Source organism: Nonomuraea sp. NPDC004354, from assembly GCF_053602555.1.
On the sequence record NZ_JBSGDV010000004.1, the window covers coordinates 113,246 to 168,214 of the forward strand.

General features: G+C 71.7%; 54 protein-coding genes, 1 tRNA gene and 2 pseudogenes (2 of these 57 only partly in view). 23 read left to right on the plus strand and 34 right to left on the minus strand.

All coding sequences use genetic code 11. From position 1 onward, the window contains the following. Both ACWENQ_RS15255 and ACWENQ_RS15260 read right to left on the minus strand, forming a co-directional pair. On the minus strand, positions 1-868 hold the 5' portion of the coding sequence (locus tag ACWENQ_RS15255; protein WP_452414626.1) for a bifunctional cobalt-precorrin-7 (C(5))-methyltransferase/cobalt-precorrin-6B (C(15))-methyltransferase. It extends 293 nt beyond the left edge of the window; only the first 868 of its 1,161 coding nucleotides appear in the window; it begins with the start codon at positions 866-868; its stop codon lies beyond the left edge, outside the window. Positions 869-985: 117 nt separating this feature from the next. Beyond that, positions 986-2,065, minus strand: coding sequence for a GNAT family N-acetyltransferase (locus ACWENQ_RS15260; RefSeq protein WP_449919492.1), 1,080 nt, complete (start codon positions 2,063-2,065; stop codon positions 986-988). 310 nt (positions 2,066-2,375) lie between these two features. Between ACWENQ_RS15260 and ACWENQ_RS15265 the strand changes: the two genes are divergently transcribed. Next, positions 2,376-3,389 carry a baeRF2 domain-containing protein gene (locus ACWENQ_RS15265; RefSeq protein WP_449919489.1) on the plus strand — a complete coding sequence of 338 codons (1,014 nt, stop codon included), beginning with the start codon at positions 2,376-2,378 and terminating at the stop codon, positions 3,387-3,389. Here ACWENQ_RS15265 and ACWENQ_RS15270 read toward each other — a convergent pair. From ACWENQ_RS15270 to ACWENQ_RS15280, 3 genes are read right to left on the minus strand one after another with little or no spacing between them, the layout of a single operon-like run. Next, positions 3,379-3,960, minus strand: coding sequence for a LutC/YkgG family protein (locus ACWENQ_RS15270; protein ID WP_449919487.1), 582 nt, complete (start codon positions 3,958-3,960; stop codon positions 3,379-3,381). The two genes, ACWENQ_RS15265 and ACWENQ_RS15270, sit on opposite strands and share 11 nt — an antisense overlap. Further along, positions 3,957-5,366 (minus strand): lactate utilization protein B, encoded by a 1,410-nt coding sequence (locus ACWENQ_RS15275; protein ID WP_449919484.1) that lies wholly within the window; start codon positions 5,364-5,366, stop codon positions 3,957-3,959. Before ACWENQ_RS15275 ends, ACWENQ_RS15270 begins: the two co-directional genes overlap by 4 nt. Next, complete coding sequence (locus tag ACWENQ_RS15280; protein WP_449919482.1) at positions 5,363-6,049, minus strand: (Fe-S)-binding protein; 687 nt, start codon at positions 6,047-6,049, stop codon at positions 5,363-5,365. Before ACWENQ_RS15280 ends, ACWENQ_RS15275 begins: the two co-directional genes overlap by 4 nt. A gap of 46 nt (positions 6,050-6,095) precedes the next feature. Here ACWENQ_RS15280 and ACWENQ_RS15285 point away from each other — a divergent pair, with 46 nt between their 5' ends. Continuing rightward, positions 6,096-6,785 (plus strand): FadR/GntR family transcriptional regulator, encoded by a 690-nt coding sequence (locus ACWENQ_RS15285; RefSeq protein ID WP_452414628.1) that lies wholly within the window; start codon positions 6,096-6,098, stop codon positions 6,783-6,785. A 184-nt stretch (positions 6,786-6,969) separates the two neighbouring features. Here ACWENQ_RS15285 and ACWENQ_RS15290 read toward each other — a convergent pair whose 3' ends face one another. Further along, positions 6,970-7,809: an NAD(P)H-binding protein gene (locus ACWENQ_RS15290; protein ID WP_452414630.1), complete on the minus strand. Its 840-nt coding sequence runs from the start codon at positions 7,807-7,809 to the stop codon at positions 6,970-6,972. Between the two features lie 64 nt (positions 7,810-7,873). Between ACWENQ_RS15290 and ACWENQ_RS15295 the strand changes: the two genes are divergently transcribed. Further along, positions 7,874-8,596: a helix-turn-helix domain-containing protein gene (locus ACWENQ_RS15295; RefSeq protein ID WP_452414631.1), complete on the plus strand. Its 723-nt coding sequence runs from the start codon at positions 7,874-7,876 to the stop codon at positions 8,594-8,596. On the opposite strand, the gene ACWENQ_RS15300 is transcribed toward ACWENQ_RS15295, so the two are convergent. Continuing rightward, a complete protein-coding gene (locus tag ACWENQ_RS15300; protein WP_449919472.1) occupies positions 8,593-10,026 on the minus strand; it encodes a sulfatase family protein in 1,434 nt (477 codons plus the stop codon). The two genes, ACWENQ_RS15295 and ACWENQ_RS15300, sit on opposite strands and share 4 nt — an antisense overlap. An 88-nt stretch (positions 10,027-10,114) precedes the next feature. Between ACWENQ_RS15300 and ACWENQ_RS15305 the strand changes: the two genes are divergently transcribed. Next, positions 10,115-11,104 carry an LLM class F420-dependent oxidoreductase gene (locus ACWENQ_RS15305; protein WP_452414633.1) on the plus strand — a complete coding sequence of 330 codons (990 nt, stop codon included), beginning with the start codon at positions 10,115-10,117 and terminating at the stop codon, positions 11,102-11,104. Positions 11,105-11,111: 7 nt separating this feature from the next. Here ACWENQ_RS15305 and ACWENQ_RS15310 read toward each other — a convergent pair whose 3' ends face one another. Then, the gene (locus ACWENQ_RS15310; protein ID WP_452414635.1) at positions 11,112-13,043 is read right to left on the minus strand and encodes an FtsX-like permease family protein; all 1,932 of its coding nucleotides are present in this window, start codon (positions 13,041-13,043) and stop codon (positions 11,112-11,114) included. Then, positions 13,040-13,717: an ABC transporter ATP-binding protein gene (locus tag ACWENQ_RS15315; protein WP_449919463.1), complete on the minus strand. Its 678-nt coding sequence runs from the start codon at positions 13,715-13,717 to the stop codon at positions 13,040-13,042. Before ACWENQ_RS15315 ends, ACWENQ_RS15310 begins: the two co-directional genes overlap by 4 nt. Before the next feature lie 170 nt (positions 13,718-13,887). Here ACWENQ_RS15315 and ACWENQ_RS15320 point away from each other — a divergent pair, with 170 nt between their 5' ends. The 3 genes from ACWENQ_RS15320 (at position 13,888) to ACWENQ_RS15330 (ending at position 15,613) form a co-directional block, all read left to right on the plus strand. Then, a complete protein-coding gene (locus ACWENQ_RS15320) occupies positions 13,888-14,538 on the plus strand; it encodes a response regulator (RefSeq protein WP_449919460.1) in 651 nt (216 codons plus the stop codon). 144 nt (positions 14,539-14,682) lie between these two features. Then, complete coding sequence (locus ACWENQ_RS15325) at positions 14,683-15,255, plus strand: DUF4328 domain-containing protein (protein ID WP_449919458.1); 573 nt, start codon at positions 14,683-14,685, stop codon at positions 15,253-15,255. A gap of 73 nt (positions 15,256-15,328) precedes the next feature. Then, positions 15,329-15,613 (plus strand): hypothetical protein, encoded by a 285-nt coding sequence (locus tag ACWENQ_RS15330; RefSeq protein ID WP_452414636.1) that lies wholly within the window; start codon positions 15,329-15,331, stop codon positions 15,611-15,613. Between the two features lie 98 nt (positions 15,614-15,711). Here ACWENQ_RS15330 and dnaE read toward each other — a convergent pair whose 3' ends face one another. The 3 genes from dnaE to ACWENQ_RS15345 form a co-directional block, all read right to left on the minus strand. Further along, the gene (dnaE, locus tag ACWENQ_RS15335) at positions 15,712-20,010 is read right to left on the minus strand and encodes a DNA polymerase III subunit alpha (RefSeq protein ID WP_452415017.1); all 4,299 of its coding nucleotides are present in this window, start codon (positions 20,008-20,010) and stop codon (positions 15,712-15,714) included. After that, positions 20,010-20,276 carry a DUF6504 family protein gene (locus ACWENQ_RS15340; protein WP_354915111.1) on the minus strand — a complete coding sequence of 89 codons (267 nt, stop codon included), beginning with the start codon at positions 20,274-20,276 and terminating at the stop codon, positions 20,010-20,012. Before ACWENQ_RS15340 ends, dnaE begins: the two co-directional genes overlap by 1 nt. 83 nt (positions 20,277-20,359) lie before the next feature. Then, positions 20,360-21,091: a GntR family transcriptional regulator gene (locus ACWENQ_RS15345; RefSeq protein ID WP_449919454.1), complete on the minus strand. Its 732-nt coding sequence runs from the start codon at positions 21,089-21,091 to the stop codon at positions 20,360-20,362. 213 nt (positions 21,092-21,304) lie between these two features. On the opposite strand from ACWENQ_RS15345, the gene ACWENQ_RS15350 reads away from it, so the two are divergent. The 7 genes from ACWENQ_RS15350 to ACWENQ_RS15380 all read left to right on the plus strand — a co-directional run bounded on the left by ACWENQ_RS15350 (position 21,305) and on the right by ACWENQ_RS15380 (position 28,396). Further along, the gene (locus tag ACWENQ_RS15350) at positions 21,305-22,345 is read left to right on the plus strand and encodes an ABC transporter substrate-binding protein (protein WP_449919451.1); all 1,041 of its coding nucleotides are present in this window, start codon (positions 21,305-21,307) and stop codon (positions 22,343-22,345) included. After that, complete coding sequence (locus ACWENQ_RS15355) at positions 22,345-23,157, plus strand: ABC transporter permease (protein ID WP_452414637.1); 813 nt, start codon at positions 22,345-22,347, stop codon at positions 23,155-23,157. The genes ACWENQ_RS15350 and ACWENQ_RS15355 overlap by 1 nt, the downstream gene beginning before the upstream one ends. A 10-nt stretch (positions 23,158-23,167) precedes the next feature. Beyond that, entirely contained in the window at positions 23,168-24,028 is an 861-nt protein-coding gene (locus ACWENQ_RS15360) for an ABC transporter permease (protein ID WP_449919446.1), read from the plus strand. Continuing rightward, positions 24,012-25,091 (plus strand): ABC transporter ATP-binding protein, encoded by a 1,080-nt coding sequence (locus ACWENQ_RS15365; protein WP_452414639.1) that lies wholly within the window; start codon positions 24,012-24,014, stop codon positions 25,089-25,091. Before ACWENQ_RS15360 ends, ACWENQ_RS15365 begins: the two co-directional genes overlap by 17 nt. After that, on the plus strand, positions 25,081-25,704 hold the full coding sequence (locus tag ACWENQ_RS15370) for an HAD family hydrolase (protein ID WP_449919440.1): 624 nt from the start codon (positions 25,081-25,083) through the stop codon (positions 25,702-25,704). The genes ACWENQ_RS15365 and ACWENQ_RS15370 overlap by 11 nt, the downstream gene beginning before the upstream one ends. A 6-nt stretch (positions 25,705-25,710) precedes the next feature. Continuing rightward, positions 25,711-27,324, plus strand: coding sequence for a serine/threonine-protein kinase (locus tag ACWENQ_RS15375; RefSeq protein WP_449919437.1), 1,614 nt, complete (start codon positions 25,711-25,713; stop codon positions 27,322-27,324). 112 nt (positions 27,325-27,436) lie between these two features. Continuing rightward, positions 27,437-28,396, plus strand: coding sequence for a quinone oxidoreductase family protein (locus ACWENQ_RS15380; RefSeq protein WP_354915135.1), 960 nt, complete (start codon positions 27,437-27,439; stop codon positions 28,394-28,396). Positions 28,397-28,457: 61 nt separating this feature from the next. Here ACWENQ_RS15380 and ACWENQ_RS15385 read toward each other — a convergent pair whose 3' ends face one another. Further along, positions 28,458-28,655: an SHOCT domain-containing protein gene (locus ACWENQ_RS15385; RefSeq protein ID WP_452414640.1), complete on the minus strand. Its 198-nt coding sequence runs from the start codon at positions 28,653-28,655 to the stop codon at positions 28,458-28,460. An 85-nt stretch (positions 28,656-28,740) separates the two neighbouring features. On the opposite strand from ACWENQ_RS15385, the gene ACWENQ_RS15390 reads away from it, so the two are divergent. Then, positions 28,741-29,553, plus strand: coding sequence for a patatin-like phospholipase family protein (locus tag ACWENQ_RS15390; protein WP_449919429.1), 813 nt, complete (start codon positions 28,741-28,743; stop codon positions 29,551-29,553). Positions 29,554-29,556: 3 nt separating this feature from the next. Further along, a complete protein-coding gene (locus ACWENQ_RS15395) occupies positions 29,557-30,564 on the plus strand; it encodes a 1-acyl-sn-glycerol-3-phosphate acyltransferase (RefSeq protein WP_452414642.1) in 1,008 nt (335 codons plus the stop codon). Here ACWENQ_RS15395 and ACWENQ_RS15400 read toward each other — a convergent pair. From ACWENQ_RS15400 to ACWENQ_RS15445, 10 genes are all read right to left on the minus strand, one after another. Then, positions 30,561-31,076, minus strand: a complete 516-nt coding sequence (locus ACWENQ_RS15400) for an OsmC family protein (RefSeq protein WP_452414644.1) — start codon at positions 31,074-31,076, stop codon at positions 30,561-30,563. The genes ACWENQ_RS15395 and ACWENQ_RS15400 overlap by 4 nt on opposite strands. After that, positions 31,073-31,687, minus strand: a complete 615-nt coding sequence (locus ACWENQ_RS15405) for a VOC family protein (RefSeq protein ID WP_452414646.1) — start codon at positions 31,685-31,687, stop codon at positions 31,073-31,075. The genes ACWENQ_RS15400 and ACWENQ_RS15405 overlap by 4 nt, the downstream gene beginning before the upstream one ends. Then, positions 31,677-32,225: an alkylhydroperoxidase domain protein gene (locus tag ACWENQ_RS15410; RefSeq protein WP_449919422.1), complete on the minus strand. Its 549-nt coding sequence runs from the start codon at positions 32,223-32,225 to the stop codon at positions 31,677-31,679. Before ACWENQ_RS15410 ends, ACWENQ_RS15405 begins: the two co-directional genes overlap by 11 nt. Continuing rightward, positions 32,222-32,941 (minus strand): CMD domain protein, encoded by a 720-nt coding sequence (locus ACWENQ_RS15415; RefSeq protein WP_452414648.1) that lies wholly within the window; start codon positions 32,939-32,941, stop codon positions 32,222-32,224. Before ACWENQ_RS15415 ends, ACWENQ_RS15410 begins: the two co-directional genes overlap by 4 nt. Then, positions 32,938-33,906 carry a putative FMN-dependent luciferase-like monooxygenase gene (locus ACWENQ_RS15420; protein ID WP_452414649.1) on the minus strand — a complete coding sequence of 323 codons (969 nt, stop codon included), beginning with the start codon at positions 33,904-33,906 and terminating at the stop codon, positions 32,938-32,940. Before ACWENQ_RS15420 ends, ACWENQ_RS15415 begins: the two co-directional genes overlap by 4 nt. Next, the gene (locus tag ACWENQ_RS15425; protein ID WP_449919414.1) at positions 33,903-35,378 is read right to left on the minus strand and encodes a dipeptide ABC transporter ATP-binding protein; all 1,476 of its coding nucleotides are present in this window, start codon (positions 35,376-35,378) and stop codon (positions 33,903-33,905) included. The genes ACWENQ_RS15420 and ACWENQ_RS15425 overlap by 4 nt, the downstream gene beginning before the upstream one ends. Next, entirely contained in the window at positions 35,356-36,135 is a 780-nt protein-coding gene (locus ACWENQ_RS15430; RefSeq protein WP_449919412.1) for an ABC transporter permease, read from the minus strand. The genes ACWENQ_RS15425 and ACWENQ_RS15430 overlap by 23 nt, the downstream gene beginning before the upstream one ends. Then, positions 36,132-37,037 (minus strand): ABC transporter permease, encoded by a 906-nt coding sequence (locus ACWENQ_RS15435; RefSeq protein ID WP_452414651.1) that lies wholly within the window; start codon positions 37,035-37,037, stop codon positions 36,132-36,134. The genes ACWENQ_RS15430 and ACWENQ_RS15435 overlap by 4 nt, the downstream gene beginning before the upstream one ends. A gap of 25 nt (positions 37,038-37,062) precedes the next feature. Then, positions 37,063-38,676, minus strand: a complete 1,614-nt coding sequence (locus tag ACWENQ_RS15440) for a TIGR04028 family ABC transporter substrate-binding protein (protein WP_452414652.1) — start codon at positions 38,674-38,676, stop codon at positions 37,063-37,065. Positions 38,677-38,809: 133 nt separating this feature from the next. Further along, positions 38,810-41,359 (minus strand): glycosyl hydrolase family 18 protein, encoded by a 2,550-nt coding sequence (locus ACWENQ_RS15445; RefSeq protein WP_452414653.1) that lies wholly within the window; start codon positions 41,357-41,359, stop codon positions 38,810-38,812. Between the two features lie 121 nt (positions 41,360-41,480). Between ACWENQ_RS15445 and ACWENQ_RS15450 the strand changes: the two genes are divergently transcribed. The 3 genes from ACWENQ_RS15450 to ACWENQ_RS15460 all read left to right on the plus strand — a co-directional run bounded on the left by ACWENQ_RS15450 (position 41,481) and on the right by ACWENQ_RS15460 (position 43,815). Further along, a complete protein-coding gene (locus ACWENQ_RS15450; RefSeq protein ID WP_452414655.1) occupies positions 41,481-42,230 on the plus strand; it encodes a MerR family transcriptional regulator in 750 nt (249 codons plus the stop codon). Continuing rightward, complete coding sequence (locus tag ACWENQ_RS15455; protein ID WP_452414656.1) at positions 42,227-43,048, plus strand: hypothetical protein; 822 nt, start codon at positions 42,227-42,229, stop codon at positions 43,046-43,048. The genes ACWENQ_RS15450 and ACWENQ_RS15455 overlap by 4 nt, the downstream gene beginning before the upstream one ends. A gap of 272 nt (positions 43,049-43,320) precedes the next feature. Continuing rightward, positions 43,321-43,815: a hypothetical protein gene (locus ACWENQ_RS15460; protein WP_354915169.1), complete on the plus strand. Its 495-nt coding sequence runs from the start codon at positions 43,321-43,323 to the stop codon at positions 43,813-43,815. 134 nt (positions 43,816-43,949) lie between these two features. On the opposite strand, the gene ACWENQ_RS15465 is transcribed toward ACWENQ_RS15460, so the two are convergent. The 3 genes from ACWENQ_RS15465 to ACWENQ_RS15475 all read right to left on the minus strand — a co-directional run bounded on the left by ACWENQ_RS15465 (position 43,950) and on the right by ACWENQ_RS15475 (position 47,419). Beyond that, positions 43,950-45,425, minus strand: coding sequence for a cobyric acid synthase (locus ACWENQ_RS15465; protein WP_452414657.1), 1,476 nt, complete (start codon positions 45,423-45,425; stop codon positions 43,950-43,952). A gap of 136 nt (positions 45,426-45,561) precedes the next feature. Beyond that, positions 45,562-46,653 carry a cobalamin biosynthesis protein gene (locus tag ACWENQ_RS15470; RefSeq protein ID WP_452414659.1) on the minus strand — a complete coding sequence of 364 codons (1,092 nt, stop codon included), beginning with the start codon at positions 46,651-46,653 and terminating at the stop codon, positions 45,562-45,564. Continuing rightward, on the minus strand, positions 46,637-47,419 hold the full coding sequence (locus tag ACWENQ_RS15475; protein WP_449919391.1) for a phosphotransferase enzyme family protein: 783 nt from the start codon (positions 47,417-47,419) through the stop codon (positions 46,637-46,639). Before ACWENQ_RS15475 ends, ACWENQ_RS15470 begins: the two co-directional genes overlap by 17 nt. Positions 47,420-47,584: 165 nt before the next feature. Between ACWENQ_RS15475 and ACWENQ_RS15480 the strand changes: the two genes are divergently transcribed. Further along, on the plus strand, positions 47,585-48,019 hold the full coding sequence (locus ACWENQ_RS15480) for a lamin tail domain-containing protein (protein ID WP_452414661.1): 435 nt from the start codon (positions 47,585-47,587) through the stop codon (positions 48,017-48,019). Positions 48,020-48,090: 71 nt separating this feature from the next. Beyond that, positions 48,091-48,164: transfer RNA gene (locus ACWENQ_RS15485), tRNA-Arg, on the plus strand. 233 nt (positions 48,165-48,397) lie between these two features. Here ACWENQ_RS15485 and ACWENQ_RS15490 read toward each other — a convergent pair. The 4 genes and pseudogenes from ACWENQ_RS15490 to ACWENQ_RS15505 form a co-directional block, all read right to left on the minus strand. Continuing rightward, positions 48,398-48,640 (minus strand): annotated as a pseudogene (locus ACWENQ_RS15490) (tyrosine-type recombinase/integrase); the annotation flags it as partial. Positions 48,641-48,675: 35 nt separating this feature from the next. Next, positions 48,676-48,921: pseudogene (locus tag ACWENQ_RS15495) on the minus strand (Tn3 family transposase); the annotation flags it as partial. A 141-nt stretch (positions 48,922-49,062) separates the two neighbouring features. Next, the gene (locus ACWENQ_RS15500; protein WP_452414662.1) at positions 49,063-49,710 is read right to left on the minus strand and encodes a nitroreductase family protein; all 648 of its coding nucleotides are present in this window, start codon (positions 49,708-49,710) and stop codon (positions 49,063-49,065) included. 12 nt (positions 49,711-49,722) lie between these two features. Continuing rightward, the gene (locus ACWENQ_RS15505) at positions 49,723-51,084 is read right to left on the minus strand and encodes an MFS transporter (protein ID WP_452414664.1); all 1,362 of its coding nucleotides are present in this window, start codon (positions 51,082-51,084) and stop codon (positions 49,723-49,725) included. Between the two features lie 135 nt (positions 51,085-51,219). On the opposite strand from ACWENQ_RS15505, the gene ACWENQ_RS15510 reads away from it, so the two are divergent. Continuing rightward, complete coding sequence (locus ACWENQ_RS15510) at positions 51,220-51,699, plus strand: MarR family winged helix-turn-helix transcriptional regulator (protein WP_452414665.1); 480 nt, start codon at positions 51,220-51,222, stop codon at positions 51,697-51,699. A gap of 203 nt (positions 51,700-51,902) precedes the next feature. Here the strand turns inward: ACWENQ_RS15510 and ACWENQ_RS15515 are convergent, their stop codons facing one another. Next, positions 51,903-52,145, minus strand: coding sequence for a hypothetical protein (locus ACWENQ_RS15515; protein WP_449919380.1), 243 nt, complete (start codon positions 52,143-52,145; stop codon positions 51,903-51,905). A gap of 231 nt (positions 52,146-52,376) precedes the next feature. Further along, positions 52,377-52,727: a MerR family transcriptional regulator gene (locus ACWENQ_RS15520; RefSeq protein ID WP_452414667.1), complete on the minus strand. Its 351-nt coding sequence runs from the start codon at positions 52,725-52,727 to the stop codon at positions 52,377-52,379. A gap of 61 nt (positions 52,728-52,788) precedes the next feature. On the opposite strand from ACWENQ_RS15520, the gene ACWENQ_RS15525 reads away from it, so the two are divergent. Further along, positions 52,789-53,394 (plus strand): RBBP9/YdeN family alpha/beta hydrolase, encoded by a 606-nt coding sequence (locus tag ACWENQ_RS15525; protein ID WP_449919375.1) that lies wholly within the window; start codon positions 52,789-52,791, stop codon positions 53,392-53,394. A gap of 103 nt (positions 53,395-53,497) precedes the next feature. Here the strand turns inward: ACWENQ_RS15525 and ACWENQ_RS15530 are convergent, their stop codons facing one another. Next, positions 53,498-54,028, minus strand: a complete 531-nt coding sequence (locus tag ACWENQ_RS15530) for a GNAT family N-acetyltransferase (protein WP_452414668.1) — start codon at positions 54,026-54,028, stop codon at positions 53,498-53,500. Beyond that, positions 54,019-54,969: the 3' portion of an ABC transporter ATP-binding protein gene (locus ACWENQ_RS15535; protein WP_452414670.1), read on the minus strand. Its footprint extends 510 nt past the window's final position; the window shows 951 of its 1,461 coding nt (coding positions 511-1,461); its start codon lies beyond the right edge, outside the window; its stop codon occupies positions 54,019-54,021. The genes ACWENQ_RS15530 and ACWENQ_RS15535 overlap by 10 nt, the downstream gene beginning before the upstream one ends.

Sequence of the window (54,969 nt, forward strand, 5' to 3'; positions counted from 1 at the left end):
GGCCGCGGGTCAGCGCGACCTTGACACCCTGGCGGATGACGTTGGTACGCAGCCGGGCGCAGGCCTCGTCGTCGCGCTCGACGGCCATGACGGCGGCGCCGAGCCTGGCGCACTCGACGGCGATGCCGCCGGAGCCCGCGCCGACGTCCCAGACGAGGTCGCCGAGCCTGGGGCCGAGCTTGGCCAGCACGTACGCGCTCACCTCGGACGGCAGGTCGCCGCCGACGGCCCACTCGTCGGGTCCGGGGGCCGCCCCCGCCACCCAGGCGGGCTCGCCGGCGCGATAGAGCGGGTCGACGACGAGGACGACGTCGGGGTCCTTCCACGGCCTGGTGGTGGCCTCGCCCATGCGGCTGTGGGTGACGCGCTCGCCGGGCCCGCCGAGGTCCTCGCAGACGATGAGCGTGCGCGGTGTGGTGGGGGCCAGCTCCCTGGCGATCTCGGCGGGGCCGACGCCGGGGGTGACGATGAGCCCGACCTTGTGGTGGGCGCGGCAGGCGTTGACGACCCTGTTGAGCTGCCCCGGCCCCTCGGGCGCGACGATGAGCGCGTCCTCCCAGCTCATGCCCGCCCTGGCGAAGGCGCGCGTGACGAGCGAGCTGGCGGGGATGACGGCCGGTTTCAGGCCGTGGCCGCGCAGCGCGCGCACGACGCCGAAGAAGCCGGGGTCGCCGTCGGCGAGGACGACCGCGGGGCCCTCGCCCTGTTCGAGATGCTCGTCGAGGAGGGCCAGCAGCTGGCCGCCGGGGACGGGGAGCTTGAAGTGCCGCAGGACCCGTTCGGGACCGGTCACCAGCGTGGCCTGTTGCAGGCAGTCGGTCGCCCTGGCCGACAGCGGCGATCCGTCCCAGCCGATAACCGTGATCATCCGACTCACCGTCCTCCTGACCCAGTGTGTACGGCAAGCCGGGTCACGCGCCATCCTCCGTCCGGGGCGGGCGTCAGTCCAGGGACACGCTCCCCGGGCGCGCGTGGCCGGGGAAGGTCACGGAAGGTCGCCGGGGATCAGCCCGTACACCACGAGGTCCTCCTTGCCGGCGCCGTTGCGCGCCACGCCCTCCCGCGTGAAGCCGGCCTTCTCGGCCACCCGCTGGGAGGCGAGGTTGGAGACGGCGGCCCGGAGCTGGAGCCGCTGGAAGCCCTGCTTGTCGAACAGCCATCTGGCGACCGCCAGCACCGCCTCGCCCGCGTAGCCCCTGCCGCGCGCCCAGGGGGCGGTCATGTAGCCGACCTCGGTGGAGCGGTGGCCCCACTCGGTGCTCTTCAGGTCGACGCTGGCGACGAACCTGCCGCTCTCCCTCTCGACGACCGCCCAGACGATCCCTGCGCCGCTGATGCGGTGCTGCGGGCTCGCCATGAGCGCGTAGAACCTGCCGTGCTCCTCGGTGTAGCCGCGGGGCACGCTGGTGCGCCGCTGGGTGATCTCGTCGGCGGCGGTAGCGGTCAGGTCGGGCACGTCGGCGGCGGTGAGCCTGCGCAGCAGCAGGCGCGGGGTGACCAGCTCGTCCTCGGGGAAGACGTTGGGCGATCCGGTGGATCCGCGCAGCAGGCCGAACACGACCAGGTCGTGGGCGCCGTCGTCCTCGAGCTCGGCGGCGCGCAGCACGCCCTCGTAGGAGAAGCCGGCCTTCTCGGCCACCCGCACGGACGGGCCGTTGTCGAGGTTGGCACGCAGTTCGATCCTGCGCAGCTCGGTGGTCTCGAACACCCAGGCGGCCAGGCCGCGGACCGCCTCGGTGGCGAAGCCCCTGCTGCGGTACAGGGGGTGCACGCCGTAGCCGACCTCGGTGATGCCCGCGCTCCACTGGGTCCTGAACAGGCTGATCGCCCCGACGATACGGCCGTCGCCGTCGACCATGGCCAGGTGGACGCCCTGGCCCGAGCGCTGGAGCTCGTGGACGCCGGTGGCCAGCCAGGCGGCGACGCCGGCGGCCTGGCCGGGGGCGCCCGGCGGGAGGAAACGGTGACCGGCTTCGACGATGGTCGTGATCCTGTCGGCGTCCTCGGGATGGAAGGCGCGCAGGGTCAGCCGGTCGGTGGTGATGCGAAGGCGAGGGTCGAACACGCTCACTTTTCCCCTAAGTGCTCAACGGCGTGCCGAAACCCTACAAGTCCCGGTTTCGCGCGCCGTTCGCACCCCCGGGAGGTCCGCATGGCCGGGCGGCCGGCGGCCGGGCCTTCGCCCGCGGAAGGTCATGTTTGGGGAGGGCCGCGCGGGTAGGGGCGGGATTCGGGCAGCTTGAAAGGGTGAGAACGCGTTGGGACGTGAAAGCGACAAGCACGGGCCCGGACTGGACGATTGCCGGTTCGCCACCATCGCGCAGGTGGCCGAGGCGCTGGGGGTCGGCATCGAGCGGAAGAGGTGGTGAGGTGAGTTGAGGCTCGACTTCATCCGTCCGCTGTACGAGCGTCATGGCCCCTACGTCTCGGTCTACCTCGCGGGGTCGGACGTGGAGGACAGGCGGCGGCGGTGGCGCTCGTTCAGGGACAGCATGGAGGAGGCCGATCGGGACACTCTCGACGCGCTGGAGGATGCCTGGGGCGCGCCGGCCCCCGGGCGGGCGCTGTTCGCCGCGGGCGGCGAGCTCGTGCTGGCCGAGTCGCTGGCCGAGCCGCCGCCGCTGGAGCAGGTCCGCTGGTCGCCGCTGCCGCACGTGACGCCGCTGCTGATGTCGCGGGGCGAGAACGTCCCGCATCTACGGGTCGTGGTCGATCAGGCGGGCGCCGAGCTGACGGTGTTCGGCGGCGGCTCGCCGCGGGTGGCGACCGTCGAGGCGCAGAAGTGGCCCCTGCAGAAGACGGCGCAGGGCGGCTGGTCGCAGAAGGTGTACGAGCGGGCGGCCGAGGAGACCTGGGAGCGCGACGCGCAGGTCGTGGCGCACGAAGTGGACGAGCAGGTGCGCAGGATCGGCGCCGAGCTGGTCGTGGTGGCGGGCGAGCCGACGTCGCGCTCGCAGCTGTGCGACCACCTGGGCACCAAGGCGGCCGACAGGGTGATGATGGTGGAGCACGGCAGCCGCGCCGACCACGGCCGGTTCACGCAGGACGCGGAGAACGCGCTGGACACGTGGCTGGAGCGGCGCAGGGCCGACCTGCTCGACCGGCACAGGGACAACGCGGGCCCGGTGGGTTTCGGCCAGGTGGCGCGGGCGCTGCGGGAGGGGCGGGTGCACGCCGTCCTGTCCCCCGGCGAACTGCCCGACCTGATGTGGATCGGCCCGGGCGGCACCCAGCTGGCCACCGGCGCCGACGAGCTGCGCCGGTGGGGCGTGGAGGGGCCGGTCCGCGAGCGCGCCGACTCCGCGCTGGCCAGGGCCGCCGCGATGACCGACGCCGAGCTGTGGTTCGCGCCGGAGGTCAAGGAGATCTCGGCGGTGATCAGGTACTGACGATCACCTCGAGGGTACGCGGGCCGTGCACGCCCTCCACCCGGTTGAGCTCGATGTCGCTGGTCGCCGACGGCCCGCTGATCCAGGTCAGCGGCCGTGCGGGGTCGAGCCTGGCGACCGCCTCGGGGACGCTGGAGACGATCTGGTCGGCCCGCACCAGGCACAGGTGGTAGTCGGGCACCAGGGTCAGCGCCCTGCGGCCCTGGTCGGGCCCCGCGTCGAGGACGATGGTGCCGGTCTCGGCGATGGCGACCGCGCATCCGGTGGCCACGCCGTCGGCCGTCAGCAGCTCCTCCTCCCCCACCGCCTGCGCCACGGCCAGCGGGCCCTGCCCTCGTACGGCCGGCGGGACGATCACGCGCCTGCCCGCCGTCAGCTCGGCCACCAGCGCGGGCACCTCCGCCGAGGCGACGACGTGGACGATCGCCCGGTAGTCGCCGACGCGCTCGGCGAAGCGGGCGACCAGGTCGTCCACCGGTATCGAGGTGCGGTAGCCGCGGGGGACGGCCACCTCGGGGGCGCCCTCCACGGCCCTGCGCACCCGGTCGAGGATCTCCTTGCGGGCGCTCATGAGCTCGCCTTCCCTTCTCCGCTCCGCTCCTGGCGGGCCCACCAGTCCCTGAACGACTCCTCGGGGATCTCCGGCAGGTCGCGGGTGTCGGTCCAGGCCGACAGGGGGCCCGGCAGCCGACTGGGGGCCAGCCTGCGGAAGCGCGTGGCCAGGCGTTGCGCCTTGGCCAGCCGTACCTCCTTGGCCAGCACCCAGCCGGCGGCCCGCATGCCGGCCCGCTCGGCGCGCGGGTGGGCCACCTTGGCCCGCAGGTCGACCAGCACCTCGGGGATGTCGATGGCCACCGGGCAGACCTCGAGGCAGGCCCCGCACAGCGACGAGGCGTAGGGCAGGGAGGCGTCGAGGTCGGAGCCGAGGCCGCGCAGTTGCGGGGTGAGGATGGCGCCGATGGGCCCGGGATAGACCGAGCCGTAGGCGTGGCCGCCCGCGCGCTCGTAGACGGGGCAGACGTTGAGGCAGGCCGAACAGCGGATGCAGCGCAGCGCCTGGCGGCCCACCTCGTCGGCCAGGACGGTGGTGCGGCCGTTGTCGAGCAGCACCAGGTGGAAGGTCTGGCCCTCGGTGGATCCCGTCCAGGTGGAGGTGTAGGGGTTCATGCGCTCGCCGGTGGAGCTGCGCGGCAGGAGCTGGAGGAAGACCTCCAGGTCACGCCAGGTGGGCAGCACCTTCTCGATGCCGACCACGCTGATCAGGGTCTCGGGCAGGGTCAGGCACATCCGGCCGTTGCCCTCCGACTCCAGGACCACGCAGGTGCCGGTCTCGGCGATCACGAAGTTGGCCCCGGAGATGGCGACCTTGCTGCGCAGGAAGCGTTCGCGCAGGTGGAGCCGGGCGGCCTCGGCCAGCGCGGCGGGTTCGTCGGTGAGGTCGCGGGGCGCGTCGCCCATCCTGCGCAGGAAGATCTCGCGGATCTCGGCGCGGTTGCGGTGGATGGCGGGCACCAGGATGTGGCTGGGGTAGTCGTCGCCGAGCTGGACGATCAGCTCGGCCAGGTCGGTCTCGAACGCGGTGATGCCCTCGGCCGCCAGGTGCTCGTTGAGGCCGATCTCCTGGGTGGCCATCGACTTGACCTTGACGACCTCGTTCTCGCCCGTCCGCCTGACCAGGTCGGTGACGATGCGGTTGGCCTCGGCGGCGTCGCGGGCCCAGTGGACGTGGCCGCCGGCCCGCTGGACCGCCTCCTCCAGCTGGACGAGGTAGCGGTCGAGGTGGCGCAGCGTGTGGTCCTTGATCGCCTTGCCGGCGGCGCGGAGCTCCGGCCAGTCGGGCAGCTCGCCGACCACGGTGGCCCGCTTGCCGCGGATCGTGTGGGTGGCCTTGCGAAGGTTGTAGCGCAGCTGTGAGTTCTGTACGGCTTTCGCGGCGTTCGTCGGGAAGTCGCCCGGCATGCCGATGAAGACGCTCATCGCGCGTCCAGGATCTCGGCCAGGTGCATGACCCGCACCCCCGTCTTCTGGCGGCGCATGGTGCCGCCGATGTGCATGAGGCAGGAGTTGTCTGCGGCGCAGAGCACCTCCGCGCCGGTGTCCATCACGTTGCGGACCTTGTCGGCGCACATCGCGGCCGAGATCGCCGGGTTCTTCACCGCGAACGTGCCGCCGAAGCCGCAGCACTCCTCGGCGCCTGGGAGCGGGACCAGCTCCAGCCCCCGCACCCGCCGCAGCAGCCGCGTCGGCTTGTCGCCGAGGTGCAGCCCCCTGAGCGAGTGGCACGTCGGGTGGTAGGTCACCCGGTGCGGGAAGGCGGCGCCGACGTCCTCCACCTCCAGCACGTCGATCAGGAACTCCGACAGGTCGTGCACCGGCGGCGGCGCCACGCCCAGTCGTGGGTACTGCTCGCGCACCATCGCCGCGCACGAGCCCGAGGGGGTGACGACCGCGTCGTAGCCGTCGAACACCTCCGCGAAGCGCCGGGCCAGCCGTTCGCCCTCGGCCCGGTAGCCGGTGTTGAGGTGCATCTGGCCGCAGCAGGTCTGCGCCTGCGGGAAGTCGACCTCGCACCCGAGGCGGCGCAGCAGGGACACCACGGCCTTGCCCGTGCCGGGAAAGAGCGTGTCGTTGACACACGTGATGAACAGGGCGACTCGCACGGCACTCCCTTCAAAGTATGGTCTGACCATAGTATGGTCTGACCATATGAGGAAGCCCCGGACCTTCGAGGACGTCATCGCCAGGATCGAGCGGCGCATCGCCGACGACGGGCTCACCGTCGGCGACCGGCTGCCGGGCGAGCGCCAGCTGGCCGAGGAGCTCCAGGTCGGCCGCTCGTCGGTGCGCGAGGCGCTGCGCGTGCTCGAGACGCTCGGCGTGGTCTCCTCGCAGGCGGGCCGCGGGCCCGACGCGGGCGCGGTGCTCACCTCCAGACCGGAGAGCGCGCTGGCCGACCTGCTCCGGCTCCACCTCGGTACGGCTTCGCTCTCGCTCGGCGAGGTGATCGCCACCCGCCTGATGATCGAGCAGTGGGCGGTGCAGCACGTCGACGCGCCCGAGGGCCTCGAGGTCATGCGCGCGGCGCTGGAGCAGATGGAGCGGGCCGGTGACGCCCGCTCCTTCGTCGACCACGACGTGACCTTCCACCTCGGGGTGGCGCTGCTGTCGGGCAACCGGCTGCTGGCGGCGACCATGCGGGCGCTGCGGCAGACCATCCACGCCTACTCGGTGGCCGCGGTGGAGGCGGCCGGGCGGACCGACGTGCTCATGGCCGACCACTGGCGCATCTACGAGCTTGCCGCGGCCGGCGACGGGCGGGGCGCCGCCCAGGCCGTCGCCGACCACCTGGCGCACGCCTACCCGGCCCTCACCACACCACCGCCCCCGACCCCCTGACCACCACCCGGCCTGACCCACCACCGGCCTGACCCACCACCGGCTTGACTCACCACCGGCTTGACTCACCACCCGGCGCCTGGCCCTCCGGGGTCCAGCGGTGCGGTCCGGCGTTGGGGTCGAGCGGCGGGGTCGGGCGGCGGGGTCCGACGGCGCGGTCCGGGGGTGGGGCCCGGCGGCGGGGTCACTCGAAGGCGGCGCGGTGGTCGCGGACCCAGTCGGCGAAACGCCGCGGCGCCCGCCCCAGCACGGCCGCCACGTCGCCGCTGAGCCGCTCGGCACCGCCCGCCGCGACGAACGCGGCCCCCGTCATGGCCACCTCCACCAGGAGCGGCTCGGCGCCCGAGGCCAGCATCCCCTGCCTGGCCGCCTCCAGCGGGATCTCGACCGTCGTCACCTCCCGGCCGAGCACCTGCCCGAGCACGCGTGCCTGCTCGGGCACACTGATCACCTCGGGCCCGGTCAGCTCGTAGGTCATGCCGTCGTGCGCCCCGCCCGTCAGCGCCTCGACCGCCACCTCGGCCACGTCACGCGGGTCGACCACGCCCTGGCCGCCCGAGCCCGTCGTGTTCGGGATCGGCTCGCCCGCCCTGACCGCCTCGGCCCACATCAGCGCGTTACCGGCGAACCCGGCCGGGCGCAGGATCGTCCACGCCATCCCGCTGTCCCTGACGGCCCGCTCGCCGTGGTGGTGCCAGGAGCGGATGTCCTTCGCGTCGTCGGTCTCCCCGGTGCCGATCGCCGAGATCTTCACGATCTTCTTCGTGCCGGCCCGCCCGGCCGCCGCGACCAGGGCGAGGTCGTGTTCGGGCAGCTCACGCCCGAAGGCCGTCAGCGACAGCACCGTGTCCACCCCTTCGAGTGCCCTGTCCAGCGAGGCGGGGTCGGCGAAGTCGGCCTTCACCGCCCGCGCGCTCAGTTTGGCGGGGTCGCGCGTCATCGCGAGCGCCTGCTCGCCTCTCGCGGCCAGCCGCCTGAGGACTTCACTTCCGATGGTGCCCGTGGCACCCGTGACCAGGATCATGCCTCCTACGCTCCCGTCAGGGAGCCGCCCGCCGATAGGAAAAATCGGCACCTAGGGTGGTGGCGTGAGCGTTCGGGCCGAGCGGATCGGCGAGACGGCGGCCGGCGGCCTGGGCGAGGTACACGTGCGCGAGCCCGACCCGGCCGCCGTGCTGGCCTTCCGCACCACCATCGACGGGCGCGGCGACCTCATGGTGCTCGGCCCGCGCACCCGCGCCTCCTACCTCGCGCCGAAGGAGCTGTCCCGCTGCGTCACCGTGCGGCTGCGCCCCGGCAGGGCGCGGGCGGTGCTCGGCGTGCCGGTCAGCGAGCTGGTCGACAGGATCGTGCCGCTGCGCGAGCTGTGGGGCGCCGCGGCCGACCGGCTGGCCGAGGAACTGGCGGCCGCTCCTGGCCACGAGGCGGCCATGGTCGAGGCGGCCCTCCTCGACCGGCTCTCCGCCTGCTCGACCGCCGAGCTGTCGCGGGCCGCGCTGCTGCAGGCCGCCGCCGACCGCCTGCCGTACGCGAGGGTCCCCGAGGTGGCCAGGGACCTCGGCGTCAGCGAGCGCCACCTGCGCGACCTGTTCACCAGCGGGGTGGGGATGCCGCCCAAGCGGTTCGCCCGCCTCGACCGGGTGCGCGGCGTGCTGGCCCGCGCCGCCGCCGGCGGCTGGGCCGCGCTGGCCGCCGACGCGGGCTACTACGACCAGTCGCACCTGACGGCCGAGTTCCGTTCCGTGATGGGCGTCTCCCCCGGCGCGTTCGTCGCCGGCGACCTGCCCGCCGCCGTGGCCTGCTCCGCCTAGCGCTCCCAGGCGTCGGCCGTACGGCAGGTCGCGCCCGAGCACGTCCGCATCGCGTCCAGGCGGGCCTGGAGGTTGCTCAGCAGTTCGGGGGGCGCGGTCGCGGCCAGGTTGTTCAGTTGGTAGGGGTCGGTGGTCAGGTCGTAGAGCTGGGTCTCCCCCGTCACGTACTTCACATAGGTGTGCGTGGCGGTGCGCAGCGCCGCGTAGGCGGGTGTCAGCGTCTGCCGGTTGGCGGCCTGGTTGGTCGGCCTGGCGAACTCGATCAGCGCGTTGCGCCGCCAGCTCGGCGGGTTGAGCCCGCGCAGCAGGGGCACCAGCGAGCGCCCCTCGGCGAAGGCGGGCGCCGGGATGCCGGCCAGTTCGGCGAAGGTGGGCGCGTAGTCGACCGGCTGGGTCAGGGCGGTGATGGTGGAGCCGGGCGCGACGCCGGGGCCGCGCACCACCAGCGGCACCTTGACGGCCTCCTCGAACGGCGTGGTCTTGCCCAGGCGCAGCCGGTGGGTGCCCAGGTGGAAGCCGTTGTCGGAGGCGAAGAAGATGTAGGTGTTGTCGAGCTTGCCCGCCGCCTGCAGGGCGGTGACGACGGTGTTGACCAGGTCGTCCACGCCGAGCATGGCGCGCAGCCTCGCCCGGTGGCGCTCGTCGATGCGTTCCTCGCCCGCCCAGCCGATCTCGGGCAGGTCGCGCAGCCACTGCGGCTCCTTGTGGACGTCGGCCTGGTTGTAGTTGGGTGTCCGGGGCGCCTGCGCGTCGGGGAAGGCGTCGGCGTGGCGGCGCGCGGGGTTGGCCGGGTTGTGCGGGGCGACGGGGGCCAGGTAGAGGAAGAACGGCTGGGTGCCGGGCGCGCTGACGAACTCCTTCGCCTTGCGGGCGAGCACGTCCTCCAGGTAGTCCTCCTCGTCCCAGCCGTACTCGACGAGCCTGCCGTTCTCGTTGAGCGTGTAGTCGTACTCCTCGTAGAGCCGCTTGACCGGCACCGCCCACTGGTCCCAGCCCGGCGGCACGTAGGTGGCGGGCACGCTGGTGCCCGGATAGTGGTTGAGGTACTTGCCCATGAGGCCGGTGCGGTAGCCGGCGCCGCGCATCCAGGCGCCGACCGTGGAGTTCTCCAGCCCGGCCAGGTGGAAGCGGTCGAAGCCGCCTTCAGGGGCGGTGTTGGTCCACACGGTGTGGCTGTGCACGTACTGCGAGCGCAGGAGCGACGCCCTCGAGGGACAGCACCAGGAGTTGGTGACGATGGCGCGGTCGAAGGAGGCTCCCTGCCGGACCAGGTGGCTGGTGATGGCGGGGAAGTTCTGCAGCGTGCCGTACTCGAGGTCGTCGGCGAGGATCAGCACGATGTTGGGCCGCGACTGGCCGGCCGCGCTCGCCGGCATGGCGACGAGTGGCAGCAACAGCAGCAGCACTGCCAGACCCCCCAGCCGCTTCATCAGCACACGGTCTCAACTTCCCCCAACATCCCTCATTGACACCCCTCTCAACAATATTAGAACCTGTTCTCATTTCGGGAGGTATCGCATGAAGTTAGGCCTGAACCTGGGCTACTGGCAGCGACACGCCGACGACGCCACCGAGGTCGTCCAGGCGGCCGAGCGGCTCGGCTACGACTCGGTCTGGACCGCCGAGGCCTACGGCAGCGACGCTTTCACCCCGCTCGCCTGGTACGGCGCGCGCACCACGAGGATCAAGCTCGGCACCTCGGTCGCGCAGCTGTCGGCCCGCACCCCGGTGGCCACCGCGATGACCGCGATGACGCTCGACCACCTCACCGGCGGGCGGCTCCTGCTCGGCGTCGGCGCCTCCGGGCCCCAGGTGGTGGAGGGCTGGTACGGCCAGCCGTTCCCCCGCCCCCTGGCCAGGACCCGCGAGTACGTCGAGATCATGCGCAAGGTGTGGCGGCGCGAGGAGCCGGTCACCAACGAGGGCCCGCACTACCCCCTGCCGCTGCCCGGCGGCCTGGGCAAGCCGCTGAAGCTCATCACGCACCCGCTGCGCCAGGACATCCCCGTCTACATCGGCGCCGAAGGGCCCAAGAACGTCGCGCTCGCCACCGAGATCGCCGACGGCTGGCTGCCGCTGTTCACCTTCCCCTCGAAGATCTCCGATCTCTACGGGAGGTTCCCCGCCGGCTTCGAGGTCGCGGCGATGGTCATGGTGATGGTCACCGACGACGTCAGGGCCGCGCTCGACGGGGTGAAGACGATGCTCACCCTCTACATCGGCGGCATGGGCGCCAAGACGCGCAACTTCCACGCCGACATCATCGGCAGGATGGGCTACGCCGAGGCCGCCGAGCGCATCCAGGCCCTCTACCTGGCCGGGCGAAGGCAGGAGGCCTTCGCCGCCATCCCCGACGAGCTGGCCGACGGCATCTCGCTGGTCGGCCCGCCCGGCAGGATCAAGGAGCGGCTGGAGCTGTGGCGGGCCTCGCCGGTGACGAACCTGCTGGTGATGGGCCCGCGTGACGAACGGTCCCTGACGATCGTCCGCGACCTGGTGCTGGGTTAAGTCCCGCTCAGTCGGGACGCGGAGCGGGGTCCTCGGTCACCGAGCGCAGGAGCGGCCTGCTCAGCGCGCCCGCGCCGACCACGCCCGCGAACCCGGCGCCGACGCACACCGCCAGCGTGACCGCGCCCGAGATGTTCGGCGAGACCAGCATGAACGGCGAGGCGCAGAACGCGCCCACCAGGATCGAGCCGCCGCCCATCACCACGAGCGGGACCAGCGTCTCCGACCTGCGCGCCCTGTCCAGCACCTCCAGGGGCGTGCCCGCCAGCCTGAGCAGCGCGTAGGTCTGGCGGCGGTCCAGGACCGAGGAGGCGGCCGTGATGCCCGCGCTGGCGATCGCCACGAGGAACGACACCGACAGCACCACGATGGTGCCGGTGGCGATGTCGTCGAGGAGTTGCGCGCTGAAGTGCTGGTCGTCGGCCTCGCTGGTGGCCGAGTGGCCGGGCACGAGCCCGTCGAGCGCGGTGCGCGCCTTGTCCACGTCCGCCCTGCCCACGGCTGCGAGAACGAGCGTCTTCTCCTTCGTCACCGTCGCCCGCACGCCCGCCTTCTCCAGCCGCCGCCGCGCCTGGTCGGCGACCAGGGTCACCTCGGTCCGTGGCACGGAGAGCCTGAGCCGCTCGTCGCTCACCCGCCCGGCGAGCGCGTCACCCGGGCTGAGCAGACCGAGGAAACCGGCCACGAAGCCCGTCAGCGCGACACCGCTGACCGTCCGCCACGCCGCCCGCGGATCGTCGACCAGCCTGCGCCCCGCCAGCAGCTTCGCCGGGCGTCTCGCCCGCTTCGCGGTGACCTTGCCGATCAGCGCGACGACCCAGGGGCCGACCAGGTTGATGCACAGGAACGCCAGGCCGAGCACCGCCGCGACCACGCCCACGCCTGCGTTCGTGCTCAGCAGCGGCACCGCGGCCAGCACCGCGAGCAGGGCGATCACCCTGACGAACCGCATCGCGGGCGGCGTCTCCCTCTTGGCCACCCCGAGCGGGCTGACCACGACCCTGCGCAGGCCGACGATCGCCGACACCCCCACCAGCAGCGGTACGGCCAGCAGCACCGCGACCACCACGAGAGGGACCGGCAGCAGGTCGCCGGCGAACCACGGTCCGCCGCCGATCCTGATGGCGGTGAGCAGCGGGACCGCCGCGCCGTACAGGACGGTGCCGAGCACGGCTCCGGCGAACGCGACGATCACCGCCTCGGCCACGGTCATCGCCACGACCTGGCCGGGGGTGGCGCCCACCAGCCTGAGCGCGGCGAGACGCTGGTCACGGCGGGCCACGGTCAGCCGCGCCGCGGCGCCGCCGAACACCAGCAGCGGCACCACCATGAGCACGCTGGCGATGAGGGCGAGGATCCGGTAGCCCACCGCGTCCTCCGTCGGCGCGCCGGCCAGCGTCTCGACCTTGGTCGGCGGCACCTCGTCCTGCCACGCCTCGCCGCGGGGAGCGGTCATGGCGGGGTCGCCCGGCCGGTGGCCGACCACCGCGACCAGCTCGCCCGGGTGGACGAGAGCCTCGTCGCCGAGCACGCCCTTCACGTTCGGGTAGCGGTCGGCGAGCCGGTCGGCGGGCAACTGCCTGCTCAGCTCCGCCAGCGCGGGCGACAGCCACACCTCGCCGGGAGCGGGGAACCGCGGCAGCCCGGGCGGGACGTCCGCCTTCGGGTCCAGCGCGGCCAGATCCACGACGGTGATCTTCTTGTCCTGGACGTAGTCGTTCCTGGTCGCCTCGACGGCCGTCGCCCTGCCCGTCGCCTGGACGGGGTTGCGCCACGCCCCCCTCTCCGCGCGGCCCTCGAAGGCCACGTTGGCCGACACGGCGAACAGCAGCAGGCCCGTGGAGATGACGACCGCGCCCAGCGTCAGCCAGGTGCCCAGCATGCCGCGGCGCCCGCCACCCCTCAGCAGGCGCCAGGTGAGGCTCATGAGGTTGTTCACCGGCTCACCGCGCTCTGCAGCAGGTTGCCGTCGCGGACCTCCACCGTGCGGTCGCACCACCCGGCCACACCCGGATCGTGGGTCACCACGATGAGCGAGGCGCCGTTGTGCTTGGTGGCCTCCACCAGCAGGCGCATCGTCTCCTGTCCCGTGCTCTGGTCGAGCGCGCCGGTCGGCTCGTCGGCGAACACCACCGCCGGCCTGCTCACCAGCGCCCTCGCGATCGCCACCCGCTGCGCCTGGCCGCCGGACAGCTCGCCCGGCCTGCGGCCCTCCATGCCGCCCAGGCCGAGCGGCGGGAACCACTGCCTCGCCTGCCGTACGGCGTCGGCCCTCGACACGTTGCCGAGCATGAGCGGCAGCGCCACGTTCTCCTCGGCGGGAAGCTCGGGCAGCAGCTGGCCGAACTGGAACACGAACCCGAACCTGGTCCTGCGCAGGGCGCTGCGCTCGCGCTCCTTCATGGTGTCGATGCGCTGGCCGAGCAGGTGCACCTCACCCGCGTCCGGCTTCATGATCCCGGCCAGGCAGTGGAGCAGGGTGGACTTGCCCGAACCGCTCGGACCCATGATCGCCACGGCTTCGCCCGCCTGGATGGTGATGTCCACGCCGTTCAGCGCCACCGTCTGGCCGAAGCGCTTGGCGAGCGCGCGGCCTGCAAGTACGTCGTTCATGGAGAAGACCTTGTCGCGGGGAGAGGGGACGGCGGATCGGCCGTGCGTCCGATCGCCATCGGCCGATCGGCTGATCTCCCCTCTGCCGCCCCACCGCGGCCGGTGCCTGTCTCCTGGACGTCACCGGACAGGACAGATCGCACAATGATCGGAAAGTTAGGCTTGCCCGTGTGACGATTCGTGTGCTCATCGCCGACGACCAGGAACTTGTCCGCACCGGCTTCCAGATGATCCTCGATGCCCAACCGGACATCGAGGTCGTCGGCGCGGTGGCCAACGGCGCCGACGCGGTCGAGGCGGCCCGGCGGCTGCGCCCCGACGTGTGCCTGCTCGACATCCGGATGCCCAAGCTCGACGGTATCGAGGTGACCAGGATCCTGGCCGGACCGGGCGTCGAGAATCCCATGCGGGTGGTCATCGTCACCACCTTCGACCTCGATGAGTACGTCTACGGCGCGCTCCGCTCGGGCGCGACCGGGTTCCTGCTCAAGGACAGCGGACCCACCCTGCTCATCGAGGCCATCAGGGCCGCGGCCGCCGGCGACGCGCTGGTGTCACCCTCGGTGACCGTACGCCTGCTCCAGCATCTCGCCCAGCCCGCCATGGGCGCCACCAAGCCGCTCAACGAGCCGCTCACGGAGCGCGAGCTCGACGTCGTACGGCTGGTCGCCAGGGGCAGGACCAACCAGGAGGTGGCCGCCGAGCTGTTCGTCTCGCTGTCGACGGTCAAGACGCATCTCGGCAGCATCCAGGTCAAGCTCGGCGCCAGGAACAGGGTGGAGATCGCGGCCTGGGCATGGGAGTCAGGCGTGGTCAGCTGATTAACGAGAGGTCTGGCTGGATACATCTGAAGCAGAACCTCAACATGTGTGCCCCGGGGGGAGAGATTCGTGCGCCATGCTCCTTCCGCGGCGAAGCGATCGGCTTCGGCGGTCTATGTGACCCTTGCCGCCCAGCTCGCCGCCATGACCGCTCTTGTGATCTTCGACGAGGTGCGCGGCGGACGGCTCGCCGCCGAGATCATCACTCTGGGTGGTGATATACGGTCGCCGGGAGCGGAAGCGGTGGTCGGCGCGGTGACCCTGTTCGCCGTGCTGATGCTGCTGACGGTGGGCACACTGGTCGCCTCGGCCTCCGCCTACCTCACCTGGCTGGTCAGGGCGTGCCGCGTCAACAAGGTCGCGACCTCCTCCGGTTCGGTGATCGCGGCGTGGCTGCTGCCCGGGATCAACCTGATGGCTCCCGCCGTACTGGTCGACCAGGTGTGGCGGGGCGCCGACCCGCCGCACGACCGCAGAACGCGCTGGCTCGCCCTGGTGGCCGCCTGGTGGACGAGCTGGCTGGCCGCGCTGGCCCTGGTGACGATACGGCTGCCGCTGCGCGGATCGTCGGAGGAGCTGACGGGGCTGAGCGGGCTGGAACTCGGCGTGACGGCGGTGGCGGCGCTGCTGTGCGCCTGCACGGTCCGCGAGATCACCCGGCTCCAGACCGCCGCCTCCCCGGTGCCCCACCTCACCCCGGCTCCCGTGATCCCCTGACCCGCCCGGCGGCATGCACGAAGATTCACCGTTCCACTGACACATAGCGCGACGGCCATTAACTTAACGTGACATGCCTGGCCCCCAGCATGACGCGACCAACAACCCCTGGCCGGTTTCCAGCCCTTTCGCCCGTAAGCATTTCGGCAAGGGGAAAGAGGAAGGGCTCGCGGAAGGGCTCGCGAAGGGCAAGACCGAGGGTGAAGCCACGCTCCTGCTGACGCTGCTTGAGGCGCGGGGCATCGTCGTTTCCGACGAGATCCGGGCACGGATCGCCTCCTGTACCGACCTCCTGCAGTTCGACGTCTGGACACGACGCGCCGCCGTGTCGACCTCCGCCGAGGACGTGTTCGAGTAACCGGCCTTCGGCTGCCGGAGGAGTGGCATGCTGACCGCTTCTCTGCGGCTGGATCGGGCGCCGTCGGCTCGAGGGTTTCCTGGAGCCGGCGGCGCGGGTCAGGCGGCCTGGGTGGGGCCTGAGCTGCCCTGACTGGCGTGCCAGAGCTGGCGGGGCGGGGTGACGACGCCGGGGGTGGGGCCGATGTCGGAGTACGGCGAGATGCGGTAGCCGTTGGCGTACTCGATGGTGCGCCCGCCGACGTGCTCCGTGCCGGGGCGCTGCCTGTCGAGGAGCGCTCGGACCGCCTCCAGGCCGCCGGTGCGCCATGCGGCGTCCAGGTCCACGAGGTTCCAGCAGTCGACGGCCCGCATGGAGATCGCGCGGGTACCCGTGCGGCGGATCACTCCTCTGGCGACCATCAGCCACGACCCGAACACCGTCGAAGCGCACCTGCCCTGCACCGACTCGAAGAAGGTCAGGTCGACGGGGCCCGTGGAGTCGTCGAGGGTGGTGAAGATGACCCGCTGCCCCGAGCGCACCGCAGGGGTCTGCGTGGCCACCTTGACCCCGGCCACCAGCACCTCGGCGCCGTTGCGCTGGGCGAGCAGGTCCTTGGAGCGCACCACTCCGATGGCGTCGAGCAGTTCGTCGTGGAAGCTCATCACGTGGCGGCTGATGTCGATGCCGAGGATCTCCAGCTCCGCCTCGACCATCTCGGTCTCGGTCATCTCCGGGAGCTCGCCGGGCTGGATGTGCTCGGCGAACCCCAGGGGCAGCTGTACGGCCAGCGGCTCTCCCGCCCGGGGCTGCCCTTCGGCCACCGCCCCGTCCAGCAGGGGGCCGTTCTTCGGGGAGTCCTCGGCCGGGGTGGGTCTGGTCGTACCGGCCCTTGGCGAGGGCCTTCCCCTGTGGCGTGACGGTCTTCCCTGCCGCGCCGCCGAGGACGACGTCGCCCGGCTTCCATCGGTCGTCGCCCGGCTTCCGTCGGTCGTCGCCCGGCTTCCGTCGGTCGTCGCCCGGCTTCCGTCGGTCGTCGCCCGGCTTCCATCGGTTCCTGCCCGCCCCGAGAAGCCCGTGCCCGAGAAGCCCGTGCCTGAGAAGCCCGAGTCCGAGAAGCCCGGGTCCGGGGAACCCGGGAAGCCTGAGCCCGAGCCTGCCGAGCGGCCGGAACCCGAGAAGCCCGAGCCCGGGGAAGGTGTGTAGCCCTTGGGCGGCCGGGGACTCGCCTTGACGCCCGAGACCGAGGCCCGCTCCAGCACCCCCACCTGGGCGATCAGGTCACGTCTCGTCAGCTCCCCCGGCCGCCAGCGCGGGCCGCCCGGCCGTAGCGAGTGGAGGGCGTCGAACCCGCCCACCTGGACGATCCGTTCGACGACGGGACGCGAGGGCCTGGCCCTGTCCCAGAAGTCGGCGAGCGAGGTGTAGGGCTGCCCGGCCACCATCCGGTCGACCTCCGCCTCGCTCACCCCTCTGACCGCCGAGAACGGCACGCGCAGGCCGTACCCGCGACCGAGCTGGTCGGGCCGGAAGTCGCGCACCCGCCGCCGGTAGCCGGCCGCACCACCGAGCTCGCCACCAAGCGCGCCATCCAGAAAACCGCCCGAAACGCCGCCCGAAACTCCGCCTGAAACGCCGCCCCGCGCCTCGTCCCGCGCGCCCTCCAGAGCGGCGGGCCGGACGCTGACACGCAGCGGCGGGGGGCCGACGCGTTCGACGGTCCAGTGCTTGGCCGACTTGTTGACGTCGAGGGGAAGGATCGTCACCCCGCACTGCCTGGCCTCGTCGATGATCACCCGCTGCGGGTACATGCCGGGCTCGTGGGTGAGCACCCCCGCGAAGAAGGCCGCCGCGTGGTGCCGTTTGAGCCAGGCCGACTGGTAGGTGGGCAGCGCGAACGCGGCCGCGTGCGCCTTGCAGAAGCCGAAGGCGCCGAAGGCGTCGAGCACCTGCCAGGCCCGTTCCACCGTCGCCCGGTCGTAGCCGGGCAGCACGTTGGCGAGGAACCACCGCCGTGCCGCCTCGCGCAGGACGGGGTCGCCGAGGCTGCGCCGTACCTTCTCCGCCTCGGACAGGCCCGCGCCGGTCATCACGTCGATGATCTTCAGGACCTGTTCGTGGAAGACGACGACCCCGTTGGTCTCGGCGAGAGCCTCGCGCAGGCGGGGATGCGGGTAGGTGGCGGCCCGCCAGCCGTGCCGGGACTCCAGGTAGGGCGTGACCATGTCGGAGTTGACGGGGCCGGGCCGGAACAGCGAGATGTCGACGATCAGGTCGTTCATCGTGCGCGGCTCCAGCTTGGCGACCAGCTCGCGCTGCCCGGGCGACTCGATCTGGAAGCAGCCGAGCGTACGGCTCGCGCAGATCATGTCGTAGGTCGGCTCGTCGTCCTGCGGCACGGCGTCGAGCTCGATGTCCACGTCGTCGACCCGCTTGATCTCGGTCAGCGTGTAGGCCATCGCCGACTGCATCCGCACGCCGAGCACGTCGAGCTTGAGCAGCCCCGCCTCCTCCACGTCGTCCTTGTCGAACTGTGACATCGGGAAGTCGAGCGCGCTGCGCTCCACGGGGGTGCGGTCGCGCAGGCCGGCGTTGCCGACCAGCACCCCGCACGGGTGCAGCGCGATGTGCCTGGGCAGCCCGTCGAGCTTCTCCGCCAGCTCGAACACCCTGCCGAGCCCGGCCTCGTCGAGCCGGCTCTCGCGCAGCTCCGGCAGGTCCTTCAGCGAGGCGGTGATCTGGCGGGCGCGGATGTGCGGGAACGCCTTGGCGATGGCGTCGACCTCGTGCGGCGGCAGTCCCATCGCGCCGCCCACGTCGCGCAGGGCGCTGCGGGCCCGGTAGGTCTCCATCATGGACACGCAGGCCACGCGCGCCTCGCCGTACATGTCGTAGATCGCCTTGTAGCAGTCGAGGCGGCGGGCGGACTCCACGTCGACGTCGATGTCGGGCAGGCCGACGCGGCCCTCCGACAGGAAGCGCTCCATGAGCAGGCCGTGGTGGAGCGGGTTCACCTCGCCGATGCCGATGAGGTAGTTGACCAGGCTGCCCGCGCCGGAGCCGCGGATGGCGCAGCGGATGCCCATGTGCCTGATCCGGTCGGTGATGCCGACGACCGCCATGAAGTATCCGGACAGCCGCTTCTTCTCGATGACGGCCAGCTCGACCTCGAGGCGGTCGCGGGCCTGCCTCGAGCCGCGCAGGCCCCGGTCGTCGAGCCCGTCCTCGCAGCGATGGCGCAGCAGGGGGACCGGGTCCCTGCCGATCTCGGGCAGGTGCAGGTCGGGCGGGTCGCTGCGGAGGGCGAGCAGCCGCCTGGGGTCGATCACGCACGCCTCGGCGAGCGCGCGCGTGGTGTGCAGGAGCCGGTTGGCGCGCGACTGGTCGCCGCCGCAGATCTTGTGGGCGACCCTGCGCATCTCGTCGCCGCTCTTGAGGTAGGCGTGGGAGGTGCTCCGCTCCAGGTGCCGGGGGTGGAGGGGGACGAGCTGGCGCGCCGCGTCGAGCACGTCGCCCACCTGGTGGTCGGCGGGGTCGAGATACCTGACCGCGTTCGTGAGGACGGCCGGCACGCCGAACTCCTCGGCGAGGGAGAGCATGCGGACGGCGGTGGTGGCGTCGCGGTAGCCGTACTGGTCGACCAGCTCGATCACCACGCCGCGCACCTGGGAGCGCCAGAGGCCCAGCAGCGCCCTGGCCTGCTCGTCGCGTCTGGCGGCCACCGCGCGGCCCACGTCGGATCTCGGGCCGAGCAGCACGACGAGCCCGTCGTCGGGACCGAACGCCCCGCCTCGCTCCCTGCCGCCCTGACGCCTCGCCGGCGCGGGCGACAGCCCGGCGGCCGGCTGCCCAGCGCCAGGGAGGGTGCCGGTGCCAGGGAGGGTGCCGGCGCCCGCGGCCCAGGCGGCGACCAGGTCGCGGGTCACCCTCGGCTCGCCCCGCTCGCCTGCGTGGTGGGCGGCGGTGACCAGGCGGCACAGCCGGGACCACCCGCCGGAGCGGGCCAGGACGGTGACCCTGTCCTCGGCGTCGGGCCCGGTCCGCGGGCGCGCCTCCCGCGGACCGGAGGCGGAACGGCCGTCGCCCGGCCCGCGGCTCCCTGAACGCGAGGCGGGCTGGTAGGCGCCGGGCAGCGGCCCGTAGGCGGCGCGGTCGCGCGGCGGGACGGGGTCGAACGCCTGCCCTCCGGCCGCGCCGGGCGAGACGTCGAGGGAGAAGTCGACGCCGAACACCGGCGAGATCCTGGCGTCCATGCAGGCCTGGGCGTGCTTGAGCGCCCCGTAGAGCCCGTCGCGGTCGGTCAGCGCGAGGATGTCCATCCCGTGCTCGGCCGCCCGTCGCACCAGGGCCTGGGGGAAGGCGGTGCCGTACCGCATCGAGTAGGCGGAGCTCACGTGCAGGTGCGGGAAGGAGAGCATCAGTCCCACGCCCTCAGCAGCAGCCAGCCTCCGCTGGCGGTGTCGAAACGCAGCTCGTAGGAGCCGCGCTCACGCCCGGGGCTGGCCTCGACCCGCCAGAACTGGCGCTCGCCGGGGTCGGCCTCGCCGGTCTTCCACCATTCACGGGCCACCACCCACTGGTCGAGGACGCGACGGACGAGGTAGAGCCGATCGCGCCAGACGAACTGGGTCGGCTGGCCCTCCCTGGTCCACACCTCTATCGGATCGCCGTAGAGTCTGCTCAAGACGCTTCTTCTCCCCGTGGCTCTGGGTCTGCTGCTGAGCCACCCGGGGGAAGTCGGGCGCTATATCGAGCATATGTTCGATGTCATGGGAGTGCAAGCCGCGTGAGCGGGTTGGCGCCGATCGAGTTCCGGATGCTGAAGGCGACGCTGCCGGCCCGGTAGCGGTCGTCCGACAGTTCCACCGGGCGGCCCTCCTGTGTGGTGGTGATCCGGCGCTGGCGCAGCAGCGGGCTGCCGCGCCGCACGCCGAGCAGGCGGGCGTCCTCGGTGCCTGCGGCGATCGCGTCGATGAGGTGCTCGCCGTAGGCGAAGACCAGGCCGACCCTGTCGTACAGCGCCTGCGTGACCGACTCGCAGTCGCTCGGCAGCCCCTCGACGGCGGAGGCGATCCACGAGGCGTAGACGGTCCGCTCCAGCAGGACGGGCTCGCCCTCCAGGGTGCGCAGCCTGAGCACCTCGAGCACCTCGGCGCTGCCGAGCCTGACCGACTCGGCCGGCGCCGCCCTGCGCCGGCGCTGGGCGAGCACCTGGCCGCCCACCGCGTGCCCCTTGGACCTGGCCCACTGGGCGAAGCTGTGCAACTCGGCGAAGCTCTGGCTGCGCTCGCCGCCGAGCACGATGCGTCGCGCCCCCTGCCGCGAGCCGATCAGCCCCTCGGCGGCGAGGATCGCCACGGCCTGCCGTACGGTGCCCCTGGCGGCCGAATAGCGCGCAGCGAGCTCGGCCTCCGAGGGCAGCTGGGACCCTACCAGGTGAACACCGGCCAGGATCTCGTCACGCAGCTCAGCGGCGATCTTTTCATAGCGCGCGGCCATTCACGACCCCTCCTGTTCATGAAATAGCAACGTTTATGCGACTAACTGGGTCTGGCCTTGTTTGTACAAGTTCCCCTACCTTTTAGCCACACCCCAGAGAGTGGAGGCGACGTGTCCGCACCTCGCATCGCAGGCTTGATCGCAGCTCTAACGGTAGTGACAGCGGCGTGCGGCGCCGCTCCGACCACCCAGCCGCAGACGACGACGGGTGGGGTGAACGCCGCGACGGCGACCTCTGCCGCCGACTTCGGCGGTCTCGACAAGCTTGTCGAGGCGGCCAAGAAGGAGGGCAACCTGCACGTCATCGCCCTGCCGCCCGATTGGGCCAACTACGGCGAGATCATCAGGAAATTTCAGGAAAAGTACGGCATCAAGATCGAGAGCGAGAACCCCGACGCCTCCAGCGCCGACGAGATCAACGCGGTGAAGACCCGCAAGGGTCAGGACCGCGCGCCCGACGTGCTGGACCTCGGCCAGTCCTTCGGCTTCAGCGGCGCCAAGGAGGGCCTGTTCGCGCCCTACAAGGTGCAGAGCTGGGACAAGATCCCCGAAGGCCAGAAGGAGCCGAACGGCCTGTGGGTCAACGACTACGGCGGCTTCGTCTCGATCGGCTGTGACGCCAAGAAGATCACCACGTGCCCCAAGACGTACGCCGATCTCCTCAAGCCCGAGTACAAGGGCAAGGTCGCGCTGAACGGCAACCCGAACAAGTCGGGCTCGGCCTTCGCCGGCGTCTGGGCGGCCTCGCTGGCCAACGGCGGCTCGCTCGACGACATCGGCCCCGGCGTGCAGTTCTTCAAGAAGCTGAAGGACGTCGGCAACTACAACCCGGTCGAGTCCACGCCCGCCACCGTCGAGAAGGGCGAGACGCCCATCAGCATCGACTGGGACTACCTGAACGCCGGATACCGCGAGCAGTTCCTGCCGAAGGGTCTCGACTTCCAGGTGGCGGTGCCGTCCGACGGCATCTACGCGCAGTACTACGTGCAGGCCGTCAACAAGGACGCCCCGCACCCGGCCGCGGCGCGGCTGTGGATGGAGTTCCTCTACAGCCCCGAGGGCCAGAACCTGTGGCTCAAGGGCGGCGCCCGTCCCGTGCTGATGCCCGTGATGACCGCCGACGGCACCATCGACAAGGCACTGGCCGAGAAGCTGCCGCCGGTCCAGGGTGAGCCGAAGTTCCCGACCGAGGCCCAGGTCAACAAGGCCAAGGAGGACCTGGCCAAGACCTGGGACGCGGCTGTGGCCGGCTGATGGCGCGCGTTCTCGGCGCGCTGCCGTTGCTGGCGTTCGTCGCGCTCGCCTTCGGGATCCCCGCCATCGCGATGGTGGCGGGGGCCTTCACCGTCGAGGGCGCGCCGGGGCTCGGCAACCTGGCGCTCACCACGCAGGGCGGCTACCTGCTCGCGCTCGGCAACAGCGTGAAGCTGTCGGCGGTGGTGGCGGTGCTGGGCGCGGTGCTCGGCACCTTTCTCGCCCAGGCCGTGGTCACCTCCCGGTCACGGGCGCTGCGCGAGGCCGTGCTGACCGCCTCCGGTGTGCTGGCCAACTTCGGCGGCGTGCCGCTGGCCTTCTTCTGGGTGGCCACGCTCGGCAACGCGGGCGTGGTCAGCGGCCTGTTCGGCCTGCCGTCCGGCACGCTGTTCACCTTCTGGGGCCTGGTGCTGGTCTACCTGTACTTCTCCGTGCCGCTCATGGTGCTGGTCATCGCGCCCGCGCTGGACGGTCTGCGCCCGCAGTGGCGCGAGGCCGCCGCCAACAACGGCGCCACGTCCTGGCAGTACTGGCGGTACGTGGCCCTGCCGGTGCTGACCCCCGGCCTGCTCGGCGGCGTGGTGCTGCTGTTCGGGTCGGCGTTCGCCGCCTACGCCACCGCCTCGGCGATGGGCGCGGGCACCGTGCTGCCGCTGGTCACCCTGAAGATCGCCGCGGCTCTCTCCGGTGACGTGCAGACCGGCTTCGAGAACGTCGGCCTGGCGCTCAGCCTCGACATGGTCCTGGTCGCGGCGCTGGTCATGGCGGTCTACCTGCCGCTGCAGAGAAGGAGCACCCGATGGCTCCAGTGAGGTGGACGCCGTGACCGCGCTCGCGCCCGTCGCGCCGGTCCCCGAGAGCGCGCCCGCCGTCTCCCGCCGCCGGGACCGTCCCGGTCTGTGGCGGGGGGTCGTCCTCGCGCTGGCCGCCCTGTACTTCCTCGTCCCGCTCGCCGCGTCGTTCTGGTACACGGTCCACAACCAGAGCACCGGCCTCTCGTTGGCCCCCTACGCGGAGCTGTGGACGGCCGAGGGCTTCCTGACGAGCCTGCTGCTGTCCCTCGGGCTCGCCCTGGCCACCATCGTGCTGGTGCTGCTGCTCACGCTCCCCGCCATGATCACGGTACGGCTGGCCGCCCCCCGGCTGCGCCCGGTCATGGAGGTGATCTGCACGCTGCCGCTGGTCGTGCCGCCGATCACGCTCGTGGCAGGGGTCAGCAGGTCCCTCCAGGTCGGCGGCGACGTGCTGGCGCCCACGCCGTTCTGGGGGACGCTGATCGCGATCCAGAACCAGGACTTCCCGCTGGTGCTGGTGTTCGTCTACGTCGTCCTCGTCCTGCCGTTCGTCTACCGCTCCCTCGACGCGGGGCTGCGCACGATGGACGTGCGGACGCTGGTCGAGGCGGCCCGCAACCTGGGGGCGTCGTGGCCGCACGTGATGTTCCGGGTGATCGTCCCCAACCTGCGCTCGGCGCTGGCCAGCGCCTCGTTCCTCACGCTCGCCCTGGTCCTCGGCGAGTACACGGTGGCCAGCATCCTCGGCTACCAGCCGTTCGCCGTCTGGATCGTCACGATCTCGGGCTCCAAGGGCCAGCTGTCCGTCGCCGCCTCGGTGCTCAGCCTCCTGCTCACCTGGCTGCTGCTGCTCACTATCTCGGGAGGAAGCCGTGACCGCTCGGCTTGAGTTCCAGGGCCTGCGCCGGGTCTTCGGCAAGACGGTCGCCCTCGACGGTCTCGACCTCACCATCGAGCCGGGCGAGCTGGTCGCCCTGCTCGGCCCGTCGGGCTGCGGCAAGACGACCGCGCTGCGTTGCGTGGCCGGGTTCGAGCATCCTGACGCGGGCGCGGTGCTGGTGGACGGCAAGGACATCACCGGCGTGCCGGCCAACAAGCGCGACGCGGGCATGGTGTTCCAGTCCTACTCGCTGTTCCCCAACCTGAACGTGGCCGAGAACGTCGCCTTCGGCCTGCGGGTCCGCAAGACGCCGCAGGCGGCGCGCCGGCAGCGCGCGCTGGAGCTGCTGGAGCTGGTCGGCCTGCCCTCGCACGCCGACCGCTACCCGCACCAGCTGTCCGGCGGCCAGCAGCAGCGGGTCGCCCTCGCCCGCGCGCTGGCGCTGTCGCCGCGCCTGCTGCTGCTCGACGAGCCGCTGTCGGCGCTGGACGCCAAGGTCCGCGTCGCCCTCAGGGAGGAGATCCGCCGCCTGCAGCTCGACCTGGGCATCACCACGATCTTCGTGACGCACGACCAGGAGGAGGCGCTGTCGATCGCCGATCGCGTCGCCGTGCTCAGGAGCGGGCGCCTGGAGCAGTGCGGCACGCCCGCGGAGGTCTACGACCGGCCGGCCACGCCGTTCGTGGCCGAGTTCGTCGGCACCATGAACCACCTGCCGGGACGCGTCTCGGGCGACAGGGTGACGGTGTTCGGCCAGCTCCTGCCGATCGCGGCAGGAGCGGAGGGCACCGACGTGGACGTCCTCATCAGGCCCGAGGCGGTGCTCGTCACCCCCTCCGAGGAGGGGCGGGCCGAGGTGATCGCCGCCTCCTTCCGCGGCGCGTCCGTCAGGCTGCGGCTGTCCGTGGAGGGCGGCGAGGTCCTCGCCGACGTCCCCGGGCACGAGGCGGCACGGCTGGCGCCTGGCACGCGCGTGACCGTCCGCCTGGTCGAGCGGCCCGTCCTTCTGGCGCCGCGCAGCACCGCCACACCGACTCCGACCTCTGCGAAGGATCCCGCGGGTGCCGTCTGACTCCACGCCGCGCGCGCCCCTTCCCTTCGAAGCCGTCCTGTTCGACATGGACGGCACGCTCGTCGACACCGAGGGCCTGTGGTGGGAGGCCACGGTCGACGTCGCCGCCTCGCTGGGGCGCGTCCTGGGCCCCGCGGACACGCCGTACGTCCACGGCCGCACGGTCGAGGACACGGCCGCGCACCTGGCGCCGGCGGCCGACCAGGAAACGGTCGACGCGGTCGCCGAGCGGCTGACCGAGTCGTTCGCCGACCGCATCAGGCGGGGGGTGCGGGTCATCCCCGGCGCCGCCGAGCTCCTGCGGGCACTCGCCACCGAGGCCGTCCCCACGGCGCTGGTCAGCGCCTCCCCGCGGTCGATCGTGGAGCTGGTGCTGCCGTCGCTCGGCCACAGGTTCGCGGTCGTGGTCGCCGCCGGGGAGACCGCGCGCGGCAAGCCGCACCCCGACCCGTACCTGGAGGCGGCCCGGCTCCTGGCGGCCGACCCGCGCCGCTGCGTCGCCGTGGAGGACAGCCCGACGGGGATCGCCGCCGCCACCGCCGCGGGTTGCCGGGTGCTGGTCGTCTCGCCTTCCGCGGGACTGCCCGATCTGCGCGTGATGTCGCTAAGCTGACCGGTCGTGAACCAGATCGGACGCTACAGGCTGTTGAACGTGCTCGGCAGGGGCGGCATGGGCACGGTCCACCTGGCCGAGGATTCTTCGGGGCAGCGCGTCGCGATCAAGGTGATCAATCCGGAGCTCAGCCAGCACGAGCAGTTCAGGATGCGCTTCCGCCGGGAGGCCGACGCGGCGCTCAGGGTGCGCAGGTTCTGCACGGCCGCGGTGCTGGAGGCGGCGCTCGACGGCGACCAGCTCTACGTGGTGACCGAGTACGTGCCCGGGCCGAACCTGGAGGAGGCGGTCAGGCAGTCGGGCCCGCTGCGCGGTTCGAGCCTCGACGCGCTGGCGGTGAGCGTGGCGACCGCGCTCATCGCCATCCACGCGGCGGGCGTCGTGCACCGCGACCTCAAGCCGTCCAACGTGCTGCTGTCGCCCGTCGGCCCGCGCGTGATCGACTTCGGCATCGCCAGGGCGCTCGACGAGATCGGCGGCGTGACCGGCACCGGCGAGCTGATCGGCACGCCCCGCTACATGGCGCCCGAGGTGCTGCGCGGCGAACCCGTCTCGCCGGCGTGCGACGTGTTCTCGTGGGGCTGCCTGATGGCGTTCGCGGCCACGGGACGCGCGCCGTTCCCCGGCGAGACGCTGCCCGCGATCATCTACCAGGTGCTCAACACCGAGCCCGCCCTCGACGGGCTCGAGCCCGGCCTGCGTGAGCTGGTGGTGGCCGCCCTGGCGAAGGATCCGGCGGCCCGCCCGACGGCGCAGCAGATCCTCGACCACCTGATCGGCCGCCAGGCGGCCCCCGAGCAGGTCGTGCAGACCGTGCGGGTGGCCTGGCAGGAGGGCGGCACCGCCGTCCACCTCCCTCCTCGGACCGGCGCGAAGAAGGCCAGGGTCCTGGCGGGGGTCGCCGTCGCGGCGGTGGCGCTGGTGGCGGCGGCGGGGGTGGGCGTGTGGACGATGCTGCCCGGCGGCCCGCCGGAGCTGCCCATGCTCTTCTCCGACGACTTCACCTCGACCTCGAGCGGCTGGAACGGCACCTACGACAGCGAGGCCGACAACAGCCAGGGCTACATCACCTCCGACTTCACCTACGGTCTCGACGCCGGCGAGTACAGCGAGGAGCGCTGGGCGACGGCTCCGGTGCCGTTCGCCACCGAGAAGCCCGCCTCCCCCGAGCCCTCGGCCTCGCCCACGCCGATGATGCCCTCCACGCTGGTCGTCGGGGTGACGGCCAAGGCCAGGTCCGGCGCCGGCGAGTTCGGCCTGTGGTGCAGGGGCCAGGGCGACGGCGACGGCACCTACTACGAGTTCACCCTCGACACCTCGGGCAACGCCAGGATCCGGCGCATCGTCGACTCGGCGGGCGGCAACATGGCCGCCCCGGTCAAGCTCGACGGGTTCAACCCGAGGGACAAGAACCACATCCAGGTCGCCTGCGAGGACGAAGGCGGCGCCATGCGGCTGTCCATGTGGGTCAACGGTGAGCGGGTCCACCAGGTCGACGACCCGGCCGGCCTGCCGACCGGCGACATCGGACTGTTCGCCCGCGTGCCGAAGGGCAGCGACAACCCGCTCAAGATGGTCTACGACGACTTCGAGATGCGCGGCCTCAAGCAGCAGCCCTAGCGCCCCGACCTCCTGGAACAGGCGCTGGAGGCCTGCCGGGGCGCGCTGGTGGCGGTCTCCGCGACAGGACCCTGCACGAAGGTTACGGCGGCGCCAGGTGGAGACTGGAGCCATGCATGCCATTGTGATCAACGCCCAGGGCGGCCCCGAGGTCCTCCAGTACGCCGAACACCCCGACCCCTCACCCGGCCCCGGCGAGGTGCTGATCGACGTCGCCGCGAGCGGCGTCAACTTCATCGACGTCTACCACCGCACCGGCACCTACCCCCTTGACCTGCCGTCGCCGATCGGCTCCGAGGGGGCGGGCACCGTCGCCGCCGTCGGCGAAGGGGTGGACGACGTCGCCGTCGGCGACACCGTCGCGTGGGTGAACGTGCTGGGCAGCTACGCCGAGAAGGCCGTGGTGCCGGCCTCCAGGGTGGTGCCCGTGCCCGACGGCGTGCCGGCCGAGCTGGCGGCGGCCTCGCTGCTGCAGGGCCTGACCGCGCACTTCCTGACGCACTCGGTGCACGAGGTGAAGCCGGGTGACGTCATCCTCGTGCACGCGGCGGCCGGCGGCATGGGGCAGCTGCTGACCCAGCTCGGCAAGCTGAAGGGCGCCACGGTGCTCGCCACCGTCTCCTCCGACGCCAAGGAGAAGCTGGCCAGGGAGGCCGGCGCCGACGAGGTGTTCCGCTACGACGGCTTCGCCGACGCCGTACGCGCCGCCGTGCCGCGCGGCGTGGACGTCGTCTACGACGGGGTGGGCGCCACCACCTTCGACGGCGGCCTGGCCGCGCTGCGCCCGCGCGGCCTCATGGTGCTGTACGGCGGGGCCAGCGGCCCGGTGCCGCCGATGGACCCGCAGGCGCTCAACAGGAACGGCTCGCTGTACCTGACCAGGCCGTCGCTCGTCCACTTCATCGCCGAGCGGGACGAGCTGCTGTGGCGGGCGGCCGACCTGTTCGGCTGGCTGGCGGCGGGCGAGCTGAGGATCAACGTCTCCGAGCGCTACCCGCTGGCCGAGGCGGCGCGGGCGCACGAGGACCTGCAGGCCCGCCGTACGACGGGCAAGCTGCTGCTGATCCCCTGATCCCCTGATCGCGTGATCGCCTGGCAGGGCCGCCGGCCGGGCGGTCCTGCGCCGGCGTGAGTCACCAGTCCTGGTTGAGGCCCGACATCCGGCGGAGGTACTCGTCCTCGTCGATCTCGCCCGCGGCGTAGCGGCGCTTGAGTATCTCGCGAGGGCTGTCCTTGGGCGGCCGCGCGGGCGGCGCGGGACGCCGTCTGATCATCATGAGCACGAGCACCACCAGGATGATCAGCAGTAGTACGACAAGCAGCTTCAGCATGCGGACGCCACCCTCCTCCCGAGAACTTTACGGACCCCGGCCCGGTGCGGCCAGAGGCAGCCAGGCTAGGCGATGATACGGGGTTGTGAGGACAGCGTTCGTGCTCGGCGGCGGTGGAGTGCTCGGGGCGCACGAGGTGGGCATGCTCCGGGCGCTCGACGAGGCCGGGATCCGGCCCGACCTGGTCGTCGGCACGTCGGTGGGCGCGCTCAACGGCGTGCTGCTGTCCGCCTCGCCGTCCGACGCCGTCGAGCGGCTGACCCGGCTGTGGCGCTCCGACGTCGCGCGCACCGCGTTCTCGGGCTCGTGGATGCGGCAGCTGTCCACGCTCGCCAGGACCGGCACGCACGTGCACCCGATCGCGCCGCTCCGGCGGCTGCTGACCGATCTGGTCGGCGTGGCGCTCATCGAGGAGCTGCCCGTCCCCTTCCAGTGCGTGGCGGCCTCGATCGAGCGGGCCAGCGCCCACTGGTTCGCCGAAGGGCCGCTGGTGGAGGCCGTGCTGGCCAGCTGCGCCGTCCCCGGGCTGCTGCCGCCCGTGCGGATCGGCGACGAGCACTACGTCGACGGCGGGCTGGTGCACAGCATTCCCGTCGGCAGGGCCGTCCGGCTGGGCGCGGGCAGGGTGTTCGTGTTGCAGGTCGGCAGGATCGAGCGGCCGCTGGCGGCGCCCAGGCGCCCGTGGGAGGTAGGGATGGTGGCCTTCGAGATCGCGCGCAGGCACCGCTTCGCCGAGGAGATGGCCGCGCTGCCCAGCTCGGTGGAGGTGCACGTGCTGCCCACGGGCCTCGACGCCCCCGTCTCCCCCTTGCGTTACCGGGATCTGTCGCAGATCTCCCGCTCCATCGAGCGGGCCTACACCGCCTCTTCCCGCTACCTGGCGGGCGTGGTCGGATGAGGTGTGCCTCCTCGTTTCGTCCGCAGGCTCGTGCTGGTGCCCCTGCTGATCGTGCTGGCCGTGGCGGCCGTCGTCACGCTGCCCTTGTGGCTGGCGGTGGTCACCGCCGCCTCTCTGCGGCTGCCGCCGCCGCAGCGGCGCGGGGTCCGCTTCCTGTGGTTCGGGGTCTCGTGGCTGGTGCTGGAGTGCGGGGTGCTGGTGGCGTGCCTGGGGTTGTGGGTGGCGGCCGGCTTCGGCGGGCGCCTGCACCGTGACCGCCACCAGGAGCGCCACTACCAGCTCATCCACTGGTTCCTGTCCCGCCTGTACGGCGTGGCGGTGCGCGTCTTCCGGCTGCGCGTGGAGATCGACGAGCCCCCCGGCGACCTACGGCCGACCGGCCCGGTGATCGTGCTGTCGCGGCACGCCGGCCCCGGCGACTCCTTCCTCCTGGTCCACCACCTGCTCGACCGCTACCGGCGGCGGCCGAGGATCGTCATGAAGGCGGCCCTGCAGTTCGACCCGTCGCTCGACGTGGTCGTCAACCGCCTGCCCAACGCCTTCGTCCCCGGCAGGAGGGGCTCGCTCGGGATCATCGACGAGATCCGGCGCCTGGCGGCCACCATGGACGCCGACGACGCTCTGGTGATCTTCCCCGAGGGCGGCAACTTCACCCCGCGCCGCCGCCGTCTGGCGATCAGGCGGCTGGAGGAGAAGGGCCTGACGGAGGAGGCGAAGCGGGCCGCCGCCCTCGACCACCTGCTGCCGCCCCGGCCGGGCGGGGCGATCGCCGCGATCGAGGCGTGCCCGGCGGCCGACGTGGTGTTCGTCGCGCACACCGGGCTGGACGACCTCGTCACGATCGGCGACGTGTGGCACCGGCTGCCGGTGAGCACCCGCATCAGGGCGCGCTGGTGGCGCGTCCCGGCCGCCGAGATCCCCGCGTCACGCCAGGACCGCATCAGGTGGCTCTACGACCAGTGGGAGATCATCGACGACTGGGTCGCCGACAACCGTCCCGGCGGGAGTTAGCCCGCCCGCACCACCTGTCCCTTGATCTCCTGCGGGTGGCGGATCAGGTTGAGGATCGGGCACACCCGCTCCACCTCGGCGTGCAGCCGCGCGAGGTCGTCGTCGGAGGCGGGCGAGTCGATCCGCACCTCGTAGCGGAAGTTCTGCGGGTACACCGGGACGTCGGTGGTGCCGGGCGCCTGGGCGCGCGGATCGTATTCCGCCTCCACCTCCACCGACAGCGCGTCGAGCGGCACCTCCAGCTCGGCCGCCTTGATCAGGAAGATGTGGGTCACGCAGCTGCCGAGCACTCCGGCCTGCAGTTCGGGAGAGCCAGGCCCGAGGTCGTATCCCGCGAAGTCGGGCCCGCTGTCGCTGAGGATCTGGAAGTCCCTGATCCTGATCCTGCGCACCCCGCTGCGGCCCTCGGCGGTGACGCTCGCCCGCAGCGGCACCGGTCCGCCCGGCTGCGCCGCCCGCCTGGCCAGCAGCGCGGCCCGCTTCTGAGACAGGTACTCGCGCAGGCCGCTCACGCCAGCGTCACCTTTCCCTCGGGGGTGTCCAGGACGGCCCGCAGCCCGGCCGCCGGTCCTTCCTCCACGTCGACGGCCGCGCCCACCGCCTCGAGCTCGGCTCGCAGGGCCGCGACGTCGGGCGTGACGGCCGTGAACGACACCAGCGTGAGCTGGGGCAGCCCGGAGGCCGCGGGGTGCCGCGTCGTCCCCCAGTCGATGAGGAACGGCACCGGCCGGACGGCCGCGGGAGAGTCGAAGCGGGTCAGCCGCCACTCCAGCAACGTCCCGTCGGGTGTGCGGCGCGACAGCGGCTGCACCTCGCCCGGGTCGTACCCGCGCTCGCGGGCCAGCGCCACCGTGCGGTCGATGTCGTCGGCGTGGATCGCCCACGCGGCCAGCCGCGCCTCGGTCAGCGTCTCCAGCCCGAACGCCCTCGGCCGGGCGCCCGGCACCTCGGGATCGGGCCCGATGATCTCCAGATAGGCGGTGGGCCCGAGCCCTACCAGGTAGTTGGCGGTGCCGCCGGGATGCGAGCCGCCCTTCACCGGGGCGATGCCGGTCCGCTCGGTGAACTCGGCCACCCCCTTCGCCAGGTCGGGAACGGCGTACACCAGGTGATCAAGACTCATCGGGTTCTCCCAGGGAAAGCATGAGCCGGTTGGCCCAGTTGAAGAAGGCGGTCGCGTGCAGGGCGTCGCTGATGGCCAGGTCGTCGAGCCCCTGCTCGCGCAGGGCCGCGACGTCCGCCCGCGGCGGGGTCGCGGTCAGCGCGACGGCGGCGTCGGCGATCGCCCGCCACCGGCCGTCGAGCTCGGCTTCCACACCCTCGTCGAGCACGCGCTGGACGTCGCCCTCCCGCTTGGAGTAATGGGCGGCGAAGCGGGCGTGGACGGAGGCGCAGAAGACGCATCCGTTGTGGCGGGAGGTGACCGTCGCGGCCAGCTCCCGCTCGGCGCGCGGCAGACCGCCGTCGCCGTTGGCGAAGATGTCGTTGTCGGTCCTCGTGCGCGCGTGCAGGACGCGCGGGTCACGGGCGAGCAGCCGGAAGTACGGCGAGGCGGCCCTGGCCCGGTCGACCAGCGCCTGCCTGTGCTCCTCGGTCAGCTCGTCCTCGGCCAGCGGCTCGATCCACGGCTTCCAGCCGAGGTGGTCCTGGGTGAACTTCACGCGAGCGCTCCCAACGCGGTGACGACACGGATCTGGAAGGTGAGGAAGCCGACCAGCTGCGAGAGCGTGACGATCCCGGTGGTGGACCAGCCGGCCTCGCGCAGCCGCTCCAGCGCCTCAGGGCCGGCCTCCCTCGGGCGGAACACCAGCAGGTGGGCGTGCTCCAGGGCGGCGGCGAGCCTGCCGTCGACCTCCTCGGCCCGGAAGCGGAGCCCCTCGACGTTCTCGTGGGCCAGCTCGGGTTCGCGGTAGTGCCCGTAGGGGCCGCTCGCCCTGCCCGCCTCTGCCTGCGCGGCGATCCGCTTGGCCAGGTCGGGCTCAAGCGCGGCGGCGTAGTGGGCGGTGACGGCCTCGTGCCGGTGCAGGCCCGCGACGAAGGCGGCGACGGCGTGCCGTTCGGCCGGTGTCACCTCCTCCAGTCCGACCTCGCTCACGCCCCGCCCGAGCGTGGCGCCCCCGGCCGCCTCCGCCGTCGCGGAGGGCGAGGCCGGGACAGCGGAGGGCGACACCGGGACAGCGGAGGGCGACACCGGGACGGCGGAGGGCGAGGTCGGCGCGGCGCCGGGCGCGGCCTGCGCCCGCAGCTCGAACGACGGCACGAACAGCGCCTCGTAGGTGCGCTGGGCGTACGCGCGGGCGTCCGGGCGGCGCCTGCGCAGCACGTCGAGCCGGGATCCCGGGTCGACGCCCACCAGCTGGTCGATGATGTCGGTCATGCCTGCTCCGAAGGGGTCCAGCCGAGCGCGGGCGCGACCTTGGTGGCCAGCAGCTCGATCGAGCGGAGGATGAGAGGGTGCGGCGGATCCGCCGAGTGCACCTGGAAGACCAGGTCGGTCACCCGGTCGAGGGTGGTGTCGGCGCGCAGGCTCGCGATCACCTCGTCCGGGGTGCCCACGTGCGTGTCGGCCCACAGGAAGGCGGCCAGCTCAGGCGACTGCCGGGCGGCCCTGGCGATACCCTCCTCGGCGTGGCGCAGGGCCTCGTCCCTGGAGTCGGCGACGAACGCGGTGCGCGAGGCGGCGATACGCGGAGCCGTACCGGGTGGCAGGTTGTCGTAGTAGGCGTCCACGATCGGCTTCTGCACCTGCGCCAGGGTGACGCCCTCGGCGCGCGGCTGGGTGCGCGACAGCATCAGGCCGTTGCCCGCGCGGCCGGCCCGCTCCCCGCCGCCGACGGAGAAGGTGGCCTCCCAGATGGCGCCGAGCAGCCGGGGCGCGGCGGGGTAGAGGTGGTTGCCGCCGCCCAGGTCGCCGCCCGACCAGGCGTTCACGAGAACCGCCAGGTGTTCGGCGTAGATGGCCGAGCGGTCGGCGCTGTCGTGGCCGAAGGCGGCGAAGGACGAGGCGGTGCCTCCGCTGCCGACGCCGACCTCCAGGCGCCCGCCGGACAGCAGGTCGAGGACGGCGGTGTCCTCGGCCACCCGTACCGGGTGTTCGAGCGGCAGCGTGATGATGCCGGTGCCGAGCCTGATCCTGCTGGTCCTGGCCGCGACGGAGGCGAGCAGGACCAGGGGCGCGGGCAGGCCGCCCTCGCTCTCGCTGAAGTGGTGCTGGGCCACCCACGCCGAGTCGAACCCGTTGGCCTCGGCGTGGGCGATCTGCGCCGCGGCCAGCTCGTACCGCTCGGCCGGGCCGGCCTGGTCGAGCAGACGCGTGAAGAAGCCCAGCCGTCTGCGGCTCATCGGACCGGCTCCGGGATCGCCGCGAGCAGCTCGCGGGTGTAGGCGTGCCGAGGTCTGGTGAAGACCTCCTCGGTCGTTCCGGATTCCACGATCTTTCCCTTGTTCATGACGGAGACGGTGTGCGAGATCTGCCGCACGACCTTCAGGTCGTGGGAGATGAACAGGTAGGTGATGCCCAGCTCGCGCTGGAGACTTTCCAGCAGGTCGAGAATCTGCTCCTGGGCGCTGACGTCCAGCGCGGAGACGGCCTCGTCGAGCACCAGCAGCCGGGGCGAGACCGCCAGCGCCCTGGCGATGGCCACCCGCTGCCGCTGGCCGCCCGACAGCTCGCGCGGCCTGCGGGTGAGCAGGTCGGCGGGCAGTCCCACGCGCTCGAGCAGGTCGGCGGCCGAGCCGTCGAGCGCGAAGTTGCGCAGCGGCTCCTCGATGACGCGCCGGACGGTCTGGCGGGGGTCGAGCGAGGCGTAGGGGTTCTGGTAGACGAGCTGGACGTGCCTGCGGAAGTCGCGCCCCCGCTCGGGCGCTCCGGCGACCCTGGCGGCGCCCGAGGTGGGTGTGACGAACCTGGCGATCATGCGGGCGGTGGTGGTCTTGCCCGAGCCCGACTCCCCCACCAGCGCGTGGGTGGTGCTCTGCCGTACCTCGAAGGAGACGTCGTCGACCGCCCGGACGTCGCCGTAGGTCTTCACCAGCCCGGTGGCCGCCACGGCGACGGGCGCCGCCGGGTCGGCGGCCTTGAACGGCCGCTCCGCCGCCGTGAGCACGCGCCGGGTGTAGGCGAGCGTGGCGGCCGGGCCCTGCTCCTCGACGCGGCCGTCCCGCATCACCACGACCCGGTCGGAACGGCCGGCCGCCATGGCGAGGTCGTGGGTGACCAGCAGCACCGCCGTGCCGAACTCGGCGCGCAGGTCGTCGATGAGGTCCAGGACGCGCCGCTGCACGGTGGCGTCGAGAGCGCTGGTGGGCTCGTCGGCGATGACGAGCTGCGGGCGCAGCGCGATCGCCGCGGCGATGAGGACGCGCTGGCGCATCCCGCCGGACAGCTCGTGCGGGTAGCGCGAAGCGTGCGCCTCGGTGAGGCCGACCCTGACCAGCAGCTCGGCGACGCGGTTGCTGATGGCTCTCCGGTCGCCGCGCCGGTGGACGCGCAGCGTCTCGCCGATCTGCGCGCCGACCGTCTTGACCGGGTTGAGCGAGTTGCCGGGGTCCTGGGGCACGAGGCCGATCTGGGCGCCACGTACCGTTCGCATGCGCTTGGCCGACCAGCGGGCGATGTCGGTGCCGTTCAGCAGGATCTGCCCGCTGTCGGCGGGGTGCAGGCCCAGGATGGTGTGCGCCGTGGTGGTCTTGCCCGACCCCGAGTCGCCGACCACCGCGACGACCTCGCCGGGCTCGACGGTGAAGGAGACGCCGTGGACCGTACGGCGCCTGCCGTACGAGACGACCAGGTCACGCACGTCGAGCAAGCTCATCGAGCCTCCTGCTGATCCGGCCCGCGGCGAGCACCACGGCCACGACGACTGCTCCGGGCAGGGTGGTCAGCCACCAGGCGGTCGCCAGGTAGTTGCGGCCCTCGGCGATGAGCAGGCCCCACTCGGGGGTGGGCGGCTCGGCGCCGTACCCGAGGAAGCCGAGCGTGGAGATGGCGAGGATGGCCACGCCGAACTGCAGCGCCGCCAGGGCGATGACGGGTCCGAGCGAGTTGGGCAGCACGTGCCGCCACAGCACCTGCGGGAGGCGCCCGCCGCTGCCGAAGGCGGCCTCCACGTAGTCGGCCCTCCTGGTCCTGACGACCTCCGCGCGGGCCAGCCGGGCGAAGGTCGCGACCGAGCCGATGCCGACCGCGAGGGCGACGTTCACCGTGCCGGGACCGAGCAGGATGATCACGGTCAGCGCGAGCAGCAGGCCCGGCACCGACAGCAGCACGTCGACGACGCGCATGACGACCGTGTCGGCGAGGCCGCCGATCGAGCCGGCGAGCAGGCCGAGCAGCGTGCCGAGCACGAGCCCGACGGCCACCGCGACGAACGCGCCCGACAGCGAGTGCACCGCGCCGTGGACGACGCGGGCGAACAGGTCCCGGCCGACGGCGTCGGTGCCGAACCAGTGCTCGGCGCTCGGCGGCAGCAGCTTCTCGGCGGGCACGCCGGCGATCGGGTCGTGCCCGGTGAACAGTCCCGGCACCGCCGCCCACAGCAGGACGACGGCGACGACCAGCCATCTGATCATCTCAGCCTCGGATCAAGGATCGGGAAGAGCAGGTCGACGATCAGGTTGACCAGCACGAACACGGTCGCGGCCAGCACCACGACGGCAAGCAGCACAGGAGTGTCCTGGGCGCTGACGGCCTGCTCGGTGAGCCTGCCGACGCCGTTCCTGCCGAACACGGTCTCGGTGATGACCGATCCCGCGATCAGCTCGCCGAAGGTCAGGCCGGCCATCGTGAGCGTCGGCAGCATCGCGTGGCGTGCGACGTGCCGCCACAGGATCCACCGGCGTGAGGCCCCCTTGGCGGCCACCACCTGGACGAACGGCTGGGTGGCGGCGTGGTCGATGCCGCGTGCGAGCACCTGGGCGATCGGCGCGCAGATCGGCACGGCCAGCGTGAGGACGGGCAGGACGAGCTGCTGGACCTCGCTGCCGCCGATGACCGGCACCAGCTTCAGCCGGAAGGAGAAAACCTGGATCAGCAGGATGCCCACCCAGAACACGGGGACGGCGACGAACAGCGAGGGCACCTCTCGCAGCCAGGCCAGCAGGCGGTGGCTGGAGGCGAACGCGATCGCCACGGCCAGCACCAGCGCGAGCGCGAACCCGAGCCCGGCCAGCTCGGCCGTCGCGGGCAGCGCCTCGGCCAGCCGTTCGACCACGGGCATGCCGGTGTCGATGGAGTAGCCGAAGTCGCCGCGCAGGAAGCCGAGCAGCGTGTGCAGGTAGGCGGCCGGGCCGTCGCTGCCGTAGTACTCCCTGATCCGGGCGATCTGCTCGGGAGACAGGCCGAGCTCGGGGTTCTGGAACTTGATCAGGATCGCGTCGCCCGGCAGGAGCTGGAGCAGCACGTAGGAGGCGGTGAAGGCGGCCCACAGGACGAGGGCCGCCTGCCCTGCCTTCCTCATGACGTCCACCCTCATGACGTCCACCTCATGACGACCACCCTCATGACTTCCACACCGAGTAGAAGCTCGGCCGGCCGACCGCCTCGAAGGCGACGCCGTGCACGTTGGGCGCGCCGCCGTACACCTGGGGCTCCTCGAACAGCGGGATCGCGTAGGCCTGCTCGACGAGGTAGCGCTGGATCTCGGCGACCTTCTTGTCGCGCTCGCCCGGGACGGCCAGCGCCGACTCCTCCTCCAGGAGCCGGTCGAGCTGCTTGTCCTGGGACAGGATCACGTCGCGGTTCTCGCTGTGGAACTGGCTCTTGATGACGTCCTGGTCGGCGCGGCCCACCATGCTGTGGCTGACGGCCGTCTTCTCGGCGTTCTTGATGTCGACGGCGAGGGTGCCGGCGTCGCCGGGGCGCACCTCGAGCTTCACCCCGAGCTTGGCCCACTGCTGGGCGACGAGTTCGAGCGTCTGCTTCGACAGCGGCTGCGGCAGGGAGACGAAGACGCCGAGCTGGAGCTTCACGCCGTCCTTCTCGCGGACGCCGTCGGCGCCGCGCTTCCATCCGGCCGAGTCGAGCAGCGCGTTGGCGCCGTCGGGGTCGAAGGCGAGCTCCTTCGACAGGTCCACGTAGCCCTGCGCGAGGTGGCTGAGCACCGAGGTCGCCGCCGGGTAGCTGGGCGTGAACAGGGTGTCCACGACCTCCTTGACGTCGGTGCCCTTCTGCAGCGCCTTGCGGACCTTGAGGTCGCTCAGGATGCTGTTGGCGGGCCGCAGGTACAGGCCGTTGTTGACGCCTCTGGTCGGCTCGGCGTAGAGGGTGAAGCCCGCGCTCTTGACCGTCTGCTCGTCGTAGGCCTGGACGTAGCGGACGAAGTCGGCCTGGCCGCTGGTGAGCGCGCCGACCCTGACGTTGTCCTCGGGCGTGACGATGATCTTGATCTCGTCGAGGTAGGCGCGGCCCTGGTGCTCGGACGACGCGGGCGCCCAGTTGTAGTCCTTGCGGGCCTTGAGGTCGATCTGCCTGTCCACGACCTGATGGGCGACGGTGAAGGGGCCGGAGCCGATGACGTTCTTCAGCTGGCACTGCTCCTCGTACGGCAGGCCGATGGTCTTCTTCGACACCAGCCCCGCCCCGATGACCGAGGTGCCCTGCAGGAAGCCGGGCGAGGGCTTGTCGAAGTGGAACCTCACCGTCCTGGCGTCGAGGACCTCGCTGCGCGCGTAGTTGTTGACGAACTCGGCGGGCGGCAGCTTGAGCTTGGCGTCGCCCTTGCCGTACACGTCGAAGTTGGCGGCCACGGCGCTCGCGTCGAGCGGGCTGCCGTCGCTGAAGGTCACGCCGTCACGCAGGTGGAAGGTGTACTCGGTCGCGTCGTCGTTGATCTCCCACTTGGTGGCGATCCACGGCTCGATCTCGAGGGTCCTGGGGTTCTGCCAGGTCAGCTTGTCGGTGAGCTGGTTGAGCAGCCCGCCGTTCGGATAGAACCCGGCCGCCGGCAGGTAGAGGCAGCTCGGCGGCTGGTGCTCGAGATAGGTCAGCGTGCCGCCGTGGACCGGCCGGCCCGGCGCGGCCGCTGCCTTGGCCGTCGGCTCCGCGGTCCCGCCACAGCCCGCGAGAAGTCCCGTGACGGCGAGGAGCACTGCCGCTGTGACGCGTGTAGCCATGGGGAGATCGCCCTTCATTGCGGGGGTTCGGGTGAAAACCACCATAACCTACCGAAATTGTAGGTAAGGACAATGTCCACATGCTGATACGGCTCGCGCCCCCGCTTGAGACGCAAGCCGTATCGCCGCCCGGTTACCTCAGCCCGGCGTCCAGGGCGCCGGTGAGGACGCCGGTGTCCCCCGACATCTCCCAGACCATCGCGCCGAGCAGGTTCCTGCTCCGCAGCCAGGCGGTCTTCCTGCCGATCGACCAGACGTCGTCGAAAGACCACCACTGGCCGCCGTCGCCGGTGAAGCACGACGTGGCCACGGCCTGCTCGTCATGCCGCACCGTGCAGTTCGGCACGCTCGCGACCAGGTTGGCGTAGCCGCGCGTGCCCGCCTCCTCGGCGAACTGGCCGGGCGCGGCACCGGTCGCCGACTGCCACTCCCCCGCCTTGCCGCCGTCGGCGACGCCCTGCCAGCCGCGCCCGTAGTAGGCCAGGCCGATGGTGAGCTTGCGCGGGTGCACCCCCGCCGCCAGGTAGACGTCGATCGCCTTCTCGACGCTGAAGTCGGGGTTGTAGGGGCTGTCGGTGTCGAGGTGGAGGTTGCCCTGGTGGCCGGTGCGGTTGGGCTCCCAGGAGTTGTCGCTGCCCGCGCCGTGGAAGTCGTAGCCCTGGACGTTGAAGATGTCCAGGTGCTTGGCGACCTGCGGCAGGTCCCAGCCCGCCGCGATCTTGGCGGGGTCGGCCGGGGTGAAGGCGGTCAGCTGGTAGCGCCGGCCGGTCTGCCTGGTCAGCTCGTCGAGCTGGCGGCGGAACTCGGCGATCAGCAGCGTGTTGTTGGCCTTGTCGTTCGGGCTGACGTGGTTGCCGGGGTGCCCTTCGGCGCCGGGCCACTCCCAGTCCAGGTCGATGCCGTCGAAGACGCCCGCCGCCGTGCCTGGCCCGCCCGCGCCGCCGGCGACGGGCAGATTGCCCTTGATGTAGATGTCGACGCACGAGCTGACGAACTTCCTGCGCGCGGCGTCGGTGGCGGCCACGTCGGAGAAGTACTTGGAGTAGGTCCAGCCGCCGAGCGAGATCAGCACCTTGAGGTGCGGATGCTTGGCCTTGAGCTTCTTGAGCTGGTTGAAGTTGCCGCGCAGCTTCTCCCACCCGGTGTCGGCCACGCCGTCGACCGACTGCGCCGCGCTGAACGGCCTGCCGTAGTCGGCGTCGGCGTCACCCGCCCCGTCACCCTGGTTCGGGTCCTGCGGGTTCTGCGTGGTGCCCTTGGTGACACCCTGCAGGCAGGTCAGGTTGACCGGGTCGACGTTGCCGAAGGCGTAGTTGATGTGGGTGAGCTTGGCCGCCGCGCCGCTGGTGTCGAGGTTGCGGACGAAGTACTGCCTGCCGTAGATGCCCCACTGGACGAAGTAGCCGACCCGGGCGTAGCCGCTCTCCACGATGTCGGCGGTGGTCACGGTGACCGGGACGCTGGCGGGCGAGAGGTTGTCGTACAGGTCGCGCGCCCTGACGGTGAAGGTGTACTCCGTCGAGGGCGACAGGCCGCCGACGGTGGCTGTCGTGCCGGTGACGCTGGTGGCCGGCGTGGTGCCGGTGTAGACGTCGTAGCCTGCCACGCCCTTGTCATCGGTGGAGGCGGTCCAGGTGAGGGTGACGCTGGAGGAGGTCTTGCCGGTGCTGCGCGGGCTGCCGGGGGCGGTCGGCGGCTGCGTGTCGTCGGCCGGGTCGTTGGTCGTCACGGTCACCGGAGTGCCGGCCGCCGACAGCGTGCCCTTGCGGTCCTTGGCCTTGACGGTGAAGGTGTAGGCGGTGTTGGGCGTCAAACCGGTCACGGTCGCCGTGGTGCCGGTGACCTCGGTGCCGTTGGACAGCACGTAGCCGACGATGGGCAGGCTGCCCTGCCGGGCGGCGTCCCAGGCCAGCGAGACGGTCTTGGTGGTCTTGACCGTCACGCGCAGGTTGCCGGGGGCTCCCGGCGGCGCGTCGGGGGTGCCGTCGCAGTTCACGTCGTTGATCCGGCAGGAGGTGGGCTCGGCGCCTGCCGTACTGACGGTGAACGTCGGGCTGTAGGGCTCGGTCGTCGCGCCCGCGGCCACGGTGGTGTTGTAGTGGGCGGGCGTCAGCGTGACCGTGCGGCCGTCCTGGGCGAGCGAGGCGTGCTGGGCGTTGCTCGCGGTCACCCCCGCGGGCAGGTCGAAGACGATCGTCCAGCCGTTCAGCGCCGTGGTGGAGTTGTTGGCCACCACGACCTTCGCCGAGGTGCCGGTCACCGTGTAGGTGGCGCCGACGGGCGGCGGGGCGGGCGGTTCGGGGCCGCTGCCGTCGCAGTTGGCGCCGTTGATCGTGCACGAGGCCGGCTGGACGGCCGAGCTCAGCGTGAAGGCCGGGCTGTAGGGTTCGGTGTTCCTGCCCGCCTGGACGGTGTTGATGTAGAAGGCCGGGGTCAGCGTCACCCTGGTGCCGTTCTGCGTGAGGGTGGCGTGCTGCGGGTTGCTCGCGGTCACGCCCGGCGGCAGGTCGAAGACGATCGACCAGCCGGTGACGGCGGTGGTGCCGGGGTTGGCGACGACGAACTTCCCGGTGGTGCCCGACAGCCCGAAGGTGGCGGTCAGGCGCGCCGCGGCGCCTGCCGGAACGGCGCCGAGCGCGACGGCGATGAGGACGACGAGCAGCACGATCGGCGATCTGCGCATGCGAGGGATCTTTCTTTTAAGAAAGTTTCCTAAGAGTTTGATCGGATCGTAAGCCCGCCTCCCACCACCGGCAAGACCCAAAGCTTGACCTTGACGTAACGGCAACGTGTGTAATGACCGCATGCGGATCGGAGAGCTCGCCTCCCTCGTGGGGGTGTCGACCAGGACCGTGCGCCACTACCACCATCTGGGGCTGCTGCCCGAACCCGAACGCCTGACCAACGGCTACCGGGAGTACCGGCTGAGGGACGCCGTGCTCCTCTCGCGCATCAGGCAGCTGGCCGCGCTCGGCATGTCGCTGGACGAGCTGCGCGACGTGCTGGCCGACGACCAGGGCAAGGACCTGCGCGAGGTCCTCCAGGAGCTCGACGCCGACCTCGCGCGGCAGCAGGCGGCGATCACGGCCAGACGCGAACGGCTGGCCGTCCTGCTCGCCGACACCGAGCTGCACCCCGACTCCGTCGCTCCGCCCGACATGACGGCGGTGCTGCGCGACCTCATCCCCGAGGAGTCGGCCTTCGCCAGGCTCGACCGCGAGCTGCTCACCCTGATGAGCAACGTGGCCGACCCCGCGGTCAGCGCCGAGTTCGTCGACCTGATCCGGCCGCTCACCGAACCCGCCGCGCTGCGACGCAGCCACGAGCTCTACCGGCGCCTCGACGAGCTGGCCGACGTCCCCCTCGACGACGGACGCCTGGCGGCGCTGGCCCGCGACCTGGCCGACCACCTGCCCGAGGGCCTGGTGCGGCCGATGCTCGAGCACGCGGAGCCCGACGGTACGACATGGCTGGACATGGTGCGGGACGGGATGACGCCCGCGCAGGTCGAGGTGTTCAGGCTGCTCATCGAGACGGTGAAGGGACGGGTGTGATGCTCCGGCTGGCCCGCGCGGCGCTCTACACCGCCATCCCCGCCGAGTTACTGCTCGCGGTCCTGCTCGTCTCGGGTGTCCCGCTGCCCACGCCGGTGATGGTGGCCACGGAAGCGGTCGTGGCAGGCGTCCTCGCGCTGGAGGCCGTGACCGCCTACCGGCTCTACCGGACGGCGCGCGGCGCGGGGGCCGACCGGCGGGCGGCGCTGCGGGACACCGTCGACGCGCTGGTGCCCGTCAAGGTACGCAAACTGCTGGAGTTCGAGCTGAGCGGCATGGCCAGCCTGTTCCTGTGGGTCGCCAGGCGGCGCCACGGCGTGCCCCCGGGAGCCAGGGCCGTGCCGTACTCGAAGGAGCAGTCGACGACTCTGATGATCATGCTTTTCGTGATGGTCGTCGAGACGGTCGGCATCGACCTGCTGCTGGCCGCCCTGGACGTGCCAACGGCGGTACGCGTGACCGTGCTGGTGCTCGACCTGTACGGCATCCTGTTCGCGCTGGCCTTCGCCGCGGCCTGCGTCACCAGGCCGCACGTCGTGACCGACGAGGAGCTGCGCGTCCGCTTCGGCGCCTACTTCGACCTGCGGATCCCGCGCGAGCTGATCACCTCGGTACGGGTGTCGCGCAACTACAACGAGACCGGCATGATCCACGTCGCGGGCGGGCGGCTCAGCGTCGCCGTCGGTTCCCAGACCAACGTCGTCGTCGAACTGGCCGCGCCGATCACCGTCACGAGGCCGCTCGGCGCCCGCGAGACCGTCACGAGCGTCCGCTTCTTCGCCGACACGCCCCACGCCCTCCGGCTGCAGGAGGCCTGAGGGCCCGGCGACGCCGGCCGGTGCCCGCGCCGTCGGGCGCGGTCGCCGAGGTGCTCGGCCGGCCGGCGGCGGGCCTGCCGCGTGACCCGCGCCAAGCGCCCGGCCTGCCCGCATGACCTGCGCCGCACGCCCGGCCTGCCCGCATGACCTGCGCCGCACACCCGGCCTGCCCGCGTGACCTGCGCCGCGCGCCCGGCGGGACTGCCCGTGACGTGCGCCGCGACGGCGCGCCTGGCGGGGGCGACCGGGCGGGCGTGAAGGAGACTGCTGTCATGAACGCGCACGAGATGGCTGCGGCGCCGGGGCGGGCGGAGCTCGCCGGCGCCGTGTACGGCTCGCTCCTGGCGGCCTCCGTGGTCGTCGGCTCCGCCACCGACCACCAGCCGGCCCCGGCGGAGGACCTGATCGTCCTGCTGATCTGCACGGGCATCGTGTTCTGGCTCGCGCACGTCTACGCCGAGGTCGTGGCCCACGTCAAGACCCTCACCTGGGCCAACCTGCGCAGGGTCGCCAGGGAGGAATGGCCGCTCGCGCAGGCCTCCTTCCCGCCGGCCACGGCCGCCGCCTTCGCCTCCACGTTCGGCATGTCCGACACGGTCGCGGCGTGGATGGCGCTGGGAGTGGCGGTGGCGAGCCAGGTCATCTGGGCCGTCGCGGCGGCGGTCACCATCCACTCCAGCAAGGCGGTGATCCTCTGGTCGGGAGTGGCCAACCTCCTGCTCGGACTGATCCTCGTCCTGCTCAAGACGCTCATCGCCGGCCACTGACCCGGACGGCCGGCCACCAGGGAGCGGGAACGGACCCCGGGTCGGACACCAGGCAGGAACGGGACCCCGGCCAGGCGCCAGAGGGCAGGAACGAGACCCCGGCCAGGCGCCAGAGGGCAGGAACGAGACGCCGGTCAGGCGCCAGGGGGCAGGAACGGGACCTCCGGCGCCCCCTTGTCGATCAGCCGGACCAGGGCGTCCGTGTCGAGGTGTCGCTCGACCAGGTCGCCCAGCGCGTCGAGCCGCTCCTCCCGCAGCCGCGCGAACGACACGTCCGGCGCCGGGACGAAGTCACGGCCCGCCCGCTCCGCCACCTCCGCCAGGAACGCCCGCCTGAAGCCGTCGTTCTCCAGCGCGCCGTGCCAGGTCGTCCCCCACACCGCCCCCACCGTGCACCCGTCGAGGAACGGCTCGCCGCCCTCCACCGTGGCGACGCCGTGGTGGATCTCGTAGGCCGACACCGCATGGCCGTACGCCTGCCCCGTGGGCCTGGCCAGGCGCTTGTCCTCGCCGAACGTCACCCGGACAGGCAGCAACCCGAGCCCTCTCACCCGTCCCGCTCTCGACTCCACCTCGTCCACGATCTCCCGCGCGAGCATCTGGTAACCGCCGCAGATGCCCAGGATCGGCAGGCTCCTGGCCACCAGCGCGTCGGCCAGCCCCGTCGAACGCAGCCACGCCAGGTCGGAGACCGTCGCCTTCGATCCGGGCAGGACGACCAGGTCGGCGTCGTCGAGCTCGGCGGGCGTGGTGACGAACCTGACCAGCACGCCGGGCTCGCTCGCCAGCGCGTCGAGGTCGGTGAAGTTGGAGATGCGCGGCAGCCTCACCACGGCCACGCGCAGCGTCTGCCTGCCGTGTGGCCGCCCGCTCGCCGCCGGACGGCTGTCGAGCGCGAGGGAGTCCTCGACGTCCAGCCACAACCCGTCGAGCCAGGGCAGCACGCCGTACACCTGGCGGCCGGTCAGCCCGCGCAACGTGTCGAGCCCCGGCTGGAGCAGCTCGACCGCGCCCCTGAACTTGTTGACCACGAAGCCGGACACGAGCGCCTGGTCCTCGGGCGACAGCAGCGCCACGGTGCCGTAGAAGGCGGCGAACACGCCGCCCCTGTCGATGTCGCCCACCACGACGACGGGCAGGTTCGCGGCCCTGGCCAGGCCCATGTTGGCGATGTCGCCGCGCCTGAGGTTGATCTCGGCGGGGCTGCCTGCGCCCTCGCAGACCACCACGTCGTAGGCCGCGCGCAGCCGCTCGAAGGACTCCAGCGCCCGCTGCCGGAGGAAGTCCTTGAGCGCGCCGTACTCCATCGCGTCGACGTCGGTCAGCGGCCTGCCCATGAGCACGACCTGGCTGCGGCGGTCGCTGCCGGGCTTCAGCAGGATCGGGTTCATGTCCGCGACGGGCTCCAGGCCGGCCGCCTGGGCCTGCATCGCCTGCGCCCGGCCGATCTCCGCGCCGTCGGCGGTGACGAAGGAGTTCAGCGACATGTTCTGCGCCTTGAACGGCGCGACCCGCACGCCCTGCCTGGCCAGCCAGCGGCAGATGCCCGCCGTCACCACGCTCTTGCCCGCATCCGACGTGGTCCCCGCGACCAGCAGCGCACCCTTCACCAGGCCACCGTAGCGGCCCCGCGCGAACGCCCGTGTCGCCCCCCTTGGCACATGATGTGACATCCGTCACTGCGGGCTCCCTGGTCACCGGCGTGTACGCGCCCATCCCGCCCAGGGTGGTCGGGCGCGATCACGCTCATGGCGCGGGGGTTCTCCGAGCGCGACGCGGCCAGAGCGCTGGAACAAGCACGGCGACGGCCGCCGCGGTGAGGCCCACGGTCCTGGTCAGCCGCACCGCCCTGCGGATGTCCCGCACCTCCGGCTTCGGTCCGTCTCCCATCTCCGGGCGGTGCTCGACGCGGGAGCCGTACACGTTGGTGCCGCCCAGCGTCACCTCCAGCGCCCCGGCGAACGCGGCCTCGCACCTGCCCGCGTTCGGGCTGGGGTGCCGGTGGCCGTCCCTCAGCAGCACCCGCAGGGCCCGCCGCCGGTCAGGAGCGGCGAGTACGGCCAGCAGCCCGGTGATCCTGGCCGGGACGTAGTTGGCCACGTCGTCGAGCCTGGCGGCGGCCCAGCCGAACCGCTCGTACCGCGGCGAGCGGTGACCGACCATGGCGTCGAGCGTGTTGACCGTGCGGTAGGCGAGCAGGCCCGGCACACCCGCGACGGCGCCCCAGAACAGCGGCGCGACGACGGCGTCGGAGGTGTTCTCGGCCAGCGACTCGACGGTGGCCCTGGCCAGTTCCGGGGCCTCCAGGCCGCGCGGGTCCCGGCCGCACAGGTGCGGCAGGCGGGCCCTGGCGGCGGCGAGGTCGTCGGCTTCGAGCGCTTCGGCCATGTGGACACCCTCGCGGGCGAGCGTGGTGCCGCCGAGAACCGCCCAGGTGGCGGCCGCCGTCAGCCCCGTCTCCACCAGCCACCGGCCCGCGCCCCCCGCCGGGCCGTCCACCGCGGCCCACCGCGCGGACGGGTGCGTCCCGCCCACGTCCGTCCCCCGGCTTCCGGACGGGCGCCTCCCGCCCGCGCGCGTCCCCCGGCCTCCGGACGGTCGCGACCGGCTGAGCGCGGCGCCCGCCCATCGCGTCAGCAGGCCCAGCCCCGTCGTGCTCCCCACACAGATCGCGACATGCGCCACCCCGTTGGGTCTGGCGTCGCCGTACAGCCGCTTCTCCAGCGCCGCGGCGGCCCGGCCGAACAGGGCGACAGGATGACCACGCCGCGGGTCACCCACGGCGGCGTCCACGAGAACCCCGAGCGCGATCCCCGCGGACCTAGACGAGATGTGCATGCACCTCATCTTCGTGGGTGTCGAGCCATGCCGCCGCCCGCCGGATGCGCTCGCCGGCGCCGTCCGCCCACATCCGCGCCCAGCCGCCGCCCTCGGCCGCACGTGTCCGCATCACCTCGTACGAGCGTCCGAACCGCAGCCGCGCCAGCGGGATCAGGCGCCGGCGCTCGCGGGGCGGCAGGCCGTACGCGTCGCAGAAGCGCCGCAGCCGTGCCCCCACGTCGGCCTGGCGCAGCAACGGATGCCGGTCGACCGGGTCGGCGATCGGCGCCCAGTGGCGCACCGTCGTGACCACGTCGAACAGCCTCGTCGTCGGCCGCGCGAGATCGAAGTCGATGAACGCTACGGGCCGGTCACCCCTGAAGATCACGTTGGCGGGGGTCAGGTCGCAGTGCCCGATCACCTCGGGAGCGGCGTCGTCGTTCGACCCGCCCTCCCAGCGGTGCCCGGCCAGCGGGAAGCCCGCCGTCGCGTCATGGAAGTCGCGCAGCAGCCGCGCCAGCCGCTCCAGTGCCCGGTCGCCGGCGTTCTCGGCGGTCAGGCCCGCCGTACCGGGAACGAAGGTGATGATCTCGCGGCCGGCGGCGTCGACCCCCTTCAACCGGGGCGCGCCCGCGAACCCGACCGCCTCCAGGTGGCGCAGCAGAGCGTGCACGGCGGGGCTGGACCGGCAGGTGGGCCTGCGGACCGTCTCGCCGATTCGCACCACTCCGTCCGTCACGTCCCCGCCCTGCAGCGGAATCTCATGCAGGACCGTCGCGACCATGCCACGACACCTTAGCCCTTTATGTACGCCCCCCGCCTGGGGTTTTCGGACATTAACCGTGTCGTGACCCTCGACTCATCCTTCACCACGTGAGTCAACGACCACACGCCGTGAACCTCCCCCACGGCTCAGCCGTCCCCTCAGCAACTCGGGAAAGGAGCCCGCATGTCACTCCCCCTGACCGTCCTCCTCGCCGCGGCCACCACCCTCGGCCCCGCATCGGCGGCCCCCACGGTGCAGATCACCAAGGTCTACTACGACTCCCCCGGCGTCGACCGACGCAGCAACGCCTCGATCAACGGCGAGTACGTCACGATCCGCAACACCACCCGCAAGCCCATCGAACTGGCAGACTGGACCATCCACGACAAGACCGGCTACAGGTACACGTTCGCACCCGACGCCGCCCTGAACCCGGGCCAGCAACTCATCCTCCGCACCGGACAGGGCCGCGACACCGCGTCCACGTCGTACTGGGGGCGGCGCGCCTACGTCTGGAACAACGACAAGGACATCGCCTACCTGCGCGACCCGTCCGGCAGACTGATCGACTCGTGCTCGTACAACAGCGCACGGAGCGACTACCGGGACTGCAGGTAGGAGGCGGGATGCGCACGGCGTGGAGAATCGAGTACGTGCACACTCCCAGGATCATGCACAATTAGGCGGGAGCGCCCTTAGCTCAGCTGGATAGAGCACCGGACTTCTAATCCGACGGTCGCAGGTTCGAATCCTGCAGGGCGCGCTTTGATCATGGTGCTGACCTGCGGAAACATGTACCATGACAGTCGTACGGAACATAGTTCTGGGCTATCCGTGCTCCTACCGTGCTCCCCCGTACCAATCCTGTACACACCATGATCACCATGCCGTTCATCACCGCACTCACCACCCCTGCCACATGACGAACGGCCCCGTTCCGCCGCGATTCCAGCGGAACGAAGCCGTCATCTCCCCCGGCCCAGCCTCTCCCTCTCGCTACACGCGAAGCTGCCGCAGAACGCCTCGGCCTTCGTTGTCACCGAGCAACAGCGCCGCGGTCTTCTCCGCCGCCGCCATCGCCACCTGCGGGAAAACCGACGTGTACGTGTCAGCGGTGAATGCGCTCGAGGTGTGTCCCAGCGTCTCCTGCACCACCTTGATCTCCACACCAGCAGCCAGCATCAACGACGCCGCACCATGCCGGAGATCATGCAGCCGGATCGGCGGCAGTGTGCCTGCCGAAATCTCTATCCATCCAGGTCAAGCGGCATGTGCAGCAGGTGCAGGGTCTTGTCGATGCGGCCGTACTCGGCGAACGCTTGCCCGAGCGGGGTCGGGCGCCCGCCTCGGGCGAACATGCGCAGCAGGTCGTAGGCGCGCACCTGGTTGGTCACCAGCGATCCTGCGACCCGGGTCATGTCCGCCCACTGGGTGTGGATCTTCTGCCGGTTGATCTTGTTGCGGGCGATCGCTTCCAGCGGCCCGTATTTCGGTGTCGTGCCGTCGGGCAGGTCGGCGCGCGGGTCCAGCCTGACGATTTGACGAGGGTGCATTCGAGCGTGGGCATGGTGGGGCTCCAGCCGGCGGTTGGAGGTTGTGATGCGTCCGGGGGCGGCTGCCATCGTGCGCAGGCGGTTCTGGCCAGCCTGTTGCCGCCGTGCTCACCACCGTTCCCAGTGCAGGACCTCCTTGCGCGGGATGCGGGGAGCGGGCTTGAAGTCGGTACCGAGGGTGAAGGCCAGCGGGATGAACGCCGCCAGCATGACCTCCTCGTACGGCACGCCGAGCACCTTGGCCAGTTCGCGTTCGAGCGGTCCCTGTGCAGTGGTCCACACAGTGCCCAGGCCGCGCGCCCGGGCTGCCAGCATGAAACTCCACACGGCCGGAAGGATCGATCCCCACGCCCCCGCCTGCACGGCCACCGGGGCGTGGTCGGTGCGTCCCTCCACGCCCGGGATGACGAACGCGGGCACCCGGTGGATGTTGTCGGCCAGGTGGCGCAGGCCGTCGAAGACCCGCTCGGTGGAGCCGGAATGGTAGTTCATCCGCCGCACGTCGCGTTCGGTCAGCGGCTGCCCGGTGGCCAGCGGCAGGGCGCGCAGGAAGATGTCGGCCACGGCCCGCCGCTGCTCGGCCTCGGTCACGACCATGAAGTGCCAGCGCTGCCGGTTTCGCCCGGTCGGTGCCTGCACAGCCAGGTCCACGCACTCCTCGATCAGCTCGCGCGGCACCGGGCGGGTGAGGTCCAGGCGCTTACGCACGGCGCGGGTCGTGCTCAGCAGCTCGTCGGGGGTGAAATCCAGCGTCACGATGTGTCTCCTTCAGGCGACGGGGGCGGGTATGGGTGCGGGGCGGCGGAGGCGCAGGCCGAAGGCGACGACGAAGGCGCCGAGCAGGGAGAAGCCGCCCGCCATCAGGAAGGCGATCCGGTATCCGGCCAGCGTGGAGCCGCCCAGCGCCATCACCGCCGCCAGCACCGCCACGCCGATTCCGGCGCCGATCTGGACGGCGGAGGTGACCAGTCCCGAGGCCAACCCCTGCCGCTCGTCGGGCAGACCAGAGACGGCGGCGATGTTGAGACTCGGGAAGGACAGCCCGTTGCCGATGCCGTGCACGACCAGCGCGGGCAGCAGCACCGTGACGTAGTCGCCCGCGGCCCCGGCCCGCAGGAACAGCAGGATGCCCGCGCCCTGGACCAGCATCCCGGCGGCGGCCACCCGCCCCAGGCCGTACCGGCTGATCAGCCCGCCGGCCAGGTTGGCGGCGATGACGATGGCCAGGCCCATCGGGACGATCCCGAGCCCGGTGGCCAGCGCGGTGTAGCCGAGCACCTGCTGCAGATACAGGACGGCGACGAACTGCCAGCCGATCGTCGCGCACGCCCAGGCCAGCGCCGCGAGATTGGCGGCGCCCACGGTGCCGGACCTGAACATCTCCAGCGGGACGAGCGGCGCGGACCGTCGGCGCTCGATGAGGACGAAGGCGCCCAGCAGCAGCACGGCTACGACACCGGCCGTCCAGTTCCGCTCCGTCAGCGCGAACACCGCCATCAGCACGCCGCCGGTGACCGCGATCGCGCCGGCGGCGTCGAACCGCTCGCGCGCCCCGGGCGGCCGAACACCGTGTGGCAGCACCAGTGGCGCTGCGGCCAGCACGAGCAGGGCAATCGGGACCGGTAGGAAGAACACGAGCCGCCAGCTGATCTCAGTGAGCAGGCCGGAGGCGATCAGCCCTGCGGTATATCCGGTCGCCCCGGCCAGTGAGTAGACCCCCAGCGCCCGGTTGCGCTGCGGTCCCTCGGCGAAGGTGATGGTGATGAGCGACAACGCCGCCGGAGCGGTGAGCGCGGCCGCCACTCCCTTGATCACCCGGGTGGCCACCAGCGGCCATCCGGCCGACAGTAGCCCACCGGCCAGGCTCGCCGCCGCGAACACCGCCAGCGACAGCAGGAACACCCGGCGGCGGCCGAACAGGTCGGCGATGCGGCCGCCGAGCAGCAGGAAGCCGCCGTAGGCGACCGCGTAGCCGGACATCAGCCACTGCAGGGTGCTCTCCGACAGTGACAGATCACGCCCGATGGCGGGCAGGGCCACGCCCATCAACGACAGGTCCATCGAGTCCAGGAACACCGCGGCGCACAGCAACACCAGGGCCGCCTGTTGGCGGCGGTTGGTTCGGGTCACGATCACTCTCCATCTGCAAGCAAACAATTGGCGGACAGACGATTGGGACCGTATGCCGCTAAATCATCTGCTGTCAAACAATCTGCATGGAGATGGAATCGCGGTAGACTGACGGCTGAACGCAAGAGGAGAGTGATGGCGACAACGACCAGAACGACGGACCGCGAGACCGCGTACTTTCCGCAACTCGCCGCCGAGCGGCTCGACATTACGCTGTACCGGGCCTCGGCCGCCGTGGCCCGCGCCACCGACGTTCACACCGCCAGGGAAGGGCTCGGAGTCGGGCAACATCTCGTGCTCCAGATGCTCGACGCCGTCGGCCCCTGCTCCCAGCAGACGCTCAGCGAGGAACTCCGGATCGACCGCAGCGTCATGGTCGGCATCTGCGACGACCTGGAGCAGGCGGGCCACGTCCGCAGAGAACGCAACCCCCGCGACCGGCGCTCCTACGCCGTCACCATCACCGACTCAGGCCGCCGCCGACTCGCCCAGGCCCAAGCCTTGATCCCGGCCTGCCTCGAGGACACCTTCCACGCCCTCACCCCCGACGAGCGCGGCCAGCTGAGCGCGATCCTCGCCAAACTCCTGCGGGCCAGCGCCAGCGGCCCTCGGTGACCCCATGCCAGTGCCCCCCTTCGCAGGATGCGAGGCCTGCGTCGACGTCGAGCCGATCGGCGAGTTCGGCCACGGTCCCAATGCCTCCAGCTTGCGAGAGTTCCATCAGGGTGAGCACGCGAGTTGGACCAATGCGGAGTTCGCTGAGCTCAGGACCGCCTCGGCCGCCCTCGCGATCGCCGGTGCCCGTACCGGCCCTCTGTTCACGTCTGGCTCCGCCCGTCGCTGCGGGTGACTTCACGAAGGTGACCATGGAGGCGTGACCAGTCGACCAGGCCGGGCCCGGCCCGCAAATACAGGTCAGCCATCACCTTGGCGGGTACGTCTGCGACCCGGCCAGTGATCGCGCGGTAGCCCTTCATCCCTACCACGGTCGCCACCGCCAGGGCGCGCACCGCCGCCGGATGATCCGGTCCCTGATCGGAGCGTCCATCGGTCACGTCCATGAAGAGTTTGATCAGGTCACCGCATGCCTGCCGAGAGGGACACCGGCAACCGGCTGGTCCGTTACCGGCTCGGCGGACAATATGCACACTGGGCCACGACGAAGCTCCACGCGCAAGAGATCTGTGAGAAGACGCTTGCTAGCCGGGGCTCCGTCTCATTTCGGCGGTAACACGCCACGCGTGCACGGATCGCGATCCAACTGTTGCTGACCATGACGTTGCTGACGCGCCTCATCCAGCGGATGTGAGCCCGCTCAATCGTCGCCGTGTCTCGCGGAGTTCGCCTTGTCTGGCGTCGAGGCGTCCGGCCAGGGCGTCCAGCTCAGCCCGCAGGTCTGGGCACATCTCAAGGGAAGTGCCGCGATCGCCGGTGCGAGCGCAATCGAGGTACCGCTGGATGATCGAGGTTCCCAAACCAGCGGAGATCATCGTCCTGATCTGGGCGACGCGGGTGACATCGGACTCGGAGTAGTCCCGGTACCCGCTGCTATTGCGTGTCGGAACCAATAGTCCTCGGTCCTCGTAATGGCGTAGCGCTCGCGCGCTCGCGCCCGTCAGCTCGGCGAGTTCGCTGATCAGCACCGTCGATTCCTCCTCATCGGCTTGACCTTCACACTGACGTGAACCCATACCGTCCTGCGGTATGACAACTGGAATAACCCAGCGGCGTGCCTCGATCATCCACGGTTACGGCGCATCCCCCGAAGATCACTGGTTCGGCTGGCTTGCTGAGCAACTCAACGCGAACGGCATTCCGACCACGATCCCGGCTCTTCCGAACCCACAAGACCCAGACCCCGCGCAGTGGACGGAAGCCGCAGGCGCCGACGTGGGAACCCCTGACGAGAACTCGATAATCGTCGCGCACAGCCTGGGCTGTCTGACCGTGCTGCGCCATCTGCGCTCACTTTCGGACGCCTGGCACCTCGGCACGCTCGTGCTGGTCTCCGGATTCGTCGACCGACTACCTGCACTCCCGGACCTGAACTCCTACATCGGAGACGGCTGTGACGTGGAGGGGCTCAGCAACCACATTGGCCGACTCGCGGTCATTCGGTCAGACGCCGACCCATACGTTCCGCCTGGTCACACCAACCGCCTTGCCGGACTACTTGGAGTCTCCGCGGTGGTGGTCCCCGGAGCCGGTCACTTCCTCGCTTCTGATGGCATCACTTCGATACCCGAAGTCCTTGAAGCCATCGCGCCGTCATGGATGGAGTGGACTGCACGACCATCCACTGTCCGTTGAAGGACGCCAGACGTCAATCTCGTCTGGGTGATCTTCCTTACGGTGATCGTGCCCGCCGCCTGGTGCTACGCCGCTCAAGGTAGAGCCTCCAACCTCGGGATCCTCAGGGGATCTCGAAATGGACTGTCTGGAAGTTGCGTGCGTCGCCGTCGCGGTCATCGTGCACTTCGGTCGCCAGTGAGCGCCAGAACGCCTCGGCCCCTGGCACCCGGGTGTCGGTGTGCAGGTAGAGATGCTCGTAGCCTGGGTTGTTCGCGACGAAGGCGCGGGCCAGCTCGACCAACCCCCTGCCAACCCCGCGGCGCCGGTGTTCGGGGCGGACGTAGACGCGGAACAGCTGGGCGGTGCGGTGCTCGGGATAGCGCTCGGCTAGCCACGCCGGGTGTGGCGGGCTCTTGGGCCCGATGGCGCGCACGGCCGTCGTGGCCACCACCTGTCCCCTGTGGACGGCCACGAACAGGCCGTGTCGCGGGTCGCGAAGGTAGGCGCCCTCCAGGTCGATGACGTCGCCGTGCCATTCCGGGCAGTAGCCGTAGCCGAGGTCGCGGTAGAAGGTGTCGAGCATGACGCTGCGCGCGCCGTCGAGGTCGGCGGGACCGGCGGCGCGGAGCTCGTAGTCGTGGGTCACGGACACGGTGTGTTCTCCCGTTGCTTGGCGGCGATGGTGGGCAGGACGAGGGCGGCAGGGCCGTGCTCGACCACCTGGCCGTCGTGGACGACGGCGACGTGATCGGCGAGCCTTGCCACCACGCCCAGGTCGTGGCTGATCATGATGAGGGTGAGGCGGCGTCGGCGGGCGAGCCGCTGGAGGAGGTCGAGAACCGCGGCCTGGGTGAGCATGTCGAGCCCTGAGGTGATCTCGTCGCAGATCAGGACGTCGGGCCCGGCGAGCAGGGCGCGTGCCAGGGCGGCGCGTTGCAGCTCGCCGCCGGACAGGTCACCTGGCCGGCGCCCCACTGCGGCGGCGGGCAGGCCGACCTCGGCGAGGGTCTCGCGTGCGGCGGTCCTGGCCTGCTCGGTGCTCATCCCGCGCAGCCGTACGGCCGTGCGGGCCACCTGGTCGAGGATCGTGCGATACGGGTCGAAAGAGGCGCGGGCGTCCTGGAAGACGTACTGCACCGCCGCCAGGTCCTTCCTGGTACGGCGGGCCAGCCCGCGACCATCAAGCCGGACGGACCCCGACTTCGGCCGGTGGAGTCCGGCGATGCACCGGGCGAGAGTCGTCTTCCCGCTGCCGGAGCGGCCCACGACGGCCAGGCACTCGCCCGCGGCGGCCCGCAACGAGACCCCGTGAAGGGTGGTCGCGCGGCCGTGCCCGGCGAACAGGCCGGTCACCTCCAGTCGGGGTTCCGCCTCGACGGTTCGCGTTGTGACGTCGTCCACGCTGGGCTGGGCGGCCACCAGCGCGCGCGTGTACTCCTCGCGCGGCTCGGCCAGCACCGAGTCGGCAGGTCCCGCCTCGACCACCCGGCCGTCGCGCAAGACGACCACGTGGCCGGCAAGGGCTCGCACGACGTCGAGGTCGTGGCTGAGCAGGACGATCGTGATGCCCTGCCGTACCAGCTGCGACAGTTC

Bases quoted from the DNA above. Each gene is read 5' to 3' on its own strand.
- ACWENQ_RS15305 (WP_452414633.1), top strand. From the start codon at position 10,115: ATGAAGTTAGGCCTGAACCTGGGCTACTGGCAGCGACACGCCGACGAC.
- ACWENQ_RS15510 (WP_452414665.1), top strand. From the start codon at position 51,220: ATGGCGACAACGACCAGAACGACGGACCGCGAGACCGCGTACTTTCCG.
- ACWENQ_RS15480 (WP_452414661.1), top strand. From the start codon at position 47,585: ATGTCACTCCCCCTGACCGTCCTCCTCGCCGCGGCCACCACCCTCGGC.
- ACWENQ_RS15300 (WP_449919472.1), bottom strand. From the start codon at position 10,026: ATGAAGCGGCTGGGGGGTCTGGCAGTGCTGCTGCTGTTGCTGCCACTC.
- ACWENQ_RS15315 (WP_449919463.1), bottom strand. From the start codon at position 13,717: ATGAACGACGTACTTGCAGGCCGCGCGCTCGCCAAGCGCTTCGGCCAG.
- ACWENQ_RS15275 (WP_449919484.1), bottom strand. From the start codon at position 5,366: ATGAGCGTCTTCATCGGCATGCCGGGCGACTTCCCGACGAACGCCGCG.
- ACWENQ_RS15460 (WP_354915169.1), top strand. From the start codon at position 43,321: ATGAACGCGCACGAGATGGCTGCGGCGCCGGGGCGGGCGGAGCTCGCC.
- ACWENQ_RS15475 (WP_449919391.1), bottom strand. From the start codon at position 47,419: ATGGTCGCGACGGTCCTGCATGAGATTCCGCTGCAGGGCGGGGACGTG.
- ACWENQ_RS15330 (WP_452414636.1), top strand. From the start codon at position 15,329: ATGCCTGGCCCCCAGCATGACGCGACCAACAACCCCTGGCCGGTTTCC.
- ACWENQ_RS15515 (WP_449919380.1), bottom strand. From the start codon at position 52,145: ATGGACGTGACCGATGGACGCTCCGATCAGGGACCGGATCATCCGGCG.
- ACWENQ_RS15435 (WP_452414651.1), bottom strand. From the start codon at position 37,037: ATGAGGGTGGACGTCATGAGGAAGGCAGGGCAGGCGGCCCTCGTCCTG.
- ACWENQ_RS15355 (WP_452414637.1), top strand. From the start codon at position 22,345: ATGGCGCGCGTTCTCGGCGCGCTGCCGTTGCTGGCGTTCGTCGCGCTC.
- ACWENQ_RS15420 (WP_452414649.1), bottom strand. From the start codon at position 33,906: ATGAGCCGCAGACGGCTGGGCTTCTTCACGCGTCTGCTCGACCAGGCC.
- ACWENQ_RS15470 (WP_452414659.1), bottom strand. From the start codon at position 46,653: ATGCACATCTCGTCTAGGTCCGCGGGGATCGCGCTCGGGGTTCTCGTG.
- ACWENQ_RS15525 (WP_449919375.1), top strand. From the start codon at position 52,789: ATGACAACTGGAATAACCCAGCGGCGTGCCTCGATCATCCACGGTTAC.
- ACWENQ_RS15380 (WP_354915135.1), top strand. From the start codon at position 27,437: ATGCATGCCATTGTGATCAACGCCCAGGGCGGCCCCGAGGTCCTCCAG.
- ACWENQ_RS15405 (WP_452414646.1), bottom strand. From the start codon at position 31,687: ATGAGTCTTGATCACCTGGTGTACGCCGTTCCCGACCTGGCGAAGGGG.
- ACWENQ_RS15440 (WP_452414652.1), bottom strand. From the start codon at position 38,676: ATGGCTACACGCGTCACAGCGGCAGTGCTCCTCGCCGTCACGGGACTT.
- ACWENQ_RS15290 (WP_452414630.1), bottom strand. From the start codon at position 7,809: ATGATCCTGGTCACGGGTGCCACGGGCACCATCGGAAGTGAAGTCCTC.
- ACWENQ_RS15425 (WP_449919414.1), bottom strand. From the start codon at position 35,378: ATGAGCTTGCTCGACGTGCGTGACCTGGTCGTCTCGTACGGCAGGCGC.
- ACWENQ_RS15385 (WP_452414640.1), bottom strand. From the start codon at position 28,655: ATGCTGAAGCTGCTTGTCGTACTACTGCTGATCATCCTGGTGGTGCTC.
- ACWENQ_RS15430 (WP_449919412.1), bottom strand. From the start codon at position 36,135: ATGATCAGATGGCTGGTCGTCGCCGTCGTCCTGCTGTGGGCGGCGGTG.
- ACWENQ_RS15325 (WP_449919458.1), top strand. From the start codon at position 14,683: ATGACCGCTCTTGTGATCTTCGACGAGGTGCGCGGCGGACGGCTCGCC.
- ACWENQ_RS15345 (WP_449919454.1), bottom strand. From the start codon at position 21,091: ATGGCCGCGCGCTATGAAAAGATCGCCGCTGAGCTGCGTGACGAGATC.
- ACWENQ_RS15270 (WP_449919487.1), bottom strand. From the start codon at position 3,960: ATGAGCGCCCGCAAGGAGATCCTCGACCGGGTGCGCAGGGCCGTGGAG.
- ACWENQ_RS15445 (WP_452414653.1), bottom strand. From the start codon at position 41,359: ATGCGCAGATCGCCGATCGTGCTGCTCGTCGTCCTCATCGCCGTCGCG.
- ACWENQ_RS15285 (WP_452414628.1), top strand. From the start codon at position 6,096: ATGAGGAAGCCCCGGACCTTCGAGGACGTCATCGCCAGGATCGAGCGG.
- ACWENQ_RS15415 (WP_452414648.1), bottom strand. From the start codon at position 32,941: ATGACCGACATCATCGACCAGCTGGTGGGCGTCGACCCGGGATCCCGG.
- dnaE (WP_452415017.1), bottom strand. From the start codon at position 20,010: ATGCTCTCCTTCCCGCACCTGCACGTGAGCTCCGCCTACTCGATGCGG.
- ACWENQ_RS15450 (WP_452414655.1), top strand. From the start codon at position 41,481: ATGCGGATCGGAGAGCTCGCCTCCCTCGTGGGGGTGTCGACCAGGACC.